This is a genomic window from Rhizobium sp. RU35A (genome assembly GCF_900156005.1).
GTDB classification, from domain to species: domain Bacteria; phylum Pseudomonadota; class Alphaproteobacteria; order Rhizobiales; family Rhizobiaceae; genus Neorhizobium; species Neorhizobium straminoryzae.
This window is the reverse complement of record NZ_FTMR01000013.1, coordinates 1-56,361: the sequence shown is the minus strand read 5'-3', so window position 1 is coordinate 56,361 and position 56,361 is coordinate 1. Positions and strand designations below refer to the sequence as shown.

Below are 56,361 nucleotides of genomic sequence, written 5' to 3'. Positions count from 1 at the left end.
ACCAGAGCGACGAAGGCAAGGCTGCACGCGCCAACCGCGCTTCCAACATCAGTTCCTCGGAACCGGTGGTGCGTTCGTCCGCACCGACCGCCGATACCGATGGTGGCGGCGAACCGCCGAAGCCGAAGAAGGCTGGCTGGTGGCAGCGTCGCGGGTTCCTCTGAGCCCCGGTCGAACCGAAATATCCAGTTCAACGGCCGCGCTCAGCGCGGCCGTTGTGCATTTATACCGTCTCGCATCTCCTGTGCGATCCCCCGACGGCTCCGATCCGGACAGCCCTACGCAGATGTGAATTTGAACCGGCGGCAGGCTATCGCTATGGTGCAATCCTCATGAAGTGCGCAGACCACGGATCGATTCGAGGCCAACAGCACTTTCCGCAGTGAACGGGATATACGAGGAAGACGATGCAGCCCTTTTCCAAAGCCATGGCCGCCCTGCTGATTGCCGGCACGGCCAGCCTTTCCCTCAGCACGGCCGCCCTCGCCTTGGATGACCAGCAGAAGAAGGAAATGGGCGCCTTCATCCGCGAATACCTGATCGCCAACCCGGAAATCATGCTGGAAGTGCAGGACGCGCTGGAGAAGAAGCAGCAGGAGGCCCGCATTTCGCAAGCTGCGAATGGCATCAATGCCAATCGCGACGCCATCTTCTCCTCGCCGAGCGACATCACGCTCGGCAATCCGAAGGGTGATGTCACCATTGTCGAGTTCTTCGATTACAATTGCGGCTACTGCAAGCGCGCGCTCTCCGACATGGACGAGATCCTGAAGAACGACAAGAAGGTGCGCTTCGTCCTCAAGGAATTCCCGATTCTCGGACCTGATTCCATGGCGGCACATCGGGTCGCCAATGCGGTGCGACTGACGGCGCCGGACAAATATCCGGAGTTCCACCGCAAGCTTCTCGGCGGCGATGTCCGCGCCACGGAAGAGACGGCGATGGACGTCGCATCCTCGCTCGGTCTTTCGGAAAAGACCTTGCGCAGCTCGATGGAAAAGAACCCCAACGATCCGCAGGTACGCCAGACCTATCAGCTTGCCAACAATCTCGGCGTCACGGGCACGCCGTTCTATGTCGTTGGCAATGAGGCCGTGTTCGGCGCGGTCGGCTATCAGGAACTGTCGGAAAAGATCGCCAACATCCGCGCCTGCGGGAAGGCAAGCTGCTGACGGACAGAGCCAGGTCGAGGCCGAAAACCCGGTTATGCACGGCTTTCGCGGCCGGGGGCTTTCCCTTGCCGCCGTGCCGGTCTATAGGTTGCCCTGATCTTTTGACGGGATTTCCATGAGCAAGACCATCTTTGTCCTCAACGGACCGAACCTGAACATGCTGGGCAAGCGCGAACCCGGCATCTATGGCGGAAAGACCCTGAAAGACATCGAGAGTGACTGCATCGCCGCCGGAGAAGCGCTCGGCTTCGCGGTGGAATGCTTCCAGAGCAATCATGAAGGCGTGCTGGTCGACAGGCTGCATGAGGCGAATGATCGCGCCGTCGGCGTCGTCATCAATCCCGGCGCCTATGGCCACACCTCGATTGCCCTGCATGATGCGATCCGGGCGATTTCCGTGCCCGTGATCGAGGTGCACATCTCCAACATCCATGCACGGGAAGAATTCCGTCACAAGTCGATGATCGCACCGGCTGCCAAGGGCATGATCTGCGGATTGGGCCCCGGCGGCTATGTGCTTGCCCTGCATGCCCTGCGCGACATAACCAGCTAAGAACAACAGAACACATAGGTTGACCATGTCTGAGAAGAAGAACGGTATCGACAAGGGGTTGATCCGCGATCTGGCGAACATCCTCAATGATACCGACCTGACCGAGATCGAAGTGGAGCAGGACGACCTGCGCATCCGCGTCTCCCGCACCATTGCCGCGCCGCAGTTCGTCCAGGCCGCTCCGCAATATGCCGCGCCGGCCCCGGTCGTGGCTGCCGCTGCTCCCGCCGCCGCCGCACCGGCGGTCGAGGCGGCGAAGGATCGCAGCAATGCCGTCACGGCACCGATGGTTGGCACGTGCTATCTCTCGCCGGCGCCCGGCGCACGTCCCTTCATCGAAGTCGGCGCCAGCGTCAAGGAAGGCCAGACGCTGCTGATCATCGAAGCGATGAAGACCATGAACCAGATTCCGGCCCCGCGCTCCGGCAAGGTGACCGAAATCATCGTCAACGACGCGCAGCCGGTCGAGTATGGCGAGCCGCTCGTTGTCATCGAGTAAGGCAGATCCATGATCTCCAAGATTCTCATTGCCAACCGCGGCGAAATCGCCCTTCGCGTCCTGCGCGCCTGCAAGGAGCTGGGCATTGCCACCGTCGCCGTGCATTCCACGGCCGATGCCAATGCCATGCATGTGCGGCTTGCGGACGAGAGCGTGTGCATCGGCCCGCCGCCCTCGCGTGACAGCTATCTGAACATTCACCAGATCGTTGCCGCCTGCGAGATCACCGGCGCGGATGCCGTGCATCCGGGCTACGGCTTCCTGTCGGAAAACGCCAAGTTCGCCGATATTCTCGAGGCGCACGGCATCACCTTCATCGGGCCGACGGCGGAGCATATCCGCCTGATGGGCGACAAGATCACCGCCAAGAAGACGGCCGTCGAACTCGGCATTCCCGTCGTTCCGGGCTCGGATGGCGAGGTGAAGCCGGAAAACGCGCTGGAGATTGCCCGGCAGATCGGCTTCCCGGTGCTGATCAAGGCAACCGCCGGCGGCGGTGGTCGCGGCATGAAGGTCGCCAAGACCGAAGCCGATCTGGAAGAGGCCGTCTCGACGGCCCGGTCCGAGGCGCTTGCCGCCTTCGGAAACGACGCCGTCTACATGGAAAAATATCTCGGCAAGCCGCGCCACATCGAGGTGCAGGTTGTCGGTGACGGCGCCGGCAATGCGATCCATCTCGGCGAACGCGATTGCTCGCTGCAGCGCCGCCACCAGAAGGTCTGGGAAGAAGCGAACTCCCCTGCCCTCAACGTCGAGCAGCGCATGAAGATCGGCCAGATCTGCGCCGACGCCATGAAGAAGATGAAGTACCGGGGTGCCGGCACGATCGAATTCCTCTACGAAAACGGCGAGTTCTATTTCATCGAAATGAACACCCGCCTGCAGGTGGAGCATCCGATCACCGAAGCGATCACCGGCATCGACCTCGTGCACGAACAGATCCGCGTCGCCTCCGGTGCCGGTCTGTCGGTCACGCAGGAAGACATCACCTTCTCCGGCCACGCGATCGAATGCCGCATCAATGCGGAGGATCCGCGCACCTTCGTCCCCTCGCCTGGCACGATTACGCATTTCCATGCGCCGGGCGGCCTTGGCGTGCGCGTCGATTCGGGTGCCTATGCCGGCTACAAGATCCCGCCCTACTATGACAGCCTGATCGGCAAGCTGATCGTGCATGGACGCACCCGCGTCGAATGCATGATGCGCCTGCGCCGCGTGCTGGACGAGTTCGTCGTGGACGGCATCAAGACAACGCTGCCGCTGTTCCAGGATCTGGTGGCCAACCAGGACATCGCGAACGGCGACTACGACATCCACTGGCTGGAGAAGTATCTGGCCGGCGACAAGCCGCAAGGCTAGGCATGGCAGGGCGGCGCGGCAGATATTATCCAGCCATCACACCGGATGTTCTGCTGCGCGCCTATTCCATCGGTCTCTTTCCGATGGCCGAATCGGCCGACGACCCGGAAATCTTCTGGGTCGAGCCGGAAGTGCGGGGCATCCTGCCGCTGGATGCCTTCCACATCTCCCGCAGCCTGTCCAAGGCGATGAAGCGGAACCCCTTCGACATTCGCGTGAACACCTGCTTCGAAGCGGTGATGAGCGGCTGTGCTGCGGAAGCGCCGGATCGGCCGAGCACCTGGATCAACGAAACCATCCGCAAGCTCTATACCGAACTTCACCGAATGGGCCACGCGCACAGTGTGGAGGCCTTCGAGGGCGACGAACTGGTGGGCGGGCTCTATGGCGTGTCGCTTGGCGCCGCTTTCTTCGGCGAAAGCATGTTCTCCCGGCGCACCAATGCCTCGAAAATCTGCCTGGTGCATCTGGTGGAGCGGTTGCGCGCACGCGGTTTCCGCCTGCTCGACACGCAGTTCACCACCGAACACCTGAAGACCTTTGGTGCGATCGACATCAGCAAGGGGGATTATCTCGGCCTGCTGCGTGCCGCGATCGAATCGCCACACCTGCCCTTCTGAGGCAGCGCGAGCGTTTTTCACAAGAAGTACGAGGCGAGGAGCGGCGCAGGTTTGATTGCCTGCTGGCGGACTTACTTGCGCGCAGCAGGTGGCGGAGGCACGTCGGACGTCTGCTTGCAGCCGGTCAGCCAGACGTCATAGATCGGATGTTCCATGGCGTTGAGACCGGGGCTGTCGGCGAACATCCAACCGGTAAAAATGCGGCGGATCTTGCGGTCGAGGGTGATCTCGTCCACCTCGACGAAACCGTCCACCTTCTGGGCTTCGCTGTCGTCGCGGGAAAAGCAGGTCTTCGGCGTCACCTGAAGCGCGCCATACTGGACCGTTTCGTTGACGTAGACGTCGAACTTGGTGATGCGGCCGGTGATCTTGTCGATCCCGGCGAATTCGGCGACGCGGTTCTCGATGCGGGCTGCCGCGACCGGCTGGATGCCGATGACCGTGGCGACGCAGAACAGAGCGCCGAGACGCAGCGGGCGAAGGAGAACGTGTCGCATCAACAATCTCACCATGATGGAATGCCAGCCCCGCATTCATCGGGACCGGCATGCGTTAGGCCGAAAATGTGGCGCGAACGCGGAAGGCGGGTGCCGATCAGGCGCCGGGGGTCCAGGCGTCGTAATCGCCGGTGACGCGCGGACGTTCGCCGGTGGCTTCCAGCGACCCCTTGGGGCGATAGGCAAACGCGGTCCCGGTCATGTTGGCATGATGCGCCTTCTGCCACTCGCGGGCGGCATAGGTTTCGCGGGACGGCGGGGTATCGGTGCGATAATGCATCCAGCCGTGCCAGCCGGCCGGAATGGCGGAGGCTTCCGTATAGCCCTTGTAGATGACCCAGCGGCGCGGCAGGCCGAAGGAGGTCATGCCGCCTTCGTAATACACATTGCCGAACTCATCTTCGCCGACGCGCTTGCCGTTGCGCCAGGTGAAGAAGCGGGTGCCGACCGTCTGGCCGTTCCACCAGGTGAAGATTTGCAGGAGGATATTCTTCATAATTTTCCAACGTCCTCGCGAAGACAAGGAATGCAGTCCTTGAACCTGCTTATGCAATTTCGAGCCGGCAATGTCCAGCGCTTCGGAGGAAGGCCACCACTATTTGAGCTTCCGTTTGAAGCCGAGATGGCTGCGGGCAAAGCCGGCGCGCTCGTAAAAACGATGCGCATCGGTGCGCGCCGCATTCGACATCAGCTGCAGCAGCCGGCAATCGCGGCGCCGCGCCTCCTGCTCGGCATGCTCCATCAGCGCCGCGCCGATCCCTTTGCCGCGCATGTCGGCGCGGGTCTGCACCGCCTCGATCATCGCGTTCTGGGCGCCGCGCCCGGTCAGCGCACGCAGGAAGGTCAGCTGGTAGGTGGCCACCACCTCGCCCGCCAGTTCCGCGACATAGAGCTGCTCATGCGGCGCCGAATCGATAACGTGGAAGGCGCGAAGGTAATCCTCATAGGCCTCGGCCTCGCTCGTGTCTCCGTGACCGCCCACCGGATCATCGGCGAACAGGGCGATCAACTGCGGCAGGTCCGCCTCGCGGGCGCGGCGTATGACGAGTGTGTCCGATGCCATGGCAGGCTCCTCCTCCGGTTTTCCTTCGGGTGTAACTAGCGCGCAAGGGTCGCGATCTCCACCCCTCACTGCAGTCGACCGCCCCAGCCCCGGAAACCAGACGGTTGCCCGAAAAAATGAGCGGGATTTCACAAGGCCAGTTCTCGATGATTACAGATTGGTAACATGGCTTTCTCCGCCACATTTTTAACATGATGCGGGCAGTCATATTTCCGCATCGTCATTCCGGCTCCAGCGTCAGCAACCCCGGACGCAGGAGAGATCAGCAGGATAGATCATGCGCAACGGCATCTTTCGCAGCCACGTTCTCCTTCCGGCCCTGTTGGGTGCCGCCGTCGTCGGGCTGCCGCATCTGGCACTCGCCGATGCCATGCAGACCTATCACCTGACGCTGGAGGATCACACCTTCCTTCCCTCGCATCTGGAAGTGCCGGCCAATACGCGCTTCCTGATCGAGGTCACCAACAAGGACGGCACGACGGCGGAGTTCGAAAGCTACGACATGAAGTTCGAGAAGATCGTCGTAGGCCAGGGGCATGTCACAGCCCATGCAGGCCCGCTGCCGGCCGGCACCTACAAATTCTTCGACGACTACCATCCCGAAGCCACCGGCACGCTGACTGCCGTCGCTCCAAAGGAATAGGCGGATGCTGGCGAGCCTGCTGATCGTCTTTCGCGAGGTCATGGAAGCCGGTCTGATCATCGGCATCGTTCTGGCCGCGACGCGCGGCATTTCCGGCCGCACCGGCTGGGTGCTGGGCGGCATTGTGGCCGGGCTGGCCGGCGCCATCCTCGTCGCTCTGTTTGCCGGCCGGCTGGAGGAAGCCTTTGCCGGCAATGGCCAGGAAGTGTTCAACGCCGCCATCCTCTGCATCGCCGTGGTCATGCTCGGCTGGCACAATCTGTGGATGGCAAGCCACGGACGGCAGATGGCAGCGGAGATGAAGGCGCTCGGCCAGCAGGTGGCGTGGGGCGATCGATCCATGCTTGCCATGGCCGTGGTGATCGCCATCGCGGTGTTGCGCGAGGGTAGCGAAGTGGTGCTGTTCCTCTATGGCATCGCGATCTCGGCCGAAATCGGCTTCGGTGCGATGCTGGCGGGCGGCCTGCTCGGCATTCTCGGGGGCGCGGCCCTTTCGTTCGTCCTCTATCGCGGTCTGCTTGCCATTCCGCTGCGCTGGCTGTTTTCGGTCACGTCCGGGCTGGTGGCGCTGCTGGCCGCCGGCATGGCGGGTCAGGCCGCCGCGCTTCTGGCGCGCGACGACATTCTGCCTGCCTGGGGCTATGGCCTGTGGGACACCTCGTGGCTGCTCTCCGATGGCAGCCTTGCCGGTCGCGCTGCCACCGCACTCGTCGGCTACAGCGCCCAGCCGCTCGGCATCCAGGTGGCAGCCTGGATCACCACGCTTCTCGTTCTGGTTCTTGGTGCGCGCCTGATCCGCCAGTCGCAAGGGCAGGCCCCGCCGTCCGCGCAGCTGCGCCCGCGGCCCTGAACCGCGACGCTCTCCGTTTTCTTCTCCCCAGTCCTGAAAGGATGATTGCAATGCGCAAGTTGATGACGCTTGGCCTGCTGGCAGCCACGGCCGGCGCCTTGGCGAGCCTGCCAGCGAATGCCCGCGAATTCCCCATTGGTGGCCCGGTCACGGCCGAACATCTGGAAATCGCCGCAAGCTATCTGGTCGGTATCGAGATGGCCCCGATGATGCAGAACATGGTGATGGGCGACAAGGACGTCGTGCATCTCGAAACCGACGTGCACGCCAAGGAAGACAATCCCTGGGGCTATCCCGCCGATGCCTGGATCCCCTATCTCAAGATCAGCTACAAGCTGACCAAGGACGGCACGCCCTGGAACTCGTCCGGCACACTGCTGCCAATGACGGCAAAGGACGGTCCGCATTATGCGAAGAATGTGCGGATGAATGGCCCCGGCCATTACAAGGTGGAACTCACCTATGCCTCGCCGGAAGCAAACGGCTTCTACCACCACATCGACACGGAAACCGGCGTGCCGGGCTTCTGGACCAAGCCGATCGTCGAAACCTTCAGCTTCGACTATCCCCAGAAGTGAACGCGTCGCCCGGTGTCGTGCCGACACGGCGCGGCACCGGGAATGAGTGCACGCTCAGAGCAGCGGCTTTTCCATGATGACCGCCTCGATGCCACTGCCTTCAGCACCGCAATGCTTGGTGCGGTCGACTTCGACAAAGCCGAGCCGACTGTAGAAGGAGATCGCCCGCACATTGCGTGGCTCGACCTCGAGGCGCATGATTTCCGCATCCGGGAAGCAGGTTTCGAGTTCCGCGAAGATATCGCGACCAATGCCCTGCCCGTGGAAGGCCGGGCGCACGTAGAGCTGGCGCAGCAGCGCCGTCTTCGTCATCGTATCGGACATGACCGCATAGCCCATGCCGCCCAACTGGCGGCCGTCGTCGGCCACCAGAAACTCGCCATCCCGCTTGCCGATGCTGGCGCGGATGGTCGCCGGGCGATGCCACGCAGCGATCAGTTCGTTGACCTTCGCCTCGCCATAGAAGGCATCATAGGTGGCGTGCCAGGTTTCCACGAGGATCTCGCGGATCGCTTCGACATCCTTTTCGCTGGCGCTACGAACAAAAAACACCACGGGGTCCTCCGGGACAGGACTTGCATAGACATACGGGACGGGTGAACGCAAAGGGGGCAGCGACGCCCCCTCAACAGACACGGATTCGATGGCAGGCCCGGCACCAGGCCGGGCAGCGCCTCATTCGTCTTCGATGCCGAGCTTCGCCTTCACCAGCGCCTGCACGGCCTGCGGATTGGCCTTGCCACCCGTCGCCTTCATCACCTGACCGACGAACCAGCCGGCCAGCGTCGGCTTGGCCTTCACCTTGGCCACCTGATCGGGGTTTGCGGCAATGATGTCGTCCACGGCCTTCTCGATGGCGCCGGTATCGGTCACCTGCTTCATGCCGCGGCTCTCGACGATCTCCGCCGGGTCGCCGCCTTCGTTGAAGACGATCTCGAACACGTCCTTGGCGATCTTGCCGGAAATCGTCTCGGCCTTGATGAGGTCGATGATGCCGCCGAGCTGGGCCGGCGAAACCGGAGTCTCTTCAATGCCTTTGCCGGCTTTGTTCAAGGCGCCCAGCAGGTCGTTGATAACCCAGTTCGCCGCGGTCTTTCCGTCACGGCCTGCAGCCACGGCCTCGAAATAATCGGCAATCGCCTTTTCCGAGACGAGCACCGAGGCGTCATAGACGGACAGGCCGAGTTCAGCCACGAAGCGGGCCTTCTTGTCGTCCGGCAGTTCCGGCAGATCCGCCTTCAGCTCCGCCACGAAGGCATCGTCGAATTCCAGCGGCAACAGGTCCGGATCGGGGAAGTAGCGATAGTCATGCGCATCTTCCTTGGAGCGCATGGAACGCGTCTCGCCCTTGTTCGGGTCGAACAGGCGGGTCTCCTGGTCGATCGTGCCGCCCTCTTCCAGAATGGCGATCTGGCGACGCGCCTCATATTCGATCGCTTGGCCGATGAAGCGGATCGAGTTGACGTTCTTGATCTCGCAGCGGGTTCCGAAGGCTTCACCGGGGCGGCGCACGGACACATTGACGTCGGCGCGCATGGAGCCTTCGTCCATGTTGCCGTCGCAGGTGCCGAGATAGCGTACGATGGAGCGCAGCTTCGTCATATACGCCTTGGCCTCGTCGGACGAACGCATGTCGGGCTTGGAGACGATTTCCATCAGGGCGACGCCGGAGCGGTTCAGGTCGACATAGGACATGGTCGGGTGCTGGTCATGCATCAGCTTGCCGGCATCCTGTTCCAGATGCAGGCGCTCGATGCCGATCTCGATATCCTCGAACTGGCCCTGCCGGTCCGGACCGAGCGAGATGACGATCTTGCCTTCGCCGACGATCGGATCCTTGAACTGCGAGATCTGGTAGCCCTGCGGCAGGTCCGGATAGAAATAGTTCTTGCGGTCGAAGATCGAGCGGTTGTTGATCTGCGCCTTGAGGCCAAGACCGGTGCGCACCGCCTGCTTCACACATTCCTCGTTGATCACGGGAAGCATGCCGGGCATGGCCGCATCCACCAGCGATACGTTGGAATTCTGCGCCTTTCCGAACTCGGTCGATGCACCGGAAAACAGCTTGGACTTCGAGAGCACCTGGGCGTGCACTTCCATGCCGATGATCACTTCCCAGTCGCCGGTGGCGCCGGGAATGAGGCGTTTCGGATCAGGCGTACGGACGTCGACAATGGTCATGGAAAAAGCTCTTCATGCAGTCTGTTCGGTTGTTCGTCAGGTAGAGCAAATGGGGCGGTGGCGCAAGCTTTGCGACCACTGCGCCGCCACAGCTTACACGTCATAGCCGAACGGCGCCTCGTCTTCCTCGACAAGCTGCTTGGAGAGCCCCACCGACTGCACATCCTGGTCGAGCTTCGGAGAATAGACGACCGACAGCCAGTTGACACCATAGCCCTTGCCCTCGAAAAAGCGCAGTGCCTCGACATTGCGGGCATGGGTTTCCAGCCGCGCAACCGGATGGCCATGCGCCGCGATCTGCTCCTCGATTTCCCGCAGAAGTGCCGTGCCAAGCCCCCGCCGCTTGAAGGCGGGATCGATCCAGAAATCGCTGATCAGTTCATCAAGCCCCTCGCGCGCCGCCCAGCCGGCCACAGTGCCTGCCTCCTCCACCACGGTGATTGTAAGCCAGGAGCCGTAAGTGAAGCCACGAAAGGCCGCCTGTGCGTTCTCGCGCAATTCGGGGCTGACGCCGATTTCACCCATCGCGTCCTCCCAGGCGCGCAGGCCAATTTCGCTCAGCAGTTCGGCTTCATCTTCTCGGGCATTGCGGATGGTCGGCATGGTCGGCCCTGTATGTCGAGGCCCAGTAGAACACCCACGCCTTGTCTTGCCAAGCCAAACCTTCGGCTAACAGATTGATCCCATGCCGCTTTTCCGCTAGTTTTAGCAGCATATGGAGTTTTGATGTCGAATTTGTCCGAGTCCCGTTAAGGGGCAGCCTGCGAACAGACATTTGCAGGTTGCCCGAACAAAACCGAGCCCCGGCGCATGCCCGTGCGTCCGGAACTGTTTTGTGCGTCCCGACGGGACCTTTCGGACCTCATATCATGGATATTTCCCGCGCCGAACAGCGCATCCTCCACCTGCTCGCTCAGGGCGGACGAATCGAACTCATCCGCAACGACCAGCGCAAGATCGACAAGGTGAACCTCTTCACCCGCGAAGGCTGGCTGTTTGCCGGCCTCGACCTGACAACCTTCCGCAAGCTCAAACAGAAGCGCGCCATCGCCTCACAGGGCGGCAAGCCCTACCGCATCACCGAACGCGGTCTGGTTCTGGTGCGCGCGGAGCAGGACAACCGATAACGACTCGGCCGGCGCCGGATGATCCGGCGCCGGCCTTACTTGCAACGCCATTTGTAGCTACATTTGAGACATGGCGTTTGGCTGGGATGACGCGAAGAACCGCGCCAATCTGGAGACGAACGGTCTCTCCTTCGAAGAGGCGAGCCTTATCTTCGACGGTCCCGTGTTGAGTGCCCGGGACGACCGCTTTGCCTATCGCAAAGAACGATGGATCACCGTCGGCGCAATCGCAGATATCGTGGTCATCGTCGTCGTTCACACGGATCGCAAAGGCGTGACCCGACTAATTTCGGCGCGTCTCGCCAACAGGAAAGAAAGGCAACGCTACTATGAGCATCTCGCCAAACCGCGTGCGGGCTCTGGCACAGCGGAGCGATGACACCATCGACTACAGCGACATCCCGCAGCTTGATGATCGCTTTTTCGAAGCCGCCGAACTCGTTCAGCCGATGGGCAAGGCGCAGGTCACGATGCGCATCGATTCCGATGTGCTGGACTGGTTTCGTGCCCAGGGAAAGGGATATCAGACCCGGATGAATGCCGTGCTGAAGGCCTACATGATCACACAGTCGAAGCGCTGACATCCGGCTCGGGCGTCAGCCGCATCGCCAGATGCACCTTCTCGTGTTCCACGCCGAGACTTCTGGAATATTCTAGCCCGCGCCAGACAATGGAAAAGCCGCAGCGCTGATAAAGCCGGATCGCGCCGGCATTGTTGCCATGCGTGTGGATGCGCGCCCGCGCGAGCCCTTCCTCACGCATCACCGCAAGCAGATGCAAGATCAAGGCCTTGCCGACGCCGCGCCCCTGAAAGGCCGGATCGACCCAGAGGTCGGAAATATAGTCGGGCTCCGTCTCCCGCGCCGTCCAGCCGGCAACGCGACCCTCGATGTCTGCGACGGCGATCCTGTCTCCGGCCTCATCGAGAAAACGGTCATAGGCATGCCGGATCATCTCCAGACGGTCGAGCGGCAGGCCGCTCTCGCGAAATGCATCGCTCGATTGCCAGGCCGCAAAACCGACGGCAGTGACCGCCCGATGATCGGCGGCCGCCATGGGGCGTATGGTGAACTCGCTTACCACCAGGCCTTCGGCGAAAACGTGCCGGCGGCCTTTTCCATCACATGGGCGGTCTTGAACAGCGTCTCTTCCTCGAACGGCTTGCCGATCAGTTGCAGGCCGAGCGGCAATCCCTTGCGGTCGAGACCAGCCGGCACGGAAATCCCCGGCAGACCCGCCATGTTGAGCGTGATGGTAAAGACGTCCTGCAGGTACATCTTGACCGGATCGGCGGCCAGTTCCTTGTCGCCGATGGCAAAGGCCGAGGACGGCGTGATCGGCGCCAGGATCGCATCGACGCCGGCGTGGAAGGCATCCTCGAAATCGCGCTTGATCAGCGTGCGCACCTTCTGCGCCTTGAGGTAATAGGCGTCGTAATAGCCGGCGGAGAGCACATAGGTGCCGATCATGATACGGCGCTGCACTTCCTTGCCGAAGCCGGCCGCGCGGGTCTTTTCGTACATATCGGCGATATCGCGGCCCTCGACGCGCAGGCCATACCGCACGCCGTCATAGCGGGCGAGGTTGGACGAGGCCTCGGCGGGCGCCACGATGTAATAGGCCGGCAGCGCGTATTTCGTGTGCGGCAGAGATATCTCCACCACCTCGGCACCGGCGTCCTTCAGCCACTCGACGCCCTGCGCCCAAAGGGTTTCGATCTCTTCCGACATGCCGTCAAGGCGATATTCCTTCGGAATACCGATCTTCATGCCCTTCAGCGACTGTCCCAGCGCCGCCTCGTAATCCGGCACCGGCAGGTCGACGGAAGTCGTGTCCCTCTTGTCCACACCGGCCATCGACTTCAGCAAGATCGCCGCATCGCGCACATCGCGGGCGATCGGGCCGGCCTGATCGAGCGAGGAGGCATAGGCGACGATACCGAAACGCGAGCAGCGGCCATAGGTGGGCTTGATGCCGACGGTCCCGGTAAAGGCGGCTGGCTGGCGGATCGAGCCGCCGGTATCGGTGGCGGTGGCACCGGCGCACAGATGCGCGGCAACGGCCGCCGCCGAGCCGCCGGACGAGCCGCCGGGCACAAGCTTCTCGTCGGAGCCTTCCGCCTTCCACGGGTTGACCGCCGGGCCGTAATAGGAGCTCTCGTTGGAAGAGCCCATGGCAAACTCGTCCATGTTGAGCTTGCCGAGCATCACGGCGCCTTCGGCCCAGAGCTTGTCCGTGACCGTCGATTCGTAGTTCGGCTTGAAGCCGTCGAGAATGTGGCTGCAGGCCTGCGTGTGGACGCCCTCGGTGGCAAACAGGTCCTTCACGCCGAGCGGAATGCCTTCCAGCGCACCGCCCCTGCCCTCGGCAAGACGGGCATCGGAGGCCTTGGCCATGGCAAGCGCCTTTTCAGGCGTGACGACCACATAGGCGTTCAGGGCACCGTTGGCGGCCTCGATGGCCTTGAGATAGTTTTCGGTCAGGTCGAGCGCGGAAATCTCGCGGGACTTCAGTTTGTCACGGGCGGCGGCAATGGTGAGGCTTGTCAGGTCGGTCATGATCATCTCGTTCGGGTGCAGCGGAAACAGGTCGGAGCGGCAGCGGAAGCCCGCTTACTCGACGACCTTCGGCACGAGGAAGAAATTCTGGTCGGTCGCCGGGGCATTGGCCACCACAGCGGCGGCCTTGTCGCCATCGGTCACGGCATCCGCACGGCGGCGCATGGTGATCGGCGTGACCGAAGTCATCGGCTCGACACCGGAGACGTCCACTTCGGACAGTTGTTCGACAAAGCCCAGGATGCCGTTCAGTTCACCCATCATCCGCCCAGCCTCCTCATCGGTAACGGCAATACGGGACAGGCGGGCGACGCGCTTCACGGTGGCAAGGTCGACGGACATGATCTCTCTCCGGCTTTGGGATTTCCCTCCCGCTATAATGGCCGCGTCCCGGCTTCGCAACGGGTTTGGCAGGCACAAGGTGCCTTATCGGACGGGCAAGCTGCCCGAGCCCCGCAAAGGGCTCGGTCCGGCGCCGCAACCTCACGGGCGTCAGGTCTTGTGAGACGCGGCAATGCCGAGGATCGAGCCCTGGTCTGCAACCATACCCCGGAAGATCGCCTCCACCGCACCATAGCCTGCGGCCGGAACCACCCACTCCTTCAGCACCAGCGTCCGGGTGATGGTGAGGCTGCCGCCGGCATTTTCGTAATGCGCGTCATAGCTTCCGGTTTCGTTCGTGACATGCACGTCGGCCGGCACCGTCGTGAAGTTTTGGCCTGCCGGCGCTGTCAGCGTCAGGCGCCAGTTCAGCGTCTTCGGACCGAAAAAGGCGCCAAAACGCCTCGGCTTGCTGCTGCCAAGATAGCTCTGCGGCGAGGGATTGGGCGAGAAATCCGGCATGGCGGGCAGAACGAAACCGGCAGGCTTCACCGCCTGCGGCGCGCGCCAGGTCATGGAAAAACTGAAGGGAGTTTCGAGATCATCCGGCTTCGTCACCTGAAGATTGCCAGTCGCCGGCTGGGGCAGATGGGCGGCCGCGTTCCTCATCACAGTAATCTGCTGCTTGTCCGTCGACAGCTCGCGACGCAGGTAAACACCGAGCATGGGCGTCATCGACACACGCGCCGTGCCAGACAGTGACCCGTCCTCGGCAATGGCAATCGTCCCGGTGGTGGAAAACTGTGCGTCTTGCGGCTTCAACGACGGTATTCGTCGCATCACCGGTGTTGCCGTCGCATGCAGGGCCGGCTTGCCAACCAGGCCATAATCCAGCACGCCGAAGGGCGTGAACGTGTCGGTGGGATTGGCGTAGAGATCGAACTCAGGCAGATAGATGATCATGTGGTTGAAGGCGCCGGTTTCCGGGGCCGGCCAGTCTGCCTGCGCATCCGACCATTTCACGATCACCGGTTCGGACGCGATGCCCTTCGCCTTCAGCAGCGCCTGCAGCAGAACCACCTGATCCTTGCAGTCGCCGTATCCGGCCGCCAGCACGGCAGACGCATCGTGCGGGATATAGCCCGCCTCGTCGCTCAGATAGAGGGCGACATACCGGATATGTCCGCTAACCCAGGCATAGAGCGCACGGGCTGCTTCCAGCCCCGTCTTGCCGCCCGCCACCTGATCCGCAAGCGCCTGGATCTCCGGCGTGACCGCATCCTTGCCCTCGGCCAGCCGGTGATAGCGCGCACCGAGATCCGCATAGTCCTTCAGCGTCGATAGCGTGAACAAGGGCGTGATGTCATCGAGCGGCGGCATATGAGCGTCCTGATCCTCGGGCGAGACGCTCCGCACATGCGCCTCCGCCTCGATGAAGCGGCGATCCTCCAGGCTCTCGTCGCGAACCACCGTAAAGCCGTTGCGCGCGCCGATTGACAGCGGCTTGTCCTTCGACACGTGCACAGCCACGTAAAAATCGCCGGTGCGGACCGGCGACAGATAGAAGCTGGTGTTGAAGCCGGTGGCCTCAAAAGCCCGGACCGTCTTTCGCTCTACCCGCAGATGCACCTTGGCACCAACGGTGATCTGCGGCAGCACGATGGTCGCCGTCATCGTCGAGACAAAACCCGGTGCCGAACTGGCAGCGTGGCTGGGGCGCACCATCACGCTCTCTGGCGCCACGTTCAGGCGCACGCCATCCGTCGTGTCGACCCATCCCTGCAAAAGCTTGAAGGTCTGATGCTCGGGATCAAAGACATAGGACACCTGCCCGGCACCGGCGATGTCCCCGGTGCGCTGTATGGTCCGGTCAAGGGTTTCAGTGAAGGTACCGGTGTCGTCGTCGTTGACCTCCACCTCGTCGTGAAAAACGATCTCCGCATCGGAGGCAAACGGATCAAGAGGAGACTCCGCCGCGACGGCGGCATGCGTCGATACGATCACGCTCAGCAAGATAAGGGAGGCATAGCGGCGCACATCAACAATCCTTCGACCATCTGGAGGTCCCGTGGATTGATGGCAGTCAACCGTACTTTTTTGTGGCGGGGAACCGGCGAAGATTGCCTAGATCCGAAGCTGCCGGCATCGCCCGCGCGGCAGGGCTGCGGCTCGCGAGCGAGCCGCAGCCGTAAGGCGAACGATCAGAAGCTGAGCACCGTTCCGACCTTGGGCGTCTCGACCCGCGTCTTCAGGCCGTCCATTCCCTTCACGAAGGTCTCGGGGGTCTGGTCGATGATCGGGAAGGTGCCATAGTGGCAGGGGATGGCATGCTTGAAATCGAAGAAGCGCTGGCAGGCCAGGGCCGCCACGGCGCCGCCCATGGTGAAGCGGTCGCCGATCGGCACCAGCCCGATATCCGGCTGGTGCAATTCGTTGATCAGGCCCATATCAGTAAAGATGTCGGTATCGCCCATATGCAGCAGCGAGGGTTCATCATCGAAATGCAGCATCAGGCCGTTGGCACTGCCGAGCGAGTGCGACACGCCGTCCTCGGTGATCTGCGCGGATGAATGCAGCGCCTGGGTGAAGGTGGCGGTAAAGCCGCCGAGGTTTACCGTGCCGCCGGTATTGCCCATCTCGATCTTCTTGACGCCCTTGGCACCCAGCCAGGCGGCAAGATCGGCATTGGCAAGCACCACGGCGCCGGTCTCGTTGGCCAGCGCGACGGTGTCGCCCACATGATCGCCATGGCCGTGGGTCAGGAGAATATGGGTGATGCCTTCGGCCACCGCCTTGCGATCCTGATCCGCAAAAGACGGATTGTAGCTCAGGAAGGGGTCGATCAGGATTTTGGCGCCGGCAGTTTCAATCCGGAAGGCCGCGTGGCCAAGCCAGGTGATCTTCATGGAAAATCTCCTTGTTTCCTCGATAAATTGATGTGATGGCTCGGCTGGACCGAGCGGTGACGGTTTGCTCTGACATTGCGGCTCTACGCCGAACCGCTGGCTGCGGATCTCAGCCTGCTGCATGGGTTAGCATATCGGCGGCAGGCCGATACATCGAAGTTATCGTGAAGACGAAGAGTGGCAAGAGGAAGCGTGCATGGCATCGTTGACGATCGAGGAACTGGCGGCCACGCTTCAACCGGGCCAGGCCATTGCGGGCCTCGACCTCGGCACCAAGACGATCGGCATTGCGATGTCGGATCTCGGTCGTCGCTTCGCCTCGCCACGCCCGGTGCTCAAGCGGGTAAAATTCACCCAGGATGCCGAACAGTTGCTGGCCTTTGCCGACAGAGAAAAGGTCGCGGCCTTCGTCATCGGGCTGCCGATGAATATGGATGGTTCCGCCGGCCCCCGTGTTCAGGCCACGCGCGCCTTTGTGCGCAGCATGGGGGAAAAGACGCAGATCCCCTTCGTCTTCTGGGATGAGCGGCTGTCGACGGTGGCCGCCGAACGGGCATTGCTGGAAATGGACGTATCGCGGGCCAAGCGCAAGGAGCGCATCGATTCGGCCGCCGCGAGCTTCATCCTTCAGGGCGCGCTGGACAGGCTCTCGTCGCTGGCTGCCAGCCGCGGCACAGAGGCCTGACGCGCCCGCCACCAGCCGGCAATGGCGCGCCGCTTACGAAACAGCACAATGGAAAGAACGATCAGGCTGTCGAAGGCGATTGCGCGTGCCACCATCGGCGGCAGGTCCTGAGGCGGAATGCCGAGGATATTGCCGTAGATCTGGAACACCAGATCATGCGTCTTGCGCGTCAGCATGAAGAAGCCGAAGCTCATGTCGTAGTAGGACAGGCCGTACCACAGACCGAGCAGTGCCACGGGACCGGCCCACAGAATCAGAAACCATTTCATGCGGGCGCTCCTTGCGGCAGCCGGCGGTCGAGGGGCAGAAGCAGCCATCGCAGCAACGCCATGCCGGACAGCACCAGCGCCGGTACGGCGATGTTCAGCGCCAGCACCGAAAAGAACGCAAGTGCTGCGACGAGCAACGCAAAACTATTAGGGCTATATCCCGACACCGGCGCCTCATGCGTGGTTAAGAAATCGTTAACGCACATTAGGGGTCACGACCGCACGCGCAACGAAAACCCCGCGATATGGTTAATCGCGGGGTGAAAAGGCCGGGATAACAGGGCTTGGCGATGTCTGGTTCAGGTCGCTGCCGGATAGAGCAGATCGACGATATAGGAGGCATCGAAGCGCGAATCGAGCATGCCATAGGTGGTGCGCCACCCGCCGGCGAGACGCGTCTCGAGGAAGGCATCGGCAATCTTGCCGGCCCCCAGGCGGAACAGTTCGGCGGCACCGGCCGCCAGCGCAAGCTGTTCGACCAGCAGGCGCGACGCGCCCTCGTCGCGTTCCGCCAGCGCCATGGCGGCGCGCAGCACGTCGGTGGTCTTGCGTCCGCTCGGCCCGAGATCTCGCTCGATGCCACCCAGCACCAGATCAAACAGATCGCGGCCGCGATCCATCACGCGCAACACGTCGAGCGCCATCACGTTGCCGGAGCCTTCCCAGATCGCATTGACCGGCGCTTCGCGATAATGGCGCGCCAGCGGACGCTCCTCGACATAGCCATTGCCGCCCAGGCATTCCATCGCCTCGTAGATCAAAGAGGGTGCGATCTTGCAGACCCAGTATTTGATGACCGGCGTCATGACCCTGGCATAGGCCGCATCGGTCGGGTTGCTGCCCGCCTTGTCGAAGGCTTCCGCAAGACGGTAGGCGAGCGCCGTGGCGGCTGCGACATCGAGCGCCATGTCGGCCAGCACACGTGTCATCAGCGGCTGGTCGATGAGGTTCTTGCCGAACACGCTGCGGCCGCGGCAATGATGCACGGCCTCCGCCAGCGAGGCGCGCATGATGCCGGCAGAGGCCAGCGCACAGTCAAGCCTGGTCAGCGTCACCATGTCGAGAATGGTGCGGATGCCGCCGCCCGCTTCGCCAAGCAGGTAACCGAAGGCATCGGTAAACTCCACCTCGGCGGAGGCATTGGAGCGGTTGCCGAGCTTGTCCTTGAGCCGCTGGAACTGCAGGCCGTTGGCGGTGCCGTCCTCCAGCAGGCGCGGGACGAGGAAGCAGCCGATCCCCTCATTGGTGCGCGCCAGCATGACGAAGGCATCGCTCATCGGCGCCGACATGAACCATTTGTGGCCGGACAGCCGATAGACCCCCTCGCCCACCCGTTCGGCGGTGGAGCGGTTGGCGCGCACATCCGTGCCGCCCTGCTTCTCCGTCATGCCCATGCCGATGGTGATCGCACTCTTCTGCATCGCCGGACGGTTGGACGAATCATATTTGCGCGACAGAACGCGCGGCGCCCATTCCTTGTGAACGCGCGGCGAGGCCATCATCGCCGCCACCGAGGCGCTGGTCATGGTCAGCGGGCAGAGATGCCCGCACTCCAGCTGGGCACTGAGATAGAAGCGGGCGGCGCGCGCCCGGTGCTGGGCGTTGCGCGATTCGGCAGCATTTTCCCAGATCGAGGAATTGAGGCCGGTCGACATGGAGCGGCGCATCAGCGCATGCCAGGCGGGATGGTATTCCACCAGATCCTGCCGCTCGCCGCGCGGGCCATGCGTCTTCAGCTTCGGCGGATTTTCGTTCGCCATCCGCGCCAGTTCCTGCGCCTCCGGCGAGGTGACGTAACGGCCGAGCGCGTCGAATTCCTCGCGCACGGCTCGGTGCAGCCCCGCCGTCAGATCCACCATCAGCGGATCGGTGCGGTAGGCGTTGATACCGGACCAGAGGCTTGGCTGGTTCAGCTCGGTAAGGGTGTCTTCGGTCCGGGTCATCTGATTCATAGGGTGCTTCTAAACGAATTCTCGGGAAATTGCATGCGCAACGGATCGTCTGGTCCTCTGCTCCGCTTGCCCCTCCCGCGCTCAGTCTCTATAGACCGCGGAAAACCAGCGGAGGACAATTTCGTGGTCTTCTTTCCCCACCGCCATCTCCTCGGAATCAAGGGCCTGACCGAGCAGGACATCACCTTCCTTCTCGACAAGGCAGACGAGGCGGTCAAGATCAGCCGGCAAAGAGAAAAGAAAACCTCGACGCTGCGCGGACTGACCCAGATCAATCTCTTTTTCGAAGCCTCGACCCGAACGCAATCCTCTTTCGAACTCGCGGGCAAGCGTCTTGGCGCCGATGTGATGAACATGTCGGTCGGAAACTCTTCGGTCAAGAAGGGCGAGACGCTGATCGACACCGCCATGACGCTGAATGCCATGCGGCCGGACGTTCTGGTGGTGCGCCACTCATCGGCCGGTGCGGCAGCGCTTCTCGCGCAGAAGGTCGGCTGCTCGGTCGTCAATGCCGGCGATGGCCAGCACGAGCATCCCACACAGGCGCTCCTCGATGCGCTGACGATCCGCCGCGCCAAGGGCAAGCTGGCGCGCATCATCGTCGCGATCTGCGGTGACGTGCTGCATTCGCGCGTCGCCCGCTCCAACATCCTGCTTCTGAACGCCATGGGTGCCAGGGTGCGTGTCGTCGCGCCCTCCACGCTTCTGCCGTCGGGCATCGCCCAGATGGGCGTGGAAGTCTTCCACTCGATGGAAGAGGGTCTGAAGGACGCCGATGTGGTGATGATGCTGCGCCTGCAGCGCGAGCGCATGGCCGGCTCCTTCGTGCCCTCCGTGCGCGAATACTTCCACTTCTACGGCCTCGACGCCGAAAAGCTGAAGGCGGCCAAAGAGGATGCGCTCGTCATGCATCCCGGTCCGATGAACCGCGGCGTGGAAATCGCCTCGGAAGTGGCCGACGGCCCGCAGAGCGTGATCGAAAGCCAGGTGGAAATGGGGGTTGCCGTGCGTATGGCGGTGATGGAAGCCCTGCTCGTCTCGCAGAACCAGGGACCGAGAAGCGAAGGAATGGGAGCATGAGGAAGCCGCTTGTCCTGACCGATGTCCGCATCATCGACCCGTCCCGCCGTCTTGATGAAACCGGCACGATCATCGTCGGCGCCGATGGCATGATCCTCGTTGCCGGCGCGGAGGCTCGCAACCAGGGTGCGCCCGAGGGTGCCGAGGTGAGAGATTGCCGCGGCCTTGTGGCCACCCCCGGCCTCGTCGATGCGCATGTCTTCATCGGCGAACCGGGCGCCGAACACCGCGAGACCATCGAATCGGCGAGCCGCGCCGCGGCAGCCGGCGGCGTCACCAGCGTGATCATGATGCCGGATACCGATCCGGTGCTGGACGACATCGCACTGATCGAATTCGTCAAGAAGACGGCGCGCGACAAGGCCCTCGTCAACGTCCATCCGGCAGCGGCGCTGACGCGGGGCCTGAAGGGCGAGGAAATGACCGAGATCGGCATGCTGAAGGCAGCCGGTGCTGTGGCCTTCACGCAAGGCCGCCACACGCTTGCCGACACGCAGGTGCTGCGCCGCGCCATGACCTATGCCCGCGAATTCGGTGCGGTCGTGTCGCTCGAAGCCCGCGATCCCTACCTCGCCGTCAACGGCGTGATGAACGAGGGACTGTTCGCCAGCTGGCTCGGCCTCTCCGGCGCGCCGCGCGAGGCGGAACTGATCCCGCTTGAGCGCGACCTGCGCATCGCGGCTCTCACCGGCGTGCGCTACCATGCGGCAAAAATTTCCGTGCCGGAATCGGCGGATGCGATCCGCACGGCGCGCGCCCGCGGCGCGAAGGCCACAGCGGCGATCTCGATCAATCACCTGTCGCTCAACGAGAACGACATCGGCGAATACCGCACCTTCTTCAAGCTGTCGCCACCGCTCAGAACCGAGGACGACCGCCAGGCCATGGTCGATGCGCTGGCCGATGGCACGATCGATATCATCGTCTCCTCGCATGATCCGCAGGATGTCGATACCAAGCGCCTGCCCTTCGCCGATGCGGCCGATGGGGCGATCGGGCTTGAGACCATGCTGTCGGCGGCCCTTCGCCTCCACCATGCCGATCGCGTGCCGCTGATGCGCCTGATCGATGCCCTCTCGACCCGCCCGGCCCAAATCTTCGGCCTGGACGCCGGCACGTTGAAGCCCGGCGCGCGCGCCGATATCGCGCTGATCGATCTCGACGAGCCCTGGCTGGTGTCGAAGGAGAAGATCGTCTCGCGCTCGAAGAACACCCCCTTTGACGAGGCCCGTTTCAGCGGCCGCGCCGTTGCGACCTATGTCGGCGGCCGTCTCGTCCATTCGCTCTGAGGAGAATTGCGCATGACCGACCTCTTCACCTGGGAGATCTCGCTCTCGACAGCACTGTTGGCGCTCGCCCTCGGCTACCTGCTCGGCTCGATTCCCTTCGGCCTGCTGCTGACCAAGGCAGCCGGCCTCGGCGATATCCGCTCGATCGGCTCCGGCAACATCGGCGCCACCAATGTGCTGCGCACCGGCAACAAGAAACTCGCCGCCGCAACCCTGCTGCTCGACGCCTTCAAGGCCACCGCCGGCGCCCTGCTGGCCGGCGCGCTGTGGGGGCCGGAAGCGGCGATCCTCGGCGGCTTTGCGGCCTTCATCGGCCACCTCTTTCCTGTCTGGCTCGGTTTCAAGGGTGGCAAGGGTGTGGCAACCTATATCGGCACGCTGCTCGGCGTGGCGCCGGCCATGGTGCTGGTCTTTGCCTTCGTCTGGCTGACAGTCGCCAAGCTCAGCCGCTACTCGTCGCTGTCCGCTCTGGTTGCAACGCTTGTCATTCCGGTTGCATTGTGGATAGTAGGAGAACAGAAGATCGCCCTCGTCATGGCGGTGATGACCGTGATCTCCTACTGGAAGCACAAGGCAAACATCGAGCGGCTGATCAACGGTACCGAAAGCAGGATCGGCCAGAAGGGCTAATAGGCATGGCATCCGACGGCGCAAGACGACCTGGAATTGCGCTGACGGACAAACAGAGGATCGCCTGGCTGCGGCTGATCCGCAGCGACAATGTCGGCCCTTCGACCTTTCGCGATCTCATAAACCATTTCGGCTCGGCAGAGGCCGCCCTGCAGGCCCTGCCGGAGCTTTCGCGCCGCGGCGGCGCATCCCGCAGCATCCGCATCGCCTCCGTGGACGAGGCCGAGCGGGAACTGGAGCGTGCTCGCCGTTTCGGCGCCCGCCTCGTCGGGATCGGCGAGCCGGACTATCCGCCGGCTCTTCGCCAGATCGATGGCGCCCCGCCGCTCCTCGCCATGAAGGGCGATGCTTCCGTGGCAGCCCCACCCTCCGTCGGCATCGTCGGCTCGCGCAATGCCTCGATCAGCGGCGCCAAATTTGCGGCGATGCTGGCCCGCGATTGCGGCCGCGCTGGCTATAGCATCACCTCGGGCCTTGCGCGCGGCATCGATACCGCCGCCCACCGGGCAAGCCTGGAAACCGGGACGATCGCCGTGCTGGCGGGCGGGCTCGACCAGCCCTATCCGCCGGAGAACGTGCCGCTGCTGGACGAGATCACCGGTGGTCATGGCCTGTCGGTCAGCGAAATGCCGTTTGGCTGGGAACCGCGAGCCCGCGATTTCCCCCGCCGCAACCGGCTGATTGCCGGCATCTCGCTTGGCGTGGTCGTGGTGGAGGCAGCAGCACGCTCCGGTTCACTGATCACAGCCCGCCTCGCCGGTGATTTCGGCCGACTGGTCTTTGCCGTGCCCGGCTCCCCGCTCGATCCGCGCTGCGAGGGCACCAATGGGTTGCTGAAGCAGGGCGCGACCGTAACGACCAGCGCCGGCGACGTGCTGGAAGCGCTGGCGCCGCTCAGCCAGCTCGACCTCCTGGCGAACAGGGTGATCGACGAACCCGGCGCCGAACGATCGACAGACCAGATGATGCCGCCCGACGACAGCGACCGGCAGCGGATCGCCGGCGCGCTGGGGCCGACGCCCGTCGAAATCGACGACATCATACGCCACACCGGGCTGCCTGCCTCCACGGTCTACCTGGTGCTGCTCGAGCTCGATCTGGCCGGCCGCCTACACCGGCATGTCGGGGGACTTGTCTCCCTGTCGATGGTCGATTGAGCGGCGCCGACGACCGGACTGCAGGTCGTTGGCTTCCACATAGGCCATCTCGATCAGATAGCAGAGCATCTCCGCTCCCTGCCGATCGGCCACAACCCGCAACTCGGCCAGCATCTGGCAGATGTAGGCGATGGTTTCGTCACTGTCATTCCGTCCTGTTCTGCCGCGACTGTTAGTCATTGTTCCACTCACGATGCGCCAAAATTCTCTCTATGCGTGCAATATATGCGACATGCTCGCAAATCTACACACACCATTAAAAATTGCAACCAATCATTAATCTTCCTTTGGTTGCAATCATCGGTCGAGAAAATGCGGCCACCCTCTTGACCGCAGGCAAAAGGCCCTCCATGTCGGGAGGTCAGTTTCCCGGCACGGGTTTCCCGGCGAACACCCACCATACGCCGTTTCAGAGAACAGAGATGAATGTTGTAGTTGTAGAATCTCCTGCCAAGGCCAAGACGATCAACAAATATCTTGGCTCCGGCTACAAGGTTCTCGCTTCCTTTGGCCACGTGCGCGACCTGCCGGCCAAGGACGGCTCGGTGCTGCCCGACCAGGACTTCGAAATGTCCTGGGAGGTCGACGGCGCCTCGGCCAAGCGCATGAAAGACATTGCCGATGCCGTCAAGGGCTCGGACGGCCTCTTTCTCGCAACCGACCCGGATCGCGAGGGGGAAGCCATTTCCTGGCACGTGCTGGATCTTTTGAAGAAGAAGCGGGTGATCGGCGACAAGCCGGTGAAGCGCGTGGTCTTCAATGCGATCACCAAGAAGGCGGTGCTGGATGCCATGGCCAACCCGCGCGACATCGATATCGCGCTGGTCGACGCCTATCTTGCCCGTCGCGCGCTGGATTATCTCGTCGGCTTCAACCTGTCACCGGTGCTGTGGCGCAAGCTGCCGGGCGCCCGCTCGGCCGGCCGCGTGCAGTCCGTCGCGCTCCGCCTGGTCTGCGATCGAGAGAGCGAAATCGAACGCTTCGTTCCGGAAGAATACTGGAACATCTCGGCGCTCCTCAAGACGCCGCGTGGCGACCAGTTCGAAGCAAAGCTGGTCTCGGCCGACGGAAAGCGCCTGCCGCCGCGCGGGGTCAAGAACGGCGAGGATGCCGGCCGCCTGAAGGCGCTTCTCGAAGGTGCCGCCTATACGGTCGAGTCCGTCGAGGCAAAGCCCGTCAAGCGCAATCCGGGCCCGCCCTTTACAACCTCGACCCTGCAGCAGGCCGCCTCTTCCAATCTCGGCTTTTCGGCATCGCGCACCATGCAGGTGGCGCAGAAGCTCTATGAAGGTGTCGATATCGGCGGCGAAACCGTCGGTCTCATCACCTATATGCGTACCGATGGCGTGCAGATGGCACCGGAAGCAATCGACGCAGCCCGCCGTGCCATCGGTGACCAGTTCGGCGAACGCTACCTGCCGGAAAAGGCACGCTTCTATTCCACCAAGGCCAAGAACGCCCAGGAAGCCCACGAAGCCATCCGCCCGACCGATTTCAGTCGTTCCCCGGACAAGGTGCGCCGTTTCCTCGACAGCGATCAGCTGCGCCTCTACGAACTGGTCTGGAAGCGCGGCATTGCCAGCCAGATGGCCTCCGCCGAGATGGAACGGACGACGGTGGAGATCGCTGCTGCCCATGGTTCGGATCGCGCAGGCCTGCGCGCCGTCGGTTCCGTGATCCGCTTCGACGGCTTCCTGGCAGCCTACATGGACCACCGCGAGGAGGGCGAAGGCGGAGAGGACGACGAGGACGGCCGCCTGCCGGAAATCAATGCGCGCGAAAAGCTGGACAAGGACAAGGTGAATGCGAGCCAGCATTTCACCGAGCCGCCGCCGCGCTATTCCGAAGCCTCTCTCATCAAGAAGATGGAAGAACTCGGCATCGGCCGCCCCTCCACCTATGCCGCGACGCTGAAGACGCTGAGCGACCGCGAATACATCGTCGTCGAGAAGCGCAAGCTGATCCCGCATTCGAAGGGACGCCTTGTCACGGCCTTCCTCGAGAACTTCTTCACGAAGTATGTGGAATATGATTTCACGGCCGATCTCGAGGAGAAGCTCGACCGCATTTCAGCCGGCGAACTCAACTGGAAGCAGGTTCTGCGCGATTTCTGGCAGGATTTCTTCGCCCAGATCGAAGACACCAAGGAACTGCGCGTCACCAACGTGCTGGATGCGCTGAACGAGGCGCTCGCGCCACTCGTTTTCCCCAAGCGGGAGGATGGCAGCGATCCACGCATCTGTCAGGTGTGCGGCACCGGCAACCTGTCGCTGAAGCTCGGCAAATACGGCGCATTTGTCGGCTGTTCCAACTATCCGGAATGCAACTACACGCGTCAGCTGTCGTCCGACGGTGCGGAAGCGGAAGCCGCAACGCTCAACGAACCGAAGGCGCTCGGCAGCGATCCGATGACCGGCGAGGAACTGACGCTGCGCTCCGGCCGCTTCGGCCCCTATATCCAGCGCGGGGATGGCAAGGAGGCCAAGCGCGCCTCGCTGCCGCGCGGCTGGAAGCCCGAGGATATCGACCACGAGAAGGCGCTGGCGCTGATCAACCTGCCGCGCGATGTGGGCCAGCATCCGGAGACGGCCAAGATGATTTCCGCCGGCATCGGCCGCTACGGACCCTTCCTGCTGCATGACGGCACCTATGCCAATCTGGAAAGTGTCGAGGACGTGTTCTCGATCGGCCTCAACCGTGCCGTCACCGTTCTCGCGGAAAAGCAGAGCAAGGGCGGCGGGCGCGCCCGCACGGGCACCGCAGCGCTCAAGGAGCTCGGCAACCATCCGGATGGCGGCGCCATCACCGTGCGGGAAGGTCGCTATGGCCCTTACGTCAACTGGGGCAAGGTGAATGCCACCCTGCCGAAAGGCAAGGATCCGCAGAGCGTGACGGTGGAGGAGGCGCTTGCGCTTCTCACCGAAAGAGCCGGCAAGACGCCTGCCGCCAAGGGCAAGGCGGCCAAGGCCGCCCCGAAGACCAAGGCAGCCGCCTCCGATGAGGAGACCGCAAAGCCGAAGAAGAAGGCCCCCGCCAAGGCAAAGGCCCCGGTTAAGCCGAAGGCCGCGGCCAAGACGAAGAAGACGGACACGTGAGCAAGACACCGCGCGAAGCCAAGCCCTCTCAACCCTTGAGCCGCAAGGCTGCCCTTCGCGCGGAACTGGCCGCATCCGGTGACAGGTCGATCATCGTGCAGGGCGTGGTTCCGCCGCGCGAGGTTCTGCTGGAATTCATTGCCGACAATCCCGACCGCGCCACCAAGCGGGAAATCGCCAAGGCCTTCGGCCTGAAGGGCGACACACGCGTGGAGTTGAAGGATGTTCTGCGCGACCTTGAAGACGAGGGCCTTCTGCAGAAGAGCCGCAAGGCGCTGACGCGGCCGGGTGCGCTACCGCCGATGACGGTGCTAGACATCACCAGCCGCGACAAGGACGGCGAACTCATCGCACGGCCGGCCGAATGGCTGGACGACCAGGGCGTGGCGCCGGCGGTGCTGATCCGCCAGTCCTCCGACAACCGCAGCAAGGCGAAAACGCCCGCCGCAGGCCTTGGCGACCGGGTGCTTGCCAAGATCTTCCCCAACAAGGATCGCACCGGTCCGGCCTATACGGCGCGTGTCGTGAAAATTATCGACAAGCACCGCAATGCTGCGCTTGGCGTCATCCGCATGATGCCGGAAGGCGGTGCACGCCTGTTGCCGATCGACCGGCGCGGCGAGGAAATGCAGATCGCGCTCAGCGATCTCGGCGAGGCAAAGGATGGCGACCTGATCGAGGCCGATGTGCTGCGCGGCAACCGTTTTGGCCTCACGCGGGCGAAGGTTCTGACGGTCGTTGGCTCGGTTGCCTCGGAAAAGGCGATCTCGATGATCGCCATCTATTCGCATGGCATCCCGCATATCTTCCCGAAACCGGTGATGGACGAGGCAGAAGAAGCGCGCCCCGCCAGCATGGCGAAGCGCGAGGACTGGCGCCACGTGCCGCTCGTGACCATCGATCCGGCCGACGCCAAGGACCATGACGACGCGGTCTATGCCGAACCGGACCCCTCCCCGGACAATCCGGACGGCGTGATCGTCACGGTCGCCATTGCCGATGTGTCCTGGTATGTGCGCACCGGCGCGCCGCTCGACCGCGAGGCGCTGAAGCGCGGCAATTCCGTCTATTTCCCCGACCGCGTCGTTCCCATGTTGCCGGAACGGATCTCCAACAATCTCTGCTCGCTGCGCGAAGGCGAGGACCGGCCGGCGCTTGCCGTGCGCATGGTGTTTTCCAAGGACGGCCGCAAGGCGAGCCACACCTTCCACCGCATCATGATGAAGAGCGCGGCAAAGCTCTCCTACCAGCAGGCGCAGGCTGCGATCGACGGCAAGCCGGACGACAAGACCGGCCCGCTGCTGGAGCCGATCCTGAAGCCGCTGTGGCACGCCTATGCGGTGATGAAGCGCGGTCGCGACCGTCGCCAGCCGCTCGAACTCGACATGCCCGAGCGCAAGATTCTGCTGAAGTCCGACGGCACGGTCGACAAGGTCATCATTCCCGAACGCCTCGATGCCCACAAGCTGATCGAGGAAATGATGATCCAGGCCAATGTCTGCGCGGCAGAAACGCTGGAAAAGAAGCGCCAGCCGCTGATCTACCGCGTCCATGATGCGCCCTCGCTCGCCAAGCAGGAGGTGCTGCGGGAGTTCCTGGCGACGCTCGGCATCTCCATGGCCAAGGGCGGCCAGATGCGTGCCAATTCCTTCAACGGGATTCTGGCCCGCGCCGAGGACACGCCGCACCAGGTGATGGTCAACGAAATGGTGCTGCGCAGCCAGAGCCAGGCCGTCTACAGCCCGGAAAACATCGGCCATTTCGGCCTCAACCTGATGAAATACGCACATTTCACCTCGCCGATCCGCCGCTATGCCGACCTCATCGTGCATCGCGCGCTGGTAGGCTCGCTCGGCCTTGGCGAAGGCGGCATCACGCCGGAGGAAGAGGCACAACTCGACGACATCGCGGCGGAAATCTCCACCTTCGAACGTCGCGCGATGGCGGCCGAGCGTGATACGATCAACCGCCTGATCGCCCATCATCTGGCTGAACGGGTGGGCCAGGAATTCGAGGGGCGCGTTTCCGGCGTCACAAAGGCGGGACTTTTTGTCACGCTTCCAACCTATGGCGCCGACGGTTTCGTGCCCATATCTACCCTTGGTAATGATTACTTCCACTATGACGAAAGCAGGCAGGCGCTGATCGGCGACAAGACCGGCCTCGGTTATCAGCTTGGTGACGCAGTGGATGTTAGACTGGCAGAAGCCGTCCCTCTTGCCGGCGCTCTCCGTTTTGAGATGCTGAGCGAGGGCCAGAAGATGGGCGCGGCGACCCGTTCCTTCCACAAGTCGGGACGGCGCGCAGCGCGCAAACCCGGAACCCGCCCGCCACGGCGCGGCCGCTAGGAGAAAAGCGATGACAGTGTCGAGCGATCACGCCCATGCCCCGGCTCACCCCATCCGGTATGGCGGCGCCGATCGCCCGGAGCGCCCGCTCGGCCAGTCCATCCTGCGCGGTCTGAAATGCACCTGCCCGAACTGCGGCAGCGGCCGCCTGTTCAAGAGCTTCCTGAAGCCGGTCGACCGCTGTGCGGCCTGTGGCGAGGAAATGTTTCACCACCGCGCCGATGACCTTCCGCCCTATCTGGTCATCTTCGTGATCGGTCACGTCACGGTCGGCGGCTTCATGATGACCGACATGGTGTGGCACCTGTCGATGTGGACGCATCTCGCCATCTGGACCCCCATCACCATCCTGACGGCGCTCGCCTCCATGCAGCCGATCAAGGGCGGCGTGATCGGCCTGCAATGGGCGCTGAGAATGCATGGCTTCGGCAATGAGGACGAGAGCATCGATCCCGGCCGCGGCGGCCACGGCGCATGATCGGACCGACGGCATGACCCGCACGTCCCGCGCATCGGCGCAGGCTGCCATGTCCACCCCTCCCACCGTGGCCGCCCCGGCTGCCGCGAGACTGCGTCCGCGTGCCTCCGCCTCGCTGATCCTGATCGACCGCAGCGGCGCAAGCCATCGCGTCCTTGTCGGCCGGCGCGGCAGCGCCCACGTCTTCATGCCGGATCTCTATGTGGTGCCCGGCGGCCGGCGCGATCCACGCGACCATGCCCTGCCCTTCGCCGCGGATCTGCATCCTCTGGTGCTCGACCGGCTCAAGCAGAACGGTCGCCGCCCCCTTTCCGAGGCAAGCGCCCGCGCACTGGCCCTTGCAGCCGCCCGCGAGCTTTGCGAGGAAACGGGTCTGCACCTTTCCACCATGCCGGATATGGCACCGAACCTCTCCTGCCTGCGCTATATCGCGCGCGCGGTGACGCCGCCCGGTGCGTCGCGCCGCTTCGACAATCGCTTTTTCGCCGCCTTTACCGATGAAGCCGGCATCGAGGCGCAGCACGCGACGGAAAGTGCCGAGCTGTCCGACCTGCGCTGGCTGTCTCTCGACGCGCTGGAGGCGGTCAAAATGCCGGAGATCGTCCTCGCCGTGCTCGATGACTTAAAAAAATCACTTGAGTCGAACCGTTCTTTGCCGTTTGGAAGCGATGTATGGGTGTACACCAATCGTAACGGCATGTTTCTGCGTCATCGGCTGTAAACAAAAATGGATTCCTACACGAAGGATCGTAAGATGTCCCAATCGACGGGCGGCAACATGGGCCACCCCGAAGAAATCCATTGGCCGTCGCTGGTCGCTGCCATTTCTGCCATCAGTGCAGTCGGCATTGCCATCGGCCTCGGCCTGCCTCTGCTCAGCATCATTCTGGAAAAGCGCGGCATCTCGTCGACCCTGATCGGCCTCAACTCAGCCATGGCCGGCGTTGCCGCCATGATCGCGGCGCCGATCAGCACCCGGCTTGCCCATGATTTCGGCGTGGCCCGCACCATGCTGTGGGCGGTCCTGATCTCCGCTGTGAGCGCGCTCGGCTTTTATTATGCGGAAGCCTTCTGGATGTGGTTTCCGCTTCGCCTGACCTTCCACGGCGCCACCACGACGCTGTTCATTCTCTCGGAGTTCTGGATCAATGCCGCAGCCCCTCCGCGCCGCCGCGGGCTGGTGCTCGGCATCTATGCCACTGTGCTGGCCGTCGGCTTTGCCATCGGCCCCCTGATCTTCTCGGCGATCGGCAGCGAGGGCATCCTGCCCTTCATCATCGGCGCCTGCGCCATTCTCGTTGCCTTCGTGCCGATCTACATTGCCCGTGGCGAAAGCCCGGTGCTGGAAGAAAAGCCGCAGAAGCACTTCATGCGCTATGTCTTCCTGGTGCCCACCGCGACGGCTGCCGTCTTCGTCTTCGGCGCCGTGGAAGCCGGCGGCCTGTCGCTCTTTCCGGTCTATGCCAATCGCTCAGGCCTGCCGGAAGCGAATGCCGCGCTGCTGCTGACGGTGATGGGTATCGGCAACATGGTGTTCCAGATCCCGTTCGGCATGATTTCCGACCGGTTGAAGGACCGTCGCCCGATGCTGTTCCTGATGGCGATTGCCGGCCTGATGGGGGCGCTGGCTCTGCCCTTCCTCATCCATCACTGGTGGCTGATGGCCGGCCTGCTGCTCGTCTGGGGCGGCTGCGTCTCCGGACTTTACACGGTTGGCCTTGCCCATCTCGGTTCGCGACTCACCGGATCGGACCTAGTTGCCGCCAACGCAGCCTTCGTCTTCTGTTATGCCGTTGGCACCGTGGCCGGTCCACAGGCGATCGGTGCGGCCATCGACATCAGTGGAAACAACGGCTTTGCCTGGGCTCTGGCAGGCTTCTTCGGGCTTTATGTGCTGATATCCATCTGCCGACTGCTTTTCGGCAGAGAACGGGCTTGACTTTTCGGGCGCGATTTGTAGTTTCGCGCCAGATTTCGCCGTGGACCGCTCAGGCGTCCGCGGCTTGATTTTTATTCAGAGGCAGGAAGACCATGGCGAAAGCTACGACCATCAAAATCAAGCTGCTGTCGACGGCCGATACCGGTTTCTTCTACGTCACGACGAAGAACAGCCGTACGATGACGGACAAGATGACCAAGACCAAGTATGACCCGGTCGTCAAGAAGCACGTTGAGTTCAAGGAAACCAAGATCAAGTAAGCTTGATCGGTTTCTTCTCTTCAAAAAAGGCGCGGCGCTCCGGCTCCGCGCCTTTTTCGTTGTCGGCATCCAGCGGCAGGACCTGCCGTGATATGGCGGCGTCCGTTGCCGCCGCGACCAGCACGACGGCATGATATCGCCGGCCCCTTTCCGCCGCACCTGAATGAATAGAACAGACACGGGCACCTTCGCCGCGAGATCACGCGTCTTCGCGTAAAGCCCAAGCACGATGCACTGTCAGACGATGGCTATGATCAGTATTGGCGGGGAAAGAGCTTAAGGGGGCCGGTCGGCGCGCAAGCGGCACGAGGAACCGCGTGATATGCGAACCGACCGACCGACCCCACGACCCAGGAGATGCGGCGGACCTGAGCATCATGGGGTATCTGAGTTCCCGAAGGGAACAAGCTGCCTTGGTGCTAAACTTGCGTAATTTAGAACGAAAATCAACCTATTCTTAACCTGCACACATTTTTCCCCAGGACATGGTTAAAAACAGGGCGCCGATTGCTATATCCACTGGGAATTAAGGCAAGTAATATTGCACACCAACTTTGCGACGAGTCAATCCGGCAAAAGCTGAGTGTTTTTTGGACAATGTGCCGCAAAGCAAGACGCTTTGTGAATCAGGCTTTTGTCAAAGCCATACGAAATTTCGGATAGTGCAGTGTAATTTCCAGGCTTCGTCTAACTTTTGGCAAAGCTTGCCGGCCGCCGAACGGGGGCAGGCGTGAGACCAGTTCTATCGGTTTTTTCAATAAAAGCGCGAATCATCATGCTGCAGAGGCGACGACTCGGTTTCGTCCTGCGAGCTTTGCGGCGTAGAGCGCGCGATCAGCCTGCTTGAGCAAATGTTCGGGCGTATCGATACCGCTGGCGTTGCTGGCAATTCCAATGGAGGCGGTGATCGACAGCCGCTGCGTCCCCTGATTCAGGACGAAGGGCTCCCCTTCGATGATGGCGCGCAGTCGCTCGGCGATGGCGGCAGCCGCCGCCGCATCGGTATCCGGCATGACCACGACGAATTCCTCGCCACCGTAACGGCAGGCAAGATCCGCCCCCCGCACGGTGGAGCGGATGCGGCGGGCAAATTCGCGCAACACCTCATCACCTGTATCGTGACCATAGGTATCGTTGACCTGCTTGAAGCGGTCGATATCGGTCATGCAGACGGAGAGCGGCCGCATGCGGCTGGCTGCACGGTTGAACAGCGTCTTCAGGTGACTGTCGAGATAGCGACGGTTGCTGAGGCCTGTCAGCCCGTCTGTCACGGCAAGCTCGATGGTCTGGCTGAGGCTCGCCCGCAGGCGATCATTGTATCGCTTGCGCTTGATCTGGGTCAGCGTTCGGGCGACCAGTTCATTCGGATCGACCGGGCGCATGATGTAGTCGTTGACGCCGAGGTCCAGCGCGCGGATCACCATGTCCTCGTCACCCGTATCGGTCACCAGCAGCAGCGGCAGGAAGCGGGTGCGCTCCAGCAGCCGAAGCTGCGCACACAGCCGCAGAGGATCGTATTCGTCGCCCGCCGCATTGACGATCACGAGATCGACCGGGCTCTCCGCCGCCTGAAACAGTGCAGCCTGGGGGTCCGACAGGGCATCCACCTCCGCAACCGGCTTCAGTGTCCGGACAATGCGCTCCTGCGAGGCGGCACGGTTGTCGACCAGAAGCACCCTCCCCGGCCCGTCCATCAGATCCAGGCGGAAGGCATCGTCGACACCGATCTTGCGGGCGGTCTCGGCACGGATACGCAATTCGTCGCTTAGCGTCTTCAGCCGCACGAGGCTTTTCACGCGCGAGACGAGCTGCAGATCATTCACGGGCTTGGTCAGAAAATCGTCGGCACCGGCCTTGAGACCCTGTACGCGGTCGGCCGGCTGATCGAGCGCGGTCACCATCACGACGGGGATATGGGCCGTCTGCGGATCGGCCTTCAGCCGCGCACAGACCTCGAACCCATCCATGCCGGGCATCATGACGTCGAGAAGGATGATATCGACGGGGGTGCTGGCGACGATGTCGAGCGCTTGGGGACCGCTTGAGGCGGACAGCACCTCGAAATATTCGGCAATCAGCCTGGCTTCCAGCAACGTCACATTGGCCGGAACATCGTCAACAACCAGGATCCGTGCCGTCATTACCCTTGTCCCGCGTCAGGCATCACCAAGATAGGTCTTGATGGTCTCGATAAACTTCGGCACGGAAATCGGCTTGGAAACATAGGCCTCGCAACCGCCCTGGCGAATGCGCTCCTCATCTCCCTTCATCGCAAAGGCGGTAACGGCGATGACCGGGATGACGTGCAACTCGTCATCTTCCTTCAGCCATTTCGTCACCTCCAGCCCCGAAACCTCCGGCAGCTGGATGTCCATCAGGATGAGGTCCGGCTTGTGCTTGCGGGCAAGATCCAGCGCTTCCATGCCATTGCGCGTCTGGATCGTTGCATAACCCGAGGCCTCGATCAGGTCGCGGAAGAGCTTCATGTTGAGCTCGTTGTCTTCGACAATCATGACCCTCTTGGGCATAACATCATCCCCAAATCCTGCCTTGCAAGCGTATCCTTTGAAGATAAGCTCGCCTGCGGCCGATTCCATTCATTCGGTTCAAACAGTCTAAAGCCATAAGGTTGAAGAAAAGGTAATTTGTTGCAGCATGTCGCGCGGGATCGGAAAAACATCATCGCTTGCCTCGGCGGAAGAAACGGCAACCGCGATTCTGCAATGGCTTGCGGAGGAACCGGACATGCTCGGTCGTTTTCTGTCCTTGTCGGGCGTGCAGGTGGAACAACTGCGCGGTGCGATCGGCGATCCCGGCTTTCTCGCCGGCATGATCGACTTCGTGATGGGGCATGAGCCGACCCTGATGGCATTTTGTGCCGCGCGGGACTGGAAGCCGGAGGCCGTGGTGGCCGCCTGGCACCACTATTCGGGACCGGGCCTCGATTCGGGAGACCACGGATGAGCGAGATCGTTGACCTCGCGCATGTCCGCCTCGGCGACCGGCCGCTCGCCGTCTGCGATGTCGATGACGTCGTGCTCGAATTCCTGCACCCCTTCGAGCGGTTTCTCGACAGTCTCGGCCACCGGCTCCTTCCCCGCTCCTACCGGCTGCATGGCAATATCGTCTCCGCGCGCGACGAGGTGCCGGTGGACGACGCGCTGGTCAGCCAGCTGGTGCTCGACTTCTTCGAGGCGCAGGAGGACTGGCAGACACCGTTTGGCGATGCGGTTTCCACCCTGAAACGGATTGGCGAAAGCGCCGACGTGGTGTTCCTTACCGCCATGCCACCGCGCTACACGCTGATGCGCCGCCGCCTGCTCGACCGGCTGGACCTCACCTTCCCGCTGCTCGCCACCGAAAGCCCGAAGGGGCCGGTGGTGCGTCAGATGCATGGCAGCCGCCCGCTGCCGCTCGCCTTCATCGACGACATGGCGCACAATCACGTCTCGGTGGCCGAAAGCGTGCCGCAGTGCCTTCTCGTCCATCTGATGCCGGAAAGCGAGATGCATCGCCATGCGCCGAAGCCCGGCCCGCATGTGGTACAGGCCCGCGACTGGCGCGATGCCGAAGCGCATCTGCTGAAGCATTTTTCCAACCACTGACGTCTGGGACTTTTTGTCTGCGTCACGACGTCCACAGTTGCGCAGGCCGTCGCCACGCGCGCCCCTTGTGCAGCATTGGCAAGGGGATTAAGGTCGCCATGTTCAACCTTTGTTCCGGACATGACGCAGCCTTTCGCCCTCGATCCCGGCTTTTGTCGCGACTGCCTGACCGGGCAACCGGACGGAAGGCGGCGGTGCCGTGCCTGCGGCAGCCCGCGCCTCGTCTACCACCCGGAACTCTATGATCTCACCATCGCCCATATCGATTGCGATGCCTTCTACGCCTCCGTCGAGAAGCGCGACAATCCGGAACTGGCCGACAAGCCGGTGATCATCGGCGGCGGCAAGCGCGGCGTCGTCTCGACGGCCTGCTACATCGCGCGCATCAGCGGCGTGCGCTCGGCCATGCCGATGTTCAAGGCGCTGGAGGCCTGCCCCGATGCCGTGGTCATTCCCCCGAACATGGAGAAATATGCGACGGTGGGCCGGCAGGTGCGCACGCTCTTCCAGGAACTGACGCCGCTCGTCCAGCCGCTGTCCATCGACGAGGCCTTCCTCGATCTCTCCGGCACCGAACGGCTGCACCACGATCCGCCGGCGCGTATCCTGGCAAGGCTGGTGCGCCGCGTGGAAAGCGAAATCGGCATCACGCTCTCGGTCGGCCTCTCCTACTGCAAGTTCCTCGCCAAGGTGGCGTCCGACCTGCAGAAGCCGCGCGGCTTTTCGGTGATTGGCCGGGAGGAAGCGGTGGCATTCCTCGCGCCGCGCCCGGTCACCACCATCTGGGGCGTCGGAAAGGCGTTTGCGGCGACGCTGGAGGCGGATGGCATCCGCACCATCGGCCAGTTGCAGACCATGGCGGAAGGCGATCTGATGCGCCGCTATGGCACCATGGGGCAGCGTCTGTTCCGGCTGGCGCGCGGCATCGATGACCGTACGGTGCATCCCAACGAACCGGCGAAAAGTGTTTCCGCCGAAACCACCTTCTTCGAGGATATCGCGCGCTACGAGGATCTGGTGCCGGTGCTGCGGCGCCTTTCCGAAAAGGTCTCGAGCCGCCTCAAGAAGCAGCAGGTCGCCGGTGAGACGGTGGTGCTGAAGCTGAAGACCGCCGATTTCCGCAGCCGCACCCGAAACCGGCGGCTGGAGGATCCGACCCAGCTTGCCGACCGCATTTTCCGCACCGGCCTGTCGCTGCTGGAGCGGGAAACCGACGGCACGAAATTCCGCCTGATCGGCATCGGCGTGACCGATCTAACCGACCCGGATCGTGCCGACCCGCCCGATCTCGTCGACCGGCAGGCCGGTCGCCGGGCGGCCGCCGAGGCGGCCATGGACAAGCTGCGCGACAAGTTCGGCAAGGCCTCCGTGGAAACCGGCTACACATTTGGCGCACGCAAGCCGTAGCGGGTAACTTCCGGCTCACAGCGGGTCGGAAGGAAGCGGCCCGGCGATAGTCGAGCACGAGCGATCGTACTCTCCCTCCGCTTCGCTGTCGGCGTCGGGACGCGGGCTGCAATGCGCGGCCTTTGCCTTTCGTGAAACACGAAACGGGATGAGGCGGGCGCAGGAAACCCTTCCTTAAACATGATCCTTTATCATGGTTCTTTCCCGCAATGTGTCTGCCGTGCCATGCCCCCTCGCCTCCTTGCCCGCCTGCTGCTTCTTGCCACTGTCGCCCTGCCCTCGGTGACGGGCGCCGCTGATGCGCGAACGCTGCAGATCGTCGTGTCCCGCCAGACCCAGTCGCTGGCCGTCTATGAGGATGGCGCGGTGGTGGCAACCTCGCGTGTTTCCACCGGCAAGGCCGGCCATGAGACGCCGACCGGCATTTTTTCGGTGCTGCAGAAGGCGCGGCACCACAAGTCGAACATCTATTCCGACGCACCGATGCCCTGGATGCAGCGCCTCACCTGGTCCGGCATCGCGCTGCACGAATCGAGCAGCGTCCCCGACTATCCGGCCTCGCATGGCTGCGTGCGGCTGCCGGCGGCGTTTGCCCGGACGCTGTACGGCATGACGGGGCTCGGCATGCATGTGGTGATCTCCGATGCGCCGGTCGCCCCGCAACCGATCCAGCATGCCACCCTGTTCCAGCCGCCGCGCAGCGCGCCGCCGCAGCCGCTGCTGTCCGATGCTCCGGAGCATCATGCCGCGGTGACGCCGGACGGCGTTGCGGTGGACGTGGCGCTGAATGCGCCGCAGGCCTCCATCCCGGCCACAGCCCCTGCCTCGGCCACAGTGACGCCGGATGGACCGCCGATCCGCATCCTCATCACGCGGCGCACCGACCGCGACCGGATGGCCGATCTGCAGGCCATGCTGACGGATCTCGGTTTCGATGCCGGTGCCGCCGACGGCATCCTTGGTCCCGCAACGCGTCAGGCGATCGCCGGTTACAAACGCTGGAAAGGCCTGCCGCAGAAGGGGCCACTGGTCACTCCGGCACTCATTTCAGCGCTCTATGACTCGGCCGGACGCGACATGCCGCCGGCCGGCCAGCTCCTTGTCCGGCAGAATTTTGAGGACGTGCTGTCGGAACCGGTCGCCTTCGACGCGCCGCAGGTGGCGCTCGGCACGCATTTCCTGACCGCCGTGCGTGTCGATGCGGCAAGTGGCTCCGCCTCCTGGCAGGGGCTGTCGCTGCCGAACGACCTCTCCTCGGAGGAGCGCCAGCGTCTCGGCATCACCCAAGGGGCGCTGGAGGGCCCGCAGGCGCTTTCGGCCGTGCTCGACCGCTTCCACGTGCCCGCAGACCTTGCGGCGCGCATCGGCGCGCTGCTGACTGCTGGCGCGTCGCTCACCATCACCGATACCGGCACCGAAAAGGAAACCACGAAGGGCACGGATTTCATCACGCTGACCCATCGCGGCCACAGCGCGCTGGCGTTCTGATCCCTTAACAAGGGCAGCAAGAAATGCCGCCCGTCCAAGCCTCAGACCAGTTCCACGTCCAGAACGCCGGGTGCGGCGCGCAGAGCCGCGGCGATCTCCGGCGAGAGGCGGAATTTCTCCGTCAGTTCCACCTCGATTTCCCGCCTGCCGTCATCCTTGATGACGATGAAGGAGACGAGGCCGTCGCCGCGGGCATTCAGATGCCGGGCAACCGTTTTCAGCGGGCCGGAATCGCGCACATAGACCCGCAGCGCCTTCTGCATCTGCACCGATTTTTCTTCCAGCGACTGCGCCGTCTGGATGCGAAGGCCGATGCCTTCCGGCCGCTCGTCGGCCTGCACGGTGATCACCAGCGATTTGCCCGGCTCCAGAAGGTCACGGTACTGGTTGAGCGCCTCGGAAAACAGGATCGCCTCGAACTGGCCGGTCGCATCCGAGAAGGTGACGATGCCCATCTTGTTGCCGGTGCGCGTCTTGCGCTCCTGCCTGGCCGTCACGGTTCCCGCCAGACGCCCGGCCGAGGCGCCGGCTTTCACGGCGGCGGAAAACTCGGCAAAATTCTGCACGCGCATCTTGGCCAGCACATCCTTGTAGGTATCGAGCGGATGGGCCGAGAGATAGAAGCCGAGCACCTGATATTCGCGCATCAGCTTTTCCGATGCGGTCCAGGGGTCGAAGGAGGGCAAAATCAGCTTTTCAGGTCCGGCCGCAGACGAGGAGCCGAACATGTCGTGCTGGCCGCTCGTCTTGCCTTCGGCGGCGCGCTGCGCATAGCCGATGATGCGGTCGAGGCCCGTCACCAGTTCGGCGCGGTCCTTGCCGAAGCAATCGAAGGCACCGGCATAGATCAGGCTTTCCAGCACGCGGCGGTTCACCTGCTTGGGATCGATGCGCAGGCAGAAATCCTCGATGCTGGCAAAGGGCGTGTCGCCGCGCACCGAAACGATATGCTCCACCGCCGATTCGCCGACGCCCTTGATGGCGGCCAGCGAATAGAAGATGCAGTTCTCGCCGGTCTCGAACTTGCGGAACGAGGTCTGGATCGATGGCGGCACCACCTTGATGCCGAGGCGCGACGCATCCTGCCGGAAATCGTTCAGCTTCTCGGTATTGGCCATGTCGTAGGTCATCGACGCGGCGAGGAACTCGACCGGATAATGCGCCTTCATATAGGCCGTCTGGTAGGAGACGATGGCGTAAGCCGCGGCGTGGCTCTTGTTGAAGCCGTAATTGGCGAACTTTGCCAGAAGATCGAAGATCAGGTCGGCCTGCGGCTTGGACACGCCGTTCTTGATCGCGCCATCCACGAAACGGGCGCGCTGCTTGTCCATCTCCTCCTTGATCTTCTTGCCCATGGCACGACGCAGGAGATCGGCTTCGCCGAGCGAATAGCCGGACAGGACCTGCGCGATCTGCATGACCTGTTCCTGGTAGACGATGACGCCCTGCGTTTCCTTCAGGAGGTAATCGATCTTCGGATGGATCGATTCGATCTCTTCCTCGCCATGCTTGCGGGCATTGTAGACCGGGATGTTTTCCATCGGGCCCGGGCGATAAAGCGCCACCAGCGCGATGATATCCTCGATGCAGTCCGGCTTCATGCCGAGCAGCGCCTTGCGCATGCCGACACTTTCCACCTGGAACACGCCGATGGTTTCGCCGCGCGAGAGCATCTCGTAGGTTTTGGTGTCATCGAGCGGGATCTTTGCGAGATCCACATGGATATCGCGCTTGGCGACGAAATCCACCGCCGTCTTCAGAACCGTCAGGGTCTTCAGGCCGAGGAAGTCGAACTTCACGAGACCGGCCTGTTCCACCCACTTCATGTTGAACTGGGTGACCGGCATGTCGGAGCGCGGATCGCGGTACATCGGCACGAGCTTCGACAGCGGCCGGTCGCCGATCACGATGCCGGCGGCATGCGTCGAGGCGTGGCGGTAAAGCCCCTCGATCTTCTGGGCGATATCGAGCAGGCGGGCGACGACGGGTTCTTTCTCCGCCTCCTCCTGCAGCTTCGGCTCCTCCTCGATCGCCTTGGAGAGAGGCGTGGGATTGGCGGGATTGTTCGGCACCAGCTTGCAGATCTTGTCGACCTGGCCATAGGGCATTTCCAGCACGCGGCCGACGTCACGCAGCGCCGCACGCGCCTGCAGCGAACCGAAGGTGATGATCTGCGCCACCTGCTCGCGGCCGTATTTCTGCTGCACGTAGCGGATCACCTCTTCGCGGCGATCCTGGCAGAAGTCGATGTCGAAGTCCGGCATCGAGACGCGTTCCGGGTTGAGGAAGCGCTCGAACAGCAGCGAGAAGCGCAAGGGATCGACGTCGGTAATGGTCAGCGCATAGGCGACCAGCGAGCCGGCACCGGAACCGCGGCCGGGGCCAACCGGAATATCCTGCGTCTTCGCCCATTTGATGAAGTCCGACACGATCAGGAAGTAGCCGGGGAACTTCATGCGCTCGATGACCGACAGCTCGAAATCCAGCCGCTCGCGGTAATCCTGCTCGGTATAGCCGGCCGCCATGCCGAGTGCGGCCAGTCGCTGTTCCAGACCTTCCACCGACTGGCGGCGCAGTTCCGCCGATTCGGCACGCTCGGCCTCCTCCGCATCCTCGGTCGCGCCGGTGAAGCGCGGCAGGATGGGTTTGCGCGTCTTCAGGATGAAGGAGCAGCGCCGCGCGATCTCGACGGTGTTGTCCAGCGCCTCCGGCAGATCGGCAAACAGCTTTGCCATGTCCGCCCGGCTCTTCAGATAATGATCCGGCGTCAGGCGGAAACGGCTGTCATCGGACACGATCGCGTTGTGCGCCACCGCCATCAGCGCGTCATGGGCGTCATATTCGCCCTTCGAGGGGAAGAAGGCCTCGTTGGTGGCAACCAGCGGCAGGTCGTGGCGGTAGGCAAGCTCGATCAGCCGGCGTTCGTGGCGCCGGTCGTAGCGGCCATGCCGCTGCAACTCGACATAAAGCCGGTCGCCGAACACCGCCTTCAGCCGGAGAAGACGCTGCTCCGCCTGGGCCGCATGGCCTTCCTTCAGCAGCGGATCGATCGGCCCGGAGGCAAAGCCGGTGAGCGCGATGATGCCATCCGCGCCCCCCTCTTCCAGCCAGGACATGGCGATGTGCACCGCCTGATGACTGCCTTCACCGCCGAGATAGGCACGGCTGACGAGATCCACCAGCCGCTCGTAGCCCACCGCATTGGTGGCAAGCAGCACGAGCGCCGGCAGCTTGGCGAGACCGTTCTGGTTGCCGCGCTTTTCCTCGCCCTGATCCTCCATGTCGATGGCCATCTGGCAGCCGATGATCGGCTGGATGCCTTCGTCCATGGCCTTCTGGGAAAATTCCAGGGCGACGAACAGATTGTTGGTATCGGTAATGGCAATCGCCGGCTGACCATCCGAGGCGGCCTTGCCGAGGATCTTCTTGAGCGGCAGCGCCCCTTCCAGCAGGGAGTAGGCGGAATGAACCCTCAGGTGGACGAAGTGCGGATCTGCCTCCGTCTGATCGCCCGAAACCGCCGTGTCATTTCCATCTGCCATGTCGCCGCCATCCGATTCAGAGGCAGCCATTGTCCGGTCTCGGAGGGGTGAAGTCCAGCCGAAGCTTTCCGCATCACCTTAAAATGTGGGGACACCGCCCGGCCCCATGGCCATGAGGTAAACGCAGACGCAGACGAGAAAGGTCATCATGGAGGCAAAAGCAGCCACATCGCGGAGGTAGTCAGTCATCAGCGCTCTCCTTTTCCGTTATGTTTCTACTTTGTTCCAAATATGTTCACCCGTCAACAAAAAGAACGAAGGCGGAACAAACTTGTTTAACCGGAGGTAAATGGAGGTCGTTTTGCCCGCTTTCCACAGGGACCCGAATTCTCTCCGCTGCCGGCCGATGCGCCGTGCGCAGCCGCCATTCTTCACGCGGCCGGTTTCGACCCGTGCTGTGCCACTGGATTCGGCCGGGGCGCTGAAAGCTGCCTCGTCGGGGAGTTTATATGTGACACCTCTCAGCGCCCCGTTCGGTTGTTTGTGCCCGCCGGTCGGTCCCTCTGTCTGAAAGGCCGGTGGTGCCGTTTGCCATCGCCGTTCCTGTAGCGCGCAAAATCGCGTGGCACAGCGCGCAAGATCGATTGGCAGCAGTTTAAATCCATCCCGATCAGCCCAGAAGCCGGTTTAGATGAGTACCCCAGCCACTACGGCGACGGCTGGGGTATGGCGCATCTCGCCATCGCCAGCAATCATTTTGCCGGGCCGCTGATGATCAGCTCCTTCACGTCTTTGACGCGCCCCTTGCCCTGCAGAGAGTAGCGGCAATCCACCTCCTCCACGGTGAACCGATCAAAGGTCTCGTAGACCCCTGGAACTGCATTTAAGGAGAGGATGAAGCGGCCTTTGAGATGACTTAAAACCTCAGCCATTTCGGCGAAGTCATCACGACTGAACACCGCCCTGCCGTAATCATCTTCACAGCCCCAGTAGGGTGGATCGAGATAAAACAGCGTGCCTGGGCGATCATACCGCTCGATGAAAGACCGCCAGGATAGGTTCTCGATCACCACGCCGGCCATCCGCTCGTGAATCTCCTCAAGCTGAGGAGCCAGTTTCAGAAGGTTAAACCGGCCGCCGTCCATCGTGACACCGAAACTCTGGCCACGCACTTTCCCAACGAAAGCGAGCCGCTGGAGGTAGAGGAAACGCGCCGCGCGCTCCAGATCGGTGAGCGTTGTCGGATCGGTCTTCGACAGTCTCTCAAACTCGCGGCGGCTGGTGACCTGAAACCGCAGCGTATCCATGAACTGCGGATAGTGCCGCTGAAGGATCCGGAAAAGGTTGGCGACCTCTCCATTGATGTCGTTGATAGCCTCCATTTTCGGTGCCATGGACCGTCTCAGAAAAATGCCACCCATCCCGACGAACGGTTCGCAATACGCCTCGTGAGGCGTCGAATTGATCCTGCCGATAATCGTCTTGGCGAGGATCCTTTTGCCGCCGATATAGGCAGCGGCTGGAGCGACAGGCTGAACCTCTGTCAGATTGACCATTTCAAAAAGCCCACGAGTCAGTCACACCTTTTTTGCCCTGCAGGGTACGGGTGCGACAGTTATTTGATCGTGCTGTCGGACGGGTCAGGTCGCCAAACTTAGCCCCGTCGTTCGGTGCGCATGATGCGCACCGGCCGCCCGGCTATGAGCCGAGCGGAATGGTCTGATCCACGGGCCGCCAGGCCGGGTCGGCATCGACCGCTGGAGCCGTGATGCCGGCCATCACCACATCAATGACACGTTGACCGTCCTCAAGAACATGCTCTGCCATCGGGTGGTTTTCGAGATGCGAGATAATCCACCGCCCGTCGGGGATCTGGCGTGGCACATCCCAGGTCAGCGTCACGCCGGCCGGATCGTCCTGGCCCGCACGCTTGCCAATGACCGCACCATCTGCCCGGATCGTGTAGCCTGCCTCCTCGTAGCAGTCGCGTCCGCGATCATCGATCAAGGCGACCGCTGCGGCCGCCGACGCCAAATCGGGAAAAAGCAGATACCGCATTATTGCAGCCTCATGGATTGGGTTGTCCGGTAGGGATGATCCGCAGCCAGTTGCGCGGCCATGCCCCATTTGGCGTGCAGATAGCCCTCCAAACGCTGGCGGGTGGTGGTGGAGAGAGCACCGGATACCGCCAGCATCTCGCCGCACCGCATAGCCGCATATTTTGACGAGACACCGTTGAAGAAGAGCCCGAAATTGTTGCCGGTGCCGATCCCCGTGCCCGAGGCGTCGCCCGTATAGACGATGCCGGCGCGGCCAATGGCGGAGCCAGTGCCATTGTAGTAGTCCATGCGCACCGCCGGCCCGGCGGTATAAGCGCTCGTCGATGAAAAGCCGGTCGTGCCGCCAAAGATAGCCCAATTGGCGGTCCCGCTAGCGCGATATCCCACGGGACCGAGATCACCTCGCCGGTAGAGGGCAGCGTCGCCGCTGCCTCCCACATAGGCGTCCAGCGTCGTCCAGATCGAAAACGGTGGTGTGATTGCAGCGACCAGATTGCCGATCAGGCCATCGTCCACGCCATCGGGTATCGCGCATGCAAGCCCGCCGATGCCGCCCGCCAGAAGCGCCGGCTGGCGCGCACCCACGGTCTGCGCAAAGGACATTCGTCCACCGACGCCGGCTACCGCCGAGATGGCCGCACCGTTGAGGGTTACCAGATCGGATCGGGAAAAATCGACCCACATGGGAATCGTTTGCCCGGCATCGGTGGGCACCCACATCTCGATGGGCGCGCTCGTCTTGCGTCCCTTGCGGTAGGCGATCGCCTGCCCCTCGTATCGGGACAGCATGGTCCAGGTCTGGCCCGTTGCTCCGTCAATCGCCACGCCGTCCGCATACTATTGTCCACCGGCCAGGGATGCCGCGTAGACCGAGCCAGCGTATCCGCTGCCCGATTGGACGGAGATGACGGGCGTATAGGCGCTGCTGCTCAAATCTCCGGTGGGAGAGAGCGACGATCCGAGCGCAAGAGCGACCTGGAATGGCCTTGCAAATCCGCTCATACGTCCGTCCAGGCTTTGACCGTCGCCCCGGCCGTGTTGTTGCGCATCGTGATGCGCACCAGCGGCAGCTTCCTGAAGGTCGCGATCGGCGGTTCCGTCAAATACGAGATGGCGCCGACTTTCAGCCAAGTCGCGTTTGAATCGGCGCGCGCTTCGATTTCGACGACCGCCTTTGATCCTGCACCGAACTCGGCCTGTAGTGTGAAATCATCCGTGGGGCTGAAGGATGCGCCGCTGTTGTCACTTTCGGCGATGCTGTTGATGCGAAGGGTCATGTGGGCTCCGATGATAAAAGATCAGTAGTAGGGAATGCGCCGCTGCTGGCCGCAGATCGCCACCAGCATGTATCCGGCCGGCTTCGGCCGCGGGGCGCTAGCGTCATCGGCACCGCCTGCATCGATAGGTGTGGGAGGAATTTTTCCGGCGCCGCCGTTCTTAGTGCACATGCTCATTTGGCCTGCGATCTCCACACCGATCAGAAATAGGGGATGCTGCGCTGGAAGCCGTTGATATCTAGTCGGATGTATCCCGTAGGATTTAAGGGCATTGCGCCAGCTGCACCTGCACTGGGAGCAGTGGTCGTCACACCCTGATTGCGGAGCCCGATGATATATCCAAGCCGCAGCCCCAGCCCGTTGCCGTCCTTGTCAGAGATGTCCAGACCGGCGGTGCCATACTGGGAAAGCTGCATGACGTTGGCAGCCGTTGGATCGCCGAACCACAAATCTCGAATGAATTGCAAACGTGCCTTGGTAGGGTCGCCCCCTCCATACGCCTTGGCGAAGTTGATTGTCGGCGCAGAGCCTCCCAGATAGCCTGGTCCTGAGAGGTAGAACGTGTTCGCCTTCACAAAAATTGAGTCAACATCGCGATGCACACGCGTCCCGAAGGTCGTCAGGATGCCCAGCTCATCATGCAGCAGCTGCGAGACAAAACGGTTCGCCGCATCGAGCGGATGCGTGCCGTCGGTGATCCAGCCGAGGCGGACAAGTTCTGTATAATTCCGGCAGGCCCTGTAGCCGTCGAAATAGGCCGCGTAATTGGCCATGGCATTGTCGCGCCAGATTTTCTGGATAGCCAATTGCGAGGCTTCGCTGGTCTGGTCGGGGAGCGATCCGATGACGAGAACGGAACAGGCGGGCAGCGACGCGAAACGGGTGAACATCGCCGGAATGTTGACGCTGGCGTTTTCCTCCTTCGCCTGCACAATCATCAATTTGCAGTTAAACTCGGTCATCAGGTAGCTGAGAATGGCATCAGACGAATAGCCGTTGTTGGCAAGAGTGCTGCCGCCACGGCCGAAACCGAGCGGCACGATGCCGTAAGCGCGGAAACCTCCGCAATAGGACGACAGCACGACGACCTTCCCCGTCGCGGTCGCCACCATCTTGTATTTGATCGTGGGATCGGCCGTGAACTGAACCTTGGCTCCGCCGAGCGACGTATCAGACAGGTCAAGCGTCTGCGTATCATAGAGTGTGTTATTATCACGGTTGCGCAGCTCCACGCTCACGCTGCCCATGCCCGGCCCCTTGGCAAAATACATGCGCATGGTGGCAAATCCGTTTTGCTGCCCCATGTCGACCGTCACGGTCGCGCCGCTTGAAAGCTCGACATGGCCGCCATTCGGGAGATACGTGAAATCGACAAAGCCCGCACCACCACCGTCCGGCCGGCTCTGGTCGATCGGCAGGCTGCCGAGACCGGAGTTGAAATATGTCCCCGTCAGCGTCTGAATGGGGCCGGCAACATTGATCGTCGTGCCGCCGATAACGGCGCCCTGCTGAATTGAGGTGAACATCTGGAGCAGGAACGGCGACCAGACGTGGGGCGAGACGCTATCTCCGTAATAACCGATCCCGACAAATCCTGATGGCGATGCGGATGCCGCTGTTCCCGCGTTGTAGGCGTAGAGAGCCTTGTAGAAGTCCCTCAGATTGTGCTTGCCCTCCAGCAGCGACACGCCCTCCAGTCGTGATGCCACCGTGGTGCGTTGCCGCTCATAGCCGATCATGCCGGCGCCCAGCGCCGTGCTGGACTGGCTGGCGAGATCGGCCACCGTGGCGCCCTGGTAGATCTGCCAGCGCGGCGCGGCGAGATCCGTCGCAAAGGTGCCTGCCGTGTGCGCCACCGTGCAGATATACTGAACGCCGCCCTGCATCACGGTATCGCGCACCGCATAGGCGGTGCCTGTCGCCCAGTTGCCACGGTGATTGGTGATGATCGCTGTCGAGGCCTCGATACGATCCTCGGTCGCCACGACAGCCGTGCGATGCGCCAGCGCCTCGGAGGCGGCCGCCTGCGCCAAGATCCGATCGGCATCCGCTGCCGCCGCAGCCGCATCGGCCGCCGCCTGTCCGGTGTCGGTCGGCAGACCGGCAACCTTTACCCAGCCCCCCGCCTGCCGCTCGTAGATGCCGCGATCGGCGCCGACGAGGGCGATGCCGGTCTGTCCGACGCTGGCCCCGGAGACTGCGTCCAGAGAAGCTTTCGAAACACGCGCATAGTCGGCGGAGACCAGAAGGGCCAGCGCATCGAGCGTGGCGCCCAGCGCGCCGCTGGCGGCCAGCTGCGTGGCGAGATCCTGAATTGCCTGAACCGCGGTTGAGCTGTTGCGATTGACAATCACCTCGTCACTGACTGCGACGCGGTTGCTGATATTGGTTGTCCTGGTGCCGTCTAGTGCCATGGGTACGCCTCAACGAATGTTAACGGTGAAGGGGCCGCTGACCGGTCCCGGCAGGCCGTCCGCGTTCTGCGGTTCCAGCCAGATGTAATGAGTGCCCTGCGCCAGGCAGGTTGCGGTTTCGAGATAAGCGACGACATTGTCGATCGATCCGTCGAACGCAGATGAAGCCAGTAGCGAGAACGTGTCGTTGCCCGTGACCGCCTGGATGCGGTCGGTGAAAATTCCATTGGTAGATTGGGCAACACCTGTTCGCGTTGAGCCACCGGTCAACCTGGATGTCACCGTTCCAGCAGTGACGTCCGCGATCTGACCGGAGATGCGGTAATATTTGCCGCTGACAGCCGCGAGGGGCTGACTGATGGCGTCGGCCGTGCCGGGCGTGTGACTTGCCTTGCCGCCGGCGATTGTCCAGCCCGGCCCAAGCGTCCATGTTCCGGCGCTCTCCATGTTTCCATTGGTCAGCAGGTTTTCACGCGTGGCATCGCCGATCGGTTGCGAATAAGACCGCGACGGAACAACGGCGACCGGTGCGCCGGCGCTGTCGGCAGAGCGGTTCAGCGTGCTGGACGTCGAGCGGTAGATCTGAACTTGGGTGGTTGCCGTATCGTCCGACGTCGACCATTGCACCACCGCGCCGCCGAGCAAGGGTCCGAACGTGATCATGGAGGCATTGAGAGCAACCGGAATTGCCGCATCGAATGCACCGACAGTGAATGTCACCATCGGCGTTACCGGACCCGAAACGTTGCTGGCGGATCTGGCATAGGCCCGCATCTGCACCACATCGCCGTTGGCATAACCCGAGATCTGGCCACCGCCATTGGCGGCCGGGATCGTGAGCGGTGTCCAGGACGTCGCTCCAGACAGCCGATGCTCAACCACAAAGGTTGCGGATGGGATCGCGCCGGAGCCGGGCACGATCAGATAGCTGACAAGGCCTGCGGCACCGGTTTCCGAAACACCGGACGAAATGCTCGTGAAGCGCGGCGCCGGCGGCTGCAACGCGGCCCCGTCCACTTCGGCGCCGACGCGGCCGTTCCACGCCGGAATGACTTCCGCATCCACCAGCTGATCGATGATCGGCGCGGCATCGATCATCCGATAATGCATCGAGAAGTCTTCGCCCGACTTGCCGCCCTGGATGATGACAGGAATGCTGTCGCTGCTGAACGAACCAAAATGGACGATGTCTCCGGCTGCGGGCAGCACTCCGTCATCGACCAGCGCTAGCACCCGAGTCTCGCCGGCAACGGTTCGAACCCGCCTCAGGACCGAGGTTCCGATGCTGTCCGTCTCGTCAGCAAACACCCGGACGCGCAGGCCATAGACACCGTCTGCAGCCATCGTCACGGGATCCGAAAGTTCGACCATGCGTCCTTCGGCCGAGATAACGCGCGGCGCGGACTGGGTACGGTCCAGTGTATCCATCGACAGCATCACCAGATCGCCTCGCGTTGCGACCCGCACAGGCCCATCCTGGGAGGCCTGGTAGACGTCCGGACGATGGATCGTCTCGTACATCCGCCGGCGGGCTTCACGATAGACCTCGACAGGGTCCGTTTTTCCGGGAAGTTCAAGCGCCTCGGTCAAAGTGATGTCGCCAGTGTGACCGGGCCACGGCACCAGTCGCTCGGCCGAGGCGTGATCATTCGTCTCGTCCAGGAACTTGACGCGAAACCCGTCCGGAGGGCGCACATAGGTGCGCGTGCACTTCATGCTGTAGGCATTGCGAGGATTGATGTGATCAATCACGAGCGTCTGCTGCCGGTCGATCACCACGCCCCAGCGCACGCCGTCATGCCGCGGCGAGGCGCGACCTGCGGCCGCAACCTCGGCCAGAACATCCCCCAGCGAGGTCTGGCCATCATCGAGCACGCGATCGTATTTGAGATCCTTGAGCCGGCAGAAATTATGCCAGTCGATCAGCTGCTCAAGATCGATGCCGGAATCGCTCACCGGTCTGGGATTGGCGGGCGACTGCAGGACATAGCGGAACAGCGATGCCGGATTGCGTGTCGCCCGTTCGATCCAGGTGCCTGTGGTGTGGTCATAGTCCAGACAGACGCGGGTCAGCCTGGCGTTAAAATTGTCGAGCTGGCCGTTGAGCTGGTGCGTTGCCTTGATCCGGAGCGCGACAAGAGCAAGCGGCTGTCCGAAGTTCAGCGGATACTCCGGACGAATGGTCTGCAAAGCCGCCCATGATGTGCGCTGCTGGACGCGGATATCGGTCGATTCCCCGGTCATCATCACCAGCCGGACCTGCCAGCGGCCGCGAGACGGAAAGTCCCAGGTATGCTGTCGATAAAATGCCTCCAGCGAGCGGGCCGTGATGTTCAGCGTGACGACATCCGTCCAGGCCGCCGAGCTGTCGGCGCTGGCAAGCCGTTGCTGGATCTTGACCGACACGCTGGTGTCGCGCACCGAACCATTGTCATTGGTGGCATAGAGACCGGAGGGCCATGCGAGGATGACGGATGCACCGGATGCATCCGCGCCGGTCGTGCGGGTGACCGGAGTTTCCTGGGGTGTGCTGCCGCCAATGATGTTGCCGAGGTCGTCACGCGGATATGGCCGCGTCAGCTCGGTCCCGATATTCTCTTCTGCGACCTGACGCGGAAACAGCCCGATCGGCGTGTCGGTACTCACCCCGTCGCGCACCTCGACCTCGACCTCGTCATATTCGGACAGCGAGGTTTCGCCGATGCGCATATCGTCGATCGACAGGCGGCCGTAGCCGCAGCAGAACAGGCTGCGGATATAGAGCCAGTTGCCCACGATCTCATTGTAGGAGAGTGCGGCGAAAGGGGGCGCGTAGCGGATCGATCCCAGTGGCACAGGGATGGCGCCGTCCGGCTCCGCCCGGTTGCGCCAGCCGGTGATTGAGTACCGGTTTTCGCGGTCCTGGTTCTTCGGCTTGACTGGCGGAATGAGCGCATTGATGAGGAGGTTGCCGAGGACGGAAATCCCGATGCCGATCGCGGCCGAGGCAAACACGCTGCCGCCAAAATAGGCTGCGGCCCAATACTGACCGAGCGCGATGGCGGCGATCGAGACGACGATCTGCAGGATGGATCGCAGAACGGACTTACCGGGAATGACGCGAATGACGACGCGAACACCTGGATGAGGGCGAGCGCAATGCCAAATGGCCGGAGGCACGATCTGCGAGCCCCGATCGGTGACCAGCGCAACGCGGATATACTCCCGGCCGATGGCACGATCCGGAATCACGAGATCCACGATTTCAGCGATGGTCAATCCAGGCGGAAGGTCGCGCTCGATGCGGCAGGTGCCGGGATCAAGAGCCGGCGCGGCCAGAACGGGTATGAGGCCGGTCTGCTGGGTCATTTGGTGGCCCTCGAAACCAGTTCGACATGCCTGTAAACGCCCGTTAAACGATGCCGCCACGCGCCGGCCTGGTAGCTCTCGATCTTGGCGCAATCCTCGCCGGCCGCATGCAGCATGATGCCATGCTGGACGACAATGCCGATATGGCTGTCCATTCGGCCGCGCCGGAAAACGGCGAGATCAAAGGCCACTGCCGTGCCATGAACCGGCACCCACATCGGCAGTTGCTTGGCCCCATCCACCAGGGCTGCGATTTCCGCATGTTCATCGACGGACGTGTAGCCGAGATAGTCCGGCAGGCTGATCCGCAACTCCTCGCGATAGACCAGGCACGCCAGACCCCAGCAATCGGCGCCTTCGAGGCTGCGGCCATGCGACCGGAACGGAGTGCCGACGAAACGATTGCTCCAGCTCATAGATGCAGCCCCGGAAAAACATTCTTGGTCATGCGGCCGCCGGGAAAATACTCGTTTTCGATCTCCTCGCGGCTGACCGACAGCGTGATCTCGCCGGCATCGATGTCGGCCGACAGGATTTCCAGATCCGTGTATTCGACCTCGATCGAGGACGGCGACGAGGCCAGCACAACGGCCATGTGGATCGTCGCGATGTCCGTAAAGGACCGCACGATCGCGACCATGTCCTTGTCCAGATTGTCCAGCACGATCGTTGCGGCGGCGGGCGTATCCTCCTCATCCGAGGGGAGAAGCGTCGAAGCGACCACCCACAGGAAGGGCTCCGTTACCGGATTGGCGCCGCGCCAGGTCGAGCGGGTGCCGTAATAGAGCGGATCGTCCGACAGACGTTCCGTATTGTCGGTAGACAGACGGATAGGAACATCGAGCGACGGATGGTTGATCTCGAACAGCGCCACATACAGGTCGGCGCTCGCCTCGGCATCCTGCATCAGCCGTGCGTTCATGGAGACACGTCTCATGGCATCACCAGCACTTGGAACGTTTTGCGAAACTCGCGGCCGACGATGGTTTCCGTGGGCAACTGGTCGCCGAAGGTACACAGCCACATCGCTGCCATCAGGATCGGCTGGCCGTCACTGGTCAGCAGCAGCGAGCCATCGCTTGCCCGGAGCGCCCAACCATCCGTGGTCGGGTCCGGCATGCGAAACGGCCGCGTGCCTTTCTTGGTGTCGTGTTCGAAGAAACCATCAAACATCGACCGCTGATCAGCATCGAGCAGAACGCTCAGCGTCACCGCCATCGCCACATTGGAAAAGCGCAGCCGGCTGCCGCCTGTGCCCGTGTCCGACTGACGGCGCAGGCGCGCCTCCTGCGGCTGTGCGCTCCAGGTACTGCGCTCCGGCTTCGGAAGCTCCTCAGGCCACGTCGCGATCGTCAACGATTGATCCTCCGCGGCTTCAGGCCAAATTCCGTCTGCAGGGTGCGGCGCGTCGGATTGCCGGGCTGGGCAATCGCGGCGGCTGTCGCCTCGCCGATCTGGACGATGGTTTGCTTGCGGCCGCGCTCGTCGGTGCGCTCCTCGGCGCGGACCCGCTCTTGGCCATAATTGTTGATGACGATCGACGAGCCGCCGGTGCCCGAAGCACCGCCAGCATTTGCGGCGGACGGCATATTGCTGTTGGCGTTGGCATAAACCGGGGCGATCGAGGCCACATAGCCGCCGGAAGCAAAGCCGGTCCTTCCGCCGCCGCGTGCCATTCGGCGTAGCGCGTCCAAATTCTGCACGCCGATCGCAGCCGTCGAGATCTCGTCGAAAACATACTCTTTTTCATGGACAAGACCTGCCACCCGTGTGGGATCGGATCCGCCGGTCGCGCCGCCGCTGGAAAAACCACGCACCAGGAAAGAACCAAACGTCGTGTTCGGTGCCCAGAACGAACTGGTCGGCGACACACCGCCAAACAGCTTGCCAATCCCGCCCAGGAGCGAGGAGAAAAAACCGCCCGACGATGCGCCACCGGTTGCAGCGATATTCCCGATCTGACCAAGACCGTTTGCGAGTTGCCCAAGCCCGTTGCCGAAGACACCGAGGTTTTGTGTCGCCGCGCCCGATGTGCCGGCGAGCGAGGCAAGAGACGCCGAGGCCTCGGTTGCGCGGCGGATCTGCAGTTCCGAGGCGTTGATCCAGCTGGTCGTTACCGAATCCTGCTGATTGCCCGACAGCATCTGGAACTGCTGCTGCCCACCGAGCCAGCGACTGGCACCGGTGGCAAAGCCGACATGCCCGCCCGTATTGCCAGCGCCGAGGCCGCGCGTCTGCAGCAGGATGTCACCGCGCATCAGCTGGGACGGATCGATCGCGCGGCCCCAGTTCTGGAAGGCATTCGCGGTCAGTGATCCCGTGCCGTCGATGCCGACCTGTTTGAGGGCCGAGTTCACGAAGCCGGCGCACCAGGCCGTGGTGGCGGCATCGATGTCGACGCCGCCTGCGCGCAGGAAGGCGTTGATGTCGGTCCGCTGGCTGAGTTCGTTGGCGCCGATCAGGCCCATGGCCTTGTCGACGGCATTGCCGGCCAAGCCGGAATAGCCGCCAGGCACGTTGCTATTGGCTGCGCCGCCGAGGAGGTTGCCCACGCCCGATCCGCCGACGCCAGAACCGATGCCGCCATTGATGACAACAGTCCCCGCCATCACCGACATGGAGCCGACACTGCGGCCCATCGCATTCGAGACGATTGCGCTGGGATCGGACTGTTTTTGCCCGAACAGCCGGCCGACAATGCCGCTGAGGCCGCCAATGTCAGACAGCGTGCCATAATCGGTCCCGAGCAATGCGTTCTTCAGCGGGTTTTTAACGCCGATTTCCAGGAATGTGCTCTTGATGTCCTTGGCGATGCCTTCCAGCGCGCCGGAGATGTCACCGCTCGAAAGCCCGTCTACGATCCCGTCGATGGCGTTTTCGGCGCTGCCCTGTACCTTGCCCCAGGCATCGGCCTGCTTTTCGATCTCCCGATTGAAAATCGCCATGGCATCCGCAGCAGCGCGAATGTCGCGTGCCTGATTGCTGTCGCTGCCTAGACCCATCTGACGGATCTTCTGCTCTGCCTCCAGCAGCGCCAGCGAACGCGCCCGCACTGTCGCGTTGGCACCGATCAACGCCTGTTCGACGCGCAGCTGCTCCATGCGCTCGTTCTGGCTGCGCAGATAGTCCTGTCCGGAGGCCAGCTTCTCCTGCTCGGCAAGACCGGCATAACCTGCGCGCAAGTCGGTGATCTGTTGGTTGAGATTTTGCTTGGCCCCTTCTTCCGCCGTCGCGGCCGCTGCGATCAGCGGGCGTAGATAAAGCTCTTCCTGGAGCATGCGGTTGGCGTCTGCCGACGTGATTGTGCCAGCAGCTACCAAGGCATTCAGCCGGGTACGCACCTCCAGCTCAGCCTGCATGTCCTGCGCCTGGGCGCGTGCCGTGCTAATCGTCTCCGCGATCACCCGGTTGCGAGCACGACCGGCATCGATTTCGATCGAGGTCGTTGAAACCTCTTGATCCGCCATTTGCAGCCGTGTGCGGCGCGCTTCAAGATCCGCACGCACCATCGGATTGCGCTCGCTCTGAATCTGGATATCAAGCCGATCCAGTTCGGTCAGGCGCTGCTGGCGATTGATGATGCTGTCCAGCACGCGCTGCTTGGCATCGAGCGTCGAAGTGCGTTCGTCCTCGTTGATGCCGGTGAGCTTTGCACCGTCCCTCAGCGTGGCGATTTCGTTCTGCAGCGTTTGGATGCGCCGGCGATCCGCTCCGGCGCTGGATGTGTCGATCAGGTTGGTGACCGCGCGGCTGCGTGCTATTTGCTCCGCCTGTTCCTTCTGGCGAGCGGCTTCGGCATCCCGCCGCTGCTTTTCCGCCAGCAGGCTGTCTAGATCTGATTTTGCATCCGGCAGCGCGAGACGCGCTGGATCGAAGCGCCAGGATTGGGAGAGGCCATCGAATCTGGCCTGCGCACGGGCGATCTGCTCCTCAAGGGTCGGCCCCTCGGCAAGCTTGTTGATGATCTGGCCAACGCTGTCATACGCATCGCTCGCAAATGTGGCGACCGACGACCACGCCCGCCCCAGCGCCGTCGTCGCATCCGTTGCTTTCACGAGCCGCTTCGGCAATGCATCGAGCAGGACCGCTTGCGCCTCCGAAGCCCGGTTCTGCTGGGCAAGGTTCGTCGCCTGCCGCGCCGTCGCAGCGGTAATCAGGCCGTATTGCTGGTAGAGCGTCTGGGCGGCCTTGGCCGGGTCGGCAAACATCTCTGCCAGCGCATCGCCGGCCGAGGCGGCATCGAGACCGATCGTGGCGCCAAAGTCCTTGCTGATGGCGATCAGCTTCTCGAAGTTTTCCGAGCCGATGCGGCCGGTGCGCAGAAAGCCCGCTTCCATCGAGCGCGCGGCCGACACCGAAATCCCGGCGGCGGATGCGCCGGCGCGGGCCGAGGCTTCCATCTCGGCCGAGGTGCCCGCGACCGCCAGGCCAAGGCCCTTGGCCGCTGTCTCGACTTCCTTCGTCGACTGCAGATAGCTCGACCAGGCAGCCGCGCCTGTCACGGCAACAGCGGCGAGCCCGGCAATGCTGACCGTCAGTGGGGTGATCAGCCGGGCAGCGCCGGATGCGATACTGCCCAGATCCTTTAGGGCTGCATTCACGCCACCCTGGCCGGCATAGATCTGCACGATCTGCGGTCCCTGCTGGGCAAGCACCATGCCGATCGGCATGCCGCCGGCCAGCGACTGACCAACGTCGAAGGCCTGATAGGTGAGGTTCTGGCGTCGAAACTGGGCAGTCCCGTCGCTGTCTCCGAGCGCCCTGTTGCGGCCCTTGATCACGTCGATCGAGGCCAGCGTTGCCTGACGCTGGCGCGAGATCGCCGCCGTCATCTCGTCGGTAGAGAGGACGCCCTGCGCGTGCAGCGTCCGGATCTCGGTCAGCTGCGTCTTGTACTGGTTGATGACGGCAAACAGCGGATTGTGTTTCGCGCGCAACTCGTCGAGCGAGCGGCCCTGCATGACAAGCGCCCCGGTCCATTCCCGGACATTCTGGTTCGCCGCCGGCGCGCCGAGACCCATCTGCGCGTTGATCAGCGCCTGCAGTCTCGACGTCGTGGTCTGCGCTTCGGTTCCGATCCCCGCGATCTCGGCCTTGGTGGCGCGCGCACCAGCCGGAACCTGGCTGGCGTCGAGCGTCACGACGGCCTGGAGTTTCAGCGGGGTGGTCAT

At 62.8% G+C, this 56,361-nt stretch carries 57 protein-coding genes (1 of these 57 only partly in view); 27 read left to right on the top strand and 30 right to left on the bottom strand.

What is annotated here, in order from left to right; genetic code table 11:
• The 6 genes from F3H95_RS23040 to aat form a co-directional block, all read left to right on the top strand.
• Window positions 1–164, top strand: partial view of a ribonuclease E/G gene (locus F3H95_RS23040; protein ID WP_149747707.1) — the final stretch only. The gene continues 2,803 nt to the left of window position 1, outside the view; the window shows 164 of its 2,967 coding nt (coding positions 2,804–2,967); the start codon falls outside the window, past its left edge; the stop codon is at window positions 162–164.
• A 243-nt stretch (window positions 165–407) separates the two neighbouring features.
• A complete protein-coding gene (locus tag F3H95_RS23035; protein ID WP_142880349.1) occupies window positions 408–1,172 on the top strand; it encodes a DsbA family protein in 765 nt (254 codons plus the stop codon).
• A 115-nt stretch (window positions 1,173–1,287) separates the two neighbouring features.
• On the top strand, window positions 1,288–1,725 hold the full coding sequence (gene aroQ, locus F3H95_RS23030) for a type II 3-dehydroquinate dehydratase (protein WP_149747706.1): 438 nt from the start codon (window positions 1,288–1,290) through the stop codon (window positions 1,723–1,725).
• A gap of 25 nt (window positions 1,726–1,750) precedes the next feature.
• Window positions 1,751–2,224, top strand: a complete 474-nt coding sequence (gene accB / locus F3H95_RS23025) for an acetyl-CoA carboxylase biotin carboxyl carrier protein (protein WP_149747705.1) — start codon at window positions 1,751–1,753, stop codon at window positions 2,222–2,224.
• Between the two features lie 9 nt (window positions 2,225–2,233).
• Window positions 2,234–3,583, top strand: a complete 1,350-nt coding sequence (gene accC / locus F3H95_RS23020; protein WP_142880346.1) for an acetyl-CoA carboxylase biotin carboxylase subunit — start codon at window positions 2,234–2,236, stop codon at window positions 3,581–3,583.
• A 2-nt stretch (window positions 3,584–3,585) separates the two neighbouring features.
• Complete coding sequence (gene aat, locus F3H95_RS23015) at window positions 3,586–4,203, top strand: leucyl/phenylalanyl-tRNA--protein transferase (RefSeq protein WP_149747704.1); 618 nt, start codon at window positions 3,586–3,588, stop codon at window positions 4,201–4,203.
• Between the two features lie 71 nt (window positions 4,204–4,274).
• Here aat and F3H95_RS23010 read toward each other — a convergent pair whose 3' ends face one another.
• The 3 genes from F3H95_RS23010 to F3H95_RS23000 form a co-directional block, all read right to left on the bottom strand.
• Window positions 4,275–4,700: a DUF2155 domain-containing protein gene (locus F3H95_RS23010; RefSeq protein WP_149747703.1), complete on the bottom strand. Its 426-nt coding sequence runs from the start codon at window positions 4,698–4,700 to the stop codon at window positions 4,275–4,277.
• A gap of 97 nt (window positions 4,701–4,797) precedes the next feature.
• Complete coding sequence (locus tag F3H95_RS23005; RefSeq protein WP_149747702.1) at window positions 4,798–5,196, bottom strand: NADH:ubiquinone oxidoreductase subunit NDUFA12; 399 nt, start codon at window positions 5,194–5,196, stop codon at window positions 4,798–4,800.
• A gap of 99 nt (window positions 5,197–5,295) precedes the next feature.
• Complete coding sequence (locus tag F3H95_RS23000) at window positions 5,296–5,763, bottom strand: GNAT family N-acetyltransferase (RefSeq protein WP_149747701.1); 468 nt, start codon at window positions 5,761–5,763, stop codon at window positions 5,296–5,298.
• A gap of 277 nt (window positions 5,764–6,040) precedes the next feature.
• Between F3H95_RS23000 and F3H95_RS22995 the strand changes: the two genes are divergently transcribed.
• The 3 genes from F3H95_RS22995 to F3H95_RS22985 are packed head-to-tail and all read left to right on the top strand — an operon-like array spanning window position 6,041 to window position 7,834.
• Window positions 6,041–6,406, top strand: a complete 366-nt coding sequence (locus F3H95_RS22995; RefSeq protein WP_149747700.1) for a cupredoxin domain-containing protein — start codon at window positions 6,041–6,043, stop codon at window positions 6,404–6,406.
• Between the two features lie 4 nt (window positions 6,407–6,410).
• Window positions 6,411–7,256 carry an FTR1 family protein gene (locus tag F3H95_RS22990; protein ID WP_149747699.1) on the top strand — a complete coding sequence of 282 codons (846 nt, stop codon included), beginning with the start codon at window positions 6,411–6,413 and terminating at the stop codon, window positions 7,254–7,256.
• Between the two features lie 50 nt (window positions 7,257–7,306).
• Window positions 7,307–7,834, top strand: a complete 528-nt coding sequence (locus F3H95_RS22985; RefSeq protein ID WP_149747698.1) for an iron transporter — start codon at window positions 7,307–7,309, stop codon at window positions 7,832–7,834.
• A 54-nt stretch (window positions 7,835–7,888) separates the two neighbouring features.
• Here the strand turns inward: F3H95_RS22985 and F3H95_RS22980 are convergent, their stop codons facing one another.
• From F3H95_RS22980 to F3H95_RS22970, 3 genes are all read right to left on the bottom strand, one after another.
• A complete protein-coding gene (locus tag F3H95_RS22980) occupies window positions 7,889–8,386 on the bottom strand; it encodes a GNAT family N-acetyltransferase (protein ID WP_149747730.1) in 498 nt (165 codons plus the stop codon).
• Between the two features lie 123 nt (window positions 8,387–8,509).
• Window positions 8,510–10,015 carry an Asp-tRNA(Asn)/Glu-tRNA(Gln) amidotransferase subunit GatB gene (gene gatB / locus F3H95_RS22975; RefSeq protein WP_142880338.1) on the bottom strand — a complete coding sequence of 502 codons (1,506 nt, stop codon included), beginning with the start codon at window positions 10,013–10,015 and terminating at the stop codon, window positions 8,510–8,512.
• A gap of 93 nt (window positions 10,016–10,108) precedes the next feature.
• Window positions 10,109–10,618 (bottom strand): GNAT family N-acetyltransferase, encoded by a 510-nt coding sequence (locus F3H95_RS22970; RefSeq protein ID WP_149747697.1) that lies wholly within the window; start codon window positions 10,616–10,618, stop codon window positions 10,109–10,111.
• A gap of 266 nt (window positions 10,619–10,884) precedes the next feature.
• On the opposite strand from F3H95_RS22970, the gene F3H95_RS22965 reads away from it, so the two are divergent.
• The 3 genes from F3H95_RS22965 (at window position 10,885) to F3H95_RS22955 (ending at window position 11,723) form a co-directional block, all read left to right on the top strand.
• Window positions 10,885–11,142 carry a YjhX family toxin gene (locus F3H95_RS22965; protein ID WP_142880336.1) on the top strand — a complete coding sequence of 86 codons (258 nt, stop codon included), beginning with the start codon at window positions 10,885–10,887 and terminating at the stop codon, window positions 11,140–11,142.
• A 70-nt stretch (window positions 11,143–11,212) separates the two neighbouring features.
• Window positions 11,213–11,521, top strand: coding sequence for a BrnT family toxin (locus F3H95_RS22960; protein WP_149747696.1), 309 nt, complete (start codon window positions 11,213–11,215; stop codon window positions 11,519–11,521).
• The gene (locus tag F3H95_RS22955) at window positions 11,472–11,723 is read left to right on the top strand and encodes a BrnA antitoxin family protein (protein WP_149747695.1); all 252 of its coding nucleotides are present in this window, start codon (window positions 11,472–11,474) and stop codon (window positions 11,721–11,723) included. The genes F3H95_RS22960 and F3H95_RS22955 overlap by 50 nt, the downstream gene beginning before the upstream one ends.
• On the opposite strand, the gene F3H95_RS22950 is transcribed toward F3H95_RS22955, so the two are convergent.
• The 5 genes from F3H95_RS22950 to F3H95_RS22930 all read right to left on the bottom strand — a co-directional run bounded on the left by F3H95_RS22950 (window position 11,704) and on the right by F3H95_RS22930 (window position 16,927).
• Complete coding sequence (locus F3H95_RS22950) at window positions 11,704–12,225, bottom strand: GNAT family N-acetyltransferase (RefSeq protein ID WP_348530083.1); 522 nt, start codon at window positions 12,223–12,225, stop codon at window positions 11,704–11,706. The two genes, F3H95_RS22955 and F3H95_RS22950, sit on opposite strands and share 20 nt — an antisense overlap.
• On the bottom strand, window positions 12,219–13,700 hold the full coding sequence (gene gatA, locus F3H95_RS22945; RefSeq protein ID WP_149747694.1) for an Asp-tRNA(Asn)/Glu-tRNA(Gln) amidotransferase subunit GatA: 1,482 nt from the start codon (window positions 13,698–13,700) through the stop codon (window positions 12,219–12,221). The genes F3H95_RS22950 and gatA overlap by 7 nt, the downstream gene beginning before the upstream one ends.
• Window positions 13,701–13,754: 54 nt before the next feature.
• The gene (gene gatC / locus F3H95_RS22940) at window positions 13,755–14,042 is read right to left on the bottom strand and encodes an Asp-tRNA(Asn)/Glu-tRNA(Gln) amidotransferase subunit GatC (protein WP_149747693.1); all 288 of its coding nucleotides are present in this window, start codon (window positions 14,040–14,042) and stop codon (window positions 13,755–13,757) included.
• A 150-nt stretch (window positions 14,043–14,192) separates the two neighbouring features.
• Window positions 14,193–16,058, bottom strand: coding sequence for a DUF3857 domain-containing protein (locus F3H95_RS22935; protein WP_149747692.1), 1,866 nt, complete (start codon window positions 16,056–16,058; stop codon window positions 14,193–14,195).
• A gap of 164 nt (window positions 16,059–16,222) precedes the next feature.
• Window positions 16,223–16,927, bottom strand: coding sequence for a metal-dependent hydrolase (locus tag F3H95_RS22930; protein WP_149747691.1), 705 nt, complete (start codon window positions 16,925–16,927; stop codon window positions 16,223–16,225).
• 196 nt (window positions 16,928–17,123) lie between these two features.
• On the opposite strand from F3H95_RS22930, the gene ruvX reads away from it, so the two are divergent.
• Window positions 17,124–17,612, top strand: coding sequence for a Holliday junction resolvase RuvX (gene ruvX, locus F3H95_RS22925; protein ID WP_142880329.1), 489 nt, complete (start codon window positions 17,124–17,126; stop codon window positions 17,610–17,612).
• Here ruvX and F3H95_RS22920 read toward each other — a convergent pair.
• From F3H95_RS22920 to F3H95_RS22915, 3 genes are all read right to left on the bottom strand, one after another.
• Window positions 17,555–17,881 (bottom strand): DUF6105 family protein, encoded by a 327-nt coding sequence (locus tag F3H95_RS22920; RefSeq protein ID WP_142880328.1) that lies wholly within the window; start codon window positions 17,879–17,881, stop codon window positions 17,555–17,557. The two genes, ruvX and F3H95_RS22920, sit on opposite strands and share 58 nt — an antisense overlap.
• Window positions 17,878–18,048: a hypothetical protein gene (locus F3H95_RS27270; RefSeq protein WP_188134461.1), complete on the bottom strand. Its 171-nt coding sequence runs from the start codon at window positions 18,046–18,048 to the stop codon at window positions 17,878–17,880. Before F3H95_RS27270 ends, F3H95_RS22920 begins: the two co-directional genes overlap by 4 nt.
• Window positions 18,049–18,180: 132 nt before the next feature.
• Entirely contained in the window at window positions 18,181–19,833 is a 1,653-nt protein-coding gene (locus F3H95_RS22915; protein WP_142880327.1) for an acyl-CoA dehydrogenase family protein, read from the bottom strand.
• Between the two features lie 123 nt (window positions 19,834–19,956).
• Here F3H95_RS22915 and F3H95_RS22910 point away from each other — a divergent pair, with 123 nt between their 5' ends.
• The 4 genes from F3H95_RS22910 to dprA are packed head-to-tail and all read left to right on the top strand — an operon-like array spanning window position 19,957 to window position 23,989.
• The gene (locus F3H95_RS22910) at window positions 19,957–20,913 is read left to right on the top strand and encodes an aspartate carbamoyltransferase catalytic subunit (protein WP_142880326.1); all 957 of its coding nucleotides are present in this window, start codon (window positions 19,957–19,959) and stop codon (window positions 20,911–20,913) included.
• Window positions 20,910–22,202 carry a dihydroorotase gene (locus tag F3H95_RS22905; RefSeq protein WP_149747690.1) on the top strand — a complete coding sequence of 431 codons (1,293 nt, stop codon included), beginning with the start codon at window positions 20,910–20,912 and terminating at the stop codon, window positions 22,200–22,202. Before F3H95_RS22910 ends, F3H95_RS22905 begins: the two co-directional genes overlap by 4 nt.
• 12 nt (window positions 22,203–22,214) lie before the next feature.
• Window positions 22,215–22,832, top strand: coding sequence for a glycerol-3-phosphate 1-O-acyltransferase PlsY (gene plsY, locus F3H95_RS22900; RefSeq protein WP_142880324.1), 618 nt, complete (start codon window positions 22,215–22,217; stop codon window positions 22,830–22,832).
• A gap of 5 nt (window positions 22,833–22,837) precedes the next feature.
• The gene (dprA, locus tag F3H95_RS22895; RefSeq protein WP_149747689.1) at window positions 22,838–23,989 is read left to right on the top strand and encodes a DNA-processing protein DprA; all 1,152 of its coding nucleotides are present in this window, start codon (window positions 22,838–22,840) and stop codon (window positions 23,987–23,989) included.
• Here the strand turns inward: dprA and F3H95_RS22890 are convergent.
• The gene (locus tag F3H95_RS22890; RefSeq protein WP_142880322.1) at window positions 23,942–24,169 is read right to left on the bottom strand and encodes a hypothetical protein; all 228 of its coding nucleotides are present in this window, start codon (window positions 24,167–24,169) and stop codon (window positions 23,942–23,944) included. The genes dprA and F3H95_RS22890 overlap by 48 nt on opposite strands.
• Window positions 24,170–24,411: 242 nt before the next feature.
• Between F3H95_RS22890 and topA the strand changes: the two genes are divergently transcribed.
• The 6 genes from topA (at window position 24,412) to rpmG (ending at window position 32,109) form a co-directional block, all read left to right on the top strand.
• The gene (topA, locus tag F3H95_RS22885) at window positions 24,412–27,084 is read left to right on the top strand and encodes a type I DNA topoisomerase (RefSeq protein WP_149747688.1); all 2,673 of its coding nucleotides are present in this window, start codon (window positions 24,412–24,414) and stop codon (window positions 27,082–27,084) included.
• A gap of 35 nt (window positions 27,085–27,119) precedes the next feature.
• Window positions 27,120–29,432 (top strand): ribonuclease R, encoded by a 2,313-nt coding sequence (gene rnr / locus F3H95_RS22880; protein ID WP_149747728.1) that lies wholly within the window; start codon window positions 27,120–27,122, stop codon window positions 29,430–29,432.
• 10 nt (window positions 29,433–29,442) lie between these two features.
• The gene (locus F3H95_RS22875) at window positions 29,443–29,910 is read left to right on the top strand and encodes a DUF983 domain-containing protein (RefSeq protein ID WP_142880320.1); all 468 of its coding nucleotides are present in this window, start codon (window positions 29,443–29,445) and stop codon (window positions 29,908–29,910) included.
• A 13-nt stretch (window positions 29,911–29,923) separates the two neighbouring features.
• Window positions 29,924–30,631 (top strand): NUDIX domain-containing protein, encoded by a 708-nt coding sequence (locus tag F3H95_RS22870; RefSeq protein WP_348530082.1) that lies wholly within the window; start codon window positions 29,924–29,926, stop codon window positions 30,629–30,631.
• Window positions 30,632–30,664: 33 nt separating this feature from the next.
• Window positions 30,665–31,849, top strand: a complete 1,185-nt coding sequence (locus F3H95_RS22865) for an MFS transporter (protein WP_149747687.1) — start codon at window positions 30,665–30,667, stop codon at window positions 31,847–31,849.
• Between the two features lie 92 nt (window positions 31,850–31,941).
• Window positions 31,942–32,109, top strand: coding sequence for a 50S ribosomal protein L33 (gene rpmG, locus F3H95_RS22860; RefSeq protein ID WP_023512792.1), 168 nt, complete (start codon window positions 31,942–31,944; stop codon window positions 32,107–32,109).
• Here rpmG and F3H95_RS27665 read toward each other — a convergent pair.
• From F3H95_RS27665 to F3H95_RS22850, 3 genes are all read right to left on the bottom strand, one after another.
• A complete protein-coding gene (locus F3H95_RS27665; RefSeq protein ID WP_280177855.1) occupies window positions 32,102–32,233 on the bottom strand; it encodes a hypothetical protein in 132 nt (43 codons plus the stop codon). The genes rpmG and F3H95_RS27665 overlap by 8 nt on opposite strands.
• Before the next feature lie 649 nt (window positions 32,234–32,882).
• Complete coding sequence (locus tag F3H95_RS22855; protein WP_149747686.1) at window positions 32,883–34,250, bottom strand: PleD family two-component system response regulator; 1,368 nt, start codon at window positions 34,248–34,250, stop codon at window positions 32,883–32,885.
• A 15-nt stretch (window positions 34,251–34,265) separates the two neighbouring features.
• Window positions 34,266–34,637 carry a response regulator gene (locus F3H95_RS22850; protein WP_142880317.1) on the bottom strand — a complete coding sequence of 124 codons (372 nt, stop codon included), beginning with the start codon at window positions 34,635–34,637 and terminating at the stop codon, window positions 34,266–34,268.
• 127 nt (window positions 34,638–34,764) lie between these two features.
• Between F3H95_RS22850 and F3H95_RS22845 the strand changes: the two genes are divergently transcribed.
• From F3H95_RS22845 to F3H95_RS22830, 4 genes are all read left to right on the top strand, one after another.
• A complete protein-coding gene (locus F3H95_RS22845; RefSeq protein ID WP_142880316.1) occupies window positions 34,765–35,073 on the top strand; it encodes a DUF3572 domain-containing protein in 309 nt (102 codons plus the stop codon).
• Entirely contained in the window at window positions 35,070–35,714 is a 645-nt protein-coding gene (locus F3H95_RS22840; protein WP_149747685.1) for a hypothetical protein, read from the top strand. The genes F3H95_RS22845 and F3H95_RS22840 overlap by 4 nt, the downstream gene beginning before the upstream one ends.
• 120 nt (window positions 35,715–35,834) lie before the next feature.
• Window positions 35,835–37,121 (top strand): DNA polymerase IV, encoded by a 1,287-nt coding sequence (locus tag F3H95_RS22835; protein ID WP_149747684.1) that lies wholly within the window; start codon window positions 35,835–35,837, stop codon window positions 37,119–37,121.
• A 225-nt stretch (window positions 37,122–37,346) separates the two neighbouring features.
• A complete protein-coding gene (locus F3H95_RS22830; RefSeq protein WP_149747683.1) occupies window positions 37,347–38,609 on the top strand; it encodes a L,D-transpeptidase family protein in 1,263 nt (420 codons plus the stop codon).
• A gap of 41 nt (window positions 38,610–38,650) precedes the next feature.
• Here the strand turns inward: F3H95_RS22830 and dnaE are convergent, their stop codons facing one another.
• From dnaE to F3H95_RS22775, 12 genes are all read right to left on the bottom strand, one after another.
• Window positions 38,651–42,151, bottom strand: a complete 3,501-nt coding sequence (gene dnaE / locus F3H95_RS22825) for a DNA polymerase III subunit alpha (protein ID WP_149747682.1) — start codon at window positions 42,149–42,151, stop codon at window positions 38,651–38,653.
• A gap of 692 nt (window positions 42,152–42,843) precedes the next feature.
• Window positions 42,844–43,647: a DNA adenine methylase gene (locus F3H95_RS22820; RefSeq protein ID WP_149747681.1), complete on the bottom strand. Its 804-nt coding sequence runs from the start codon at window positions 43,645–43,647 to the stop codon at window positions 42,844–42,846.
• Window positions 43,648–43,789: 142 nt separating this feature from the next.
• Entirely contained in the window at window positions 43,790–44,149 is a 360-nt protein-coding gene (locus F3H95_RS22815; protein WP_149747680.1) for a hypothetical protein, read from the bottom strand.
• Window positions 44,149–44,976, bottom strand: a complete 828-nt coding sequence (locus F3H95_RS22810; RefSeq protein ID WP_149747679.1) for a hypothetical protein — start codon at window positions 44,974–44,976, stop codon at window positions 44,149–44,151. The genes F3H95_RS22815 and F3H95_RS22810 overlap by 1 nt, the downstream gene beginning before the upstream one ends.
• Before the next feature lie 173 nt (window positions 44,977–45,149).
• Window positions 45,150–45,428 (bottom strand): hypothetical protein, encoded by a 279-nt coding sequence (locus tag F3H95_RS22805; protein ID WP_149747678.1) that lies wholly within the window; start codon window positions 45,426–45,428, stop codon window positions 45,150–45,152.
• 21 nt (window positions 45,429–45,449) lie between these two features.
• Window positions 45,450–45,605, bottom strand: a complete 156-nt coding sequence (locus F3H95_RS27265) for a hypothetical protein (protein ID WP_188134459.1) — start codon at window positions 45,603–45,605, stop codon at window positions 45,450–45,452.
• A gap of 23 nt (window positions 45,606–45,628) precedes the next feature.
• A complete protein-coding gene (locus tag F3H95_RS22800) occupies window positions 45,629–47,842 on the bottom strand; it encodes a carbohydrate-binding protein (protein WP_149747677.1) in 2,214 nt (737 codons plus the stop codon).
• Window positions 47,843–47,851: 9 nt separating this feature from the next.
• Window positions 47,852–51,190, bottom strand: coding sequence for a phage tail protein (locus F3H95_RS22795; protein ID WP_210248582.1), 3,339 nt, complete (start codon window positions 51,188–51,190; stop codon window positions 47,852–47,854).
• On the bottom strand, window positions 51,187–51,606 hold the full coding sequence (locus tag F3H95_RS22790) for an NlpC/P60 family protein (RefSeq protein WP_149747676.1): 420 nt from the start codon (window positions 51,604–51,606) through the stop codon (window positions 51,187–51,189). Before F3H95_RS22790 ends, F3H95_RS22795 begins: the two co-directional genes overlap by 4 nt.
• Complete coding sequence (locus tag F3H95_RS22785; RefSeq protein ID WP_149747675.1) at window positions 51,603–52,127, bottom strand: hypothetical protein; 525 nt, start codon at window positions 52,125–52,127, stop codon at window positions 51,603–51,605. The genes F3H95_RS22790 and F3H95_RS22785 overlap by 4 nt, the downstream gene beginning before the upstream one ends.
• A complete protein-coding gene (locus F3H95_RS22780) occupies window positions 52,124–52,546 on the bottom strand; it encodes a hypothetical protein (protein ID WP_149747674.1) in 423 nt (140 codons plus the stop codon). Before F3H95_RS22780 ends, F3H95_RS22785 begins: the two co-directional genes overlap by 4 nt.
• Window positions 52,543–56,361, bottom strand: a 3,819-nt coding sequence (locus F3H95_RS22775) for a phage tail length tape measure family protein (protein ID WP_149747673.1), incomplete at its 5' end; no start/stop codon positions are given. The genes F3H95_RS22775 and F3H95_RS22780, both read right to left, overlap by 4 nt.

Bases quoted from the DNA above. Each gene is read 5' to 3' on its own strand.
- F3H95_RS22850 (WP_142880317.1), bottom strand. From the start codon at position 34,637: ATGCCCAAGAGGGTCATGATTGTCGAAGACAACGAGCTCAACATGAAG.
- F3H95_RS23005 (WP_149747702.1), bottom strand. From the start codon at position 5,196: ATGAAGAATATCCTCCTGCAAATCTTCACCTGGTGGAACGGCCAGACG.
- F3H95_RS22855 (WP_149747686.1), bottom strand. From the start codon at position 34,250: ATGACGGCACGGATCCTGGTTGTTGACGATGTTCCGGCCAATGTGACG.
- rpmG (WP_023512792.1), top strand. From the start codon at position 31,942: ATGGCGAAAGCTACGACCATCAAAATCAAGCTGCTGTCGACGGCCGAT.
- accB (WP_149747705.1), top strand. From the start codon at position 1,751: ATGTCTGAGAAGAAGAACGGTATCGACAAGGGGTTGATCCGCGATCTG.
- F3H95_RS22840 (WP_149747685.1), top strand. From the start codon at position 35,070: ATGAGCGAGATCGTTGACCTCGCGCATGTCCGCCTCGGCGACCGGCCG.
- gatA (WP_149747694.1), bottom strand. From the start codon at position 13,700: ATGACCGACCTGACAAGCCTCACCATTGCCGCCGCCCGTGACAAACTG.
- aat (WP_149747704.1), top strand. From the start codon at position 3,586: ATGGCAGGGCGGCGCGGCAGATATTATCCAGCCATCACACCGGATGTT.
- F3H95_RS22955 (WP_149747695.1), top strand. From the start codon at position 11,472: ATGAGCATCTCGCCAAACCGCGTGCGGGCTCTGGCACAGCGGAGCGAT.
- F3H95_RS22865 (WP_149747687.1), top strand. From the start codon at position 30,665: ATGTCCCAATCGACGGGCGGCAACATGGGCCACCCCGAAGAAATCCAT.
- dnaE (WP_149747682.1), bottom strand. From the start codon at position 42,151: ATGGCAGATGGAAATGACACGGCGGTTTCGGGCGATCAGACGGAGGCA.
- F3H95_RS22845 (WP_142880316.1), top strand. From the start codon at position 34,765: ATGTCGCGCGGGATCGGAAAAACATCATCGCTTGCCTCGGCGGAAGAA.
- F3H95_RS22800 (WP_149747677.1), bottom strand. From the start codon at position 47,842: ATGGCACTAGACGGCACCAGGACAACCAATATCAGCAACCGCGTCGCA.
- F3H95_RS23035 (WP_142880349.1), top strand. From the start codon at position 408: ATGCAGCCCTTTTCCAAAGCCATGGCCGCCCTGCTGATTGCCGGCACG.
- gatB (WP_142880338.1), bottom strand. From the start codon at position 10,015: ATGACCATTGTCGACGTCCGTACGCCTGATCCGAAACGCCTCATTCCC.
- F3H95_RS23000 (WP_149747701.1), bottom strand. From the start codon at position 5,763: ATGGCATCGGACACACTCGTCATACGCCGCGCCCGCGAGGCGGACCTG.
- F3H95_RS22790 (WP_149747676.1), bottom strand. From the start codon at position 51,606: ATGAGCTGGAGCAATCGTTTCGTCGGCACTCCGTTCCGGTCGCATGGC.
- F3H95_RS22970 (WP_149747697.1), bottom strand. From the start codon at position 10,618: ATGCCGACCATCCGCAATGCCCGAGAAGATGAAGCCGAACTGCTGAGC.
- F3H95_RS22870 (WP_348530082.1), top strand. From the start codon at position 29,924: ATGACCCGCACGTCCCGCGCATCGGCGCAGGCTGCCATGTCCACCCCT.
- plsY (WP_142880324.1), top strand. From the start codon at position 22,215: ATGACCGACCTCTTCACCTGGGAGATCTCGCTCTCGACAGCACTGTTG.
- F3H95_RS22890 (WP_142880322.1), bottom strand. From the start codon at position 24,169: ATGACTAACAGTCGCGGCAGAACAGGACGGAATGACAGTGACGAAACC.
- ruvX (WP_142880329.1), top strand. From the start codon at position 17,124: ATGGCATCGTTGACGATCGAGGAACTGGCGGCCACGCTTCAACCGGGC.
- F3H95_RS22805 (WP_149747678.1), bottom strand. From the start codon at position 45,428: ATGACCCTTCGCATCAACAGCATCGCCGAAAGTGACAACAGCGGCGCA.
- F3H95_RS22830 (WP_149747683.1), top strand. From the start codon at position 37,347: ATGCCCCCTCGCCTCCTTGCCCGCCTGCTGCTTCTTGCCACTGTCGCC.
- F3H95_RS22930 (WP_149747691.1), bottom strand. From the start codon at position 16,927: ATGAAGATCACCTGGCTTGGCCACGCGGCCTTCCGGATTGAAACTGCC.
- F3H95_RS22990 (WP_149747699.1), top strand. From the start codon at position 6,411: ATGCTGGCGAGCCTGCTGATCGTCTTTCGCGAGGTCATGGAAGCCGGT.
- F3H95_RS22995 (WP_149747700.1), top strand. From the start codon at position 6,041: ATGCGCAACGGCATCTTTCGCAGCCACGTTCTCCTTCCGGCCCTGTTG.
- F3H95_RS22985 (WP_149747698.1), top strand. From the start codon at position 7,307: ATGCGCAAGTTGATGACGCTTGGCCTGCTGGCAGCCACGGCCGGCGCC.
- F3H95_RS22795 (WP_210248582.1), bottom strand. From the start codon at position 51,190: ATGACCCAGCAGACCGGCCTCATACCCGTTCTGGCCGCGCCGGCTCTT.
- dprA (WP_149747689.1), top strand. From the start codon at position 22,838: ATGGCATCCGACGGCGCAAGACGACCTGGAATTGCGCTGACGGACAAA.
- F3H95_RS22965 (WP_142880336.1), top strand. From the start codon at position 10,885: ATGGATATTTCCCGCGCCGAACAGCGCATCCTCCACCTGCTCGCTCAG.
- F3H95_RS22920 (WP_142880328.1), bottom strand. From the start codon at position 17,881: ATGAAATGGTTTCTGATTCTGTGGGCCGGTCCCGTGGCACTGCTCGGT.
- aroQ (WP_149747706.1), top strand. From the start codon at position 1,288: ATGAGCAAGACCATCTTTGTCCTCAACGGACCGAACCTGAACATGCTG.
- F3H95_RS22905 (WP_149747690.1), top strand. From the start codon at position 20,910: ATGAGGAAGCCGCTTGTCCTGACCGATGTCCGCATCATCGACCCGTCC.
- F3H95_RS22820 (WP_149747681.1), bottom strand. From the start codon at position 43,647: ATGGTCAATCTGACAGAGGTTCAGCCTGTCGCTCCAGCCGCTGCCTAT.
- F3H95_RS22960 (WP_149747696.1), top strand. From the start codon at position 11,213: ATGGCGTTTGGCTGGGATGACGCGAAGAACCGCGCCAATCTGGAGACG.
- accC (WP_142880346.1), top strand. From the start codon at position 2,234: ATGATCTCCAAGATTCTCATTGCCAACCGCGGCGAAATCGCCCTTCGC.
- F3H95_RS23010 (WP_149747703.1), bottom strand. From the start codon at position 4,700: ATGCGACACGTTCTCCTTCGCCCGCTGCGTCTCGGCGCTCTGTTCTGC.
- F3H95_RS22875 (WP_142880320.1), top strand. From the start codon at position 29,443: ATGACAGTGTCGAGCGATCACGCCCATGCCCCGGCTCACCCCATCCGG.
- F3H95_RS22785 (WP_149747675.1), bottom strand. From the start codon at position 52,127: ATGAGACGTGTCTCCATGAACGCACGGCTGATGCAGGATGCCGAGGCG.
- topA (WP_149747688.1), top strand. From the start codon at position 24,412: ATGAATGTTGTAGTTGTAGAATCTCCTGCCAAGGCCAAGACGATCAAC.
- F3H95_RS27265 (WP_188134459.1), bottom strand. From the start codon at position 45,605: ATGAGCATGTGCACTAAGAACGGCGGCGCCGGAAAAATTCCTCCCACA.
- F3H95_RS22835 (WP_149747684.1), top strand. From the start codon at position 35,835: ATGACGCAGCCTTTCGCCCTCGATCCCGGCTTTTGTCGCGACTGCCTG.
- gatC (WP_149747693.1), bottom strand. From the start codon at position 14,042: ATGTCCGTCGACCTTGCCACCGTGAAGCGCGTCGCCCGCCTGTCCCGT.
- F3H95_RS22915 (WP_142880327.1), bottom strand. From the start codon at position 19,833: ATGAATCAGATGACCCGGACCGAAGACACCCTTACCGAGCTGAACCAG.
- F3H95_RS22815 (WP_149747680.1), bottom strand. From the start codon at position 44,149: ATGCGGTATCTGCTTTTTCCCGATTTGGCGTCGGCGGCCGCAGCGGTC.